Source organism: Streptomyces sp. Ru62, from assembly GCF_002920615.1.
Lineage (GTDB): Bacteria > Actinomycetota > Actinomycetes > Streptomycetales > Streptomycetaceae > Streptomyces.
This window is the reverse complement of record NZ_PQSU01000042.1, coordinates 1-57671: the sequence shown is the minus strand read 5'-3', so window position 1 is coordinate 57671 and position 57671 is coordinate 1. Positions and strand designations below refer to the sequence as shown.

Below are 57671 nucleotides of genomic sequence, written 5' to 3'. Positions count from 1 at the left end.
CCCGCCGTCGTCCCGGTCGCGGTCATCGGCTGGTTCGGGGCCGCCGGGTACACCAAGGCCCTCGGGATCGTGGCCGGCGGCGCGGGGGCCGGGGCGGCCGCCGCCGCGGCCGGTGGCTCGTCCGGTGGCGCGAGCGGCGCGGGCGGGGCCGCGGCCACCGAGGGATTCGGGGCGCCGATCAAGGCCGGCATCGCGGCCGGTGTGGTCGCGGTGGCCGCCGCCGCGGTCGCGCTGGCCCTGGTGAACGACAGCAGCCCGGCGAAGGAGGTCGCCCGGCCGGCACCGGACCCCTCCCCGCCCGTGTCCGCGCCGGTCGTGCGGCCCGGGACGCCCGCGCCCGCACCGCCCGCGCGCAAGCCCCCGCCGAAGCCCGTCGTCCTCGCTCCCGAACCGGCACCGACGCCCACCAGCGCCGACGCCCACACGCCCACCCCGACACCCCCGGTGACGCCGGCGCCCGAGCCCACTCCGACGCCGACATCCACCTCCACGCCGACACCCAGCCCCCCGCCGAAGCCGGAACCCAAGCCGACCCCGACGCCCACTCCGCCGCCGGCGCCCACCGTCTACCAGCTGAGCGAGTTGCGCTTCGACGTCGTCGGCGACGGCACCCGGCCCGAGATCGCGCTCGGCGAGAGCAGCTGGGTGTGGCAGCGGTACGGCATGTCCGTCGGCGGCGAGCGGTACGCGCGCGGGGCCACCGTCCACGGCGACTCCTCCGTCACCATCGTCCTCAACCGGCAGTGCACCGCGTACGACGCGCTGGCCGGCGTGGACGACATGACGCTCGGCCTCGGCAAGGTCTCCTTCTCCGTCTACGCCGACGGGGTCCGGCTGTGGCGGTCCGGCATGGTCAAGGGCCGCGACCCGGCCGTCCCCGTCCATGTCGACCTCACCGGGCGCACGACCGTACGGCTCGTGACGGAACCGCACAGCAACGCCTTCGACCGGGCGGCACTCGCGGACTGGGCGGAGTCCCGGTTCACCTGCCGGTAGCCGGGCCGCCCCGGAGCTGCGCGCCGGCCGCCGCCGCGGCGTCCAGTTCGCGCAGGACGTCCGCCACGCCCATGGAGGCACCCCGGGCGCACTCGGCGGCACAGCGGTCGGCCGGGAGGGCCGCGCCGGCCTCGGCGCGCACCCGGGCGGCCTCGCCGCGCTCCGGCTCGGGCCGGTCGAGTCCGTCACGCCAGTGGTCCGCGGCGGCGAACAGCCGCAGCGCGCCCGGCAGATCGCCGAGCCGGGCCAGCAGACCGGCCGCCACGTCCACCAGACCGGCCGTGATCGACTCGGCGCACTGGTGGTCCACGGCTTCCCGCAGGGCCTCCGACATGATCGGCAACCCGTGCGCGGGTCCCGACTCGCCGGCCGCGAGCAGCGCCTCGACCATCCGCTGGGCCGCCACGAACTGCGGGGGCGGGGTGCCGTCCCGGATCACCGCACGGGTCGCCTCGTACAGCTCGCGGGCGCGCGCGTGCTGGTGGTCGTGCAGGGCGATGTGGGCGCGCAGGAGCAGCACGAAGGCCCGGGACTCCGGTACCGCGTACCGGTCGGCGGCCGCTCCCGCCTCGTCCAGGGCGGCCAGCGCGGCCTCCCGGTCGCCGGAGCGGTAGGAGATCTCGGCGAGCCGGGCCATCAGGAACGGCGACTCGGCGTGGGCGCCCACCTCGTAGGCGAGTCGCAGCGCTTCCTCGTACTCGCCGCGCGCCTCGTCGTACCTGCCCCGGGTCATGGCCGCCTCGCCGGCCGCGCTGCACACCTGCGCCCGCATCCAGCGGTCGCCGACGCGCCGGCTGAGCGTCCGCAGCTCGGCCAGGTCCTCGTCGACGCCCCGCAGGTTGCCCGGGGAGTCGACGGTCACATGGGCGCGGTACATCAGGGCGACCCCGAGTTCCCACTCGCCGCCGTAGCGGCGGCAGTTGGCGACGCACTCCGTCATCTGCGGGCGGATGTCCGTGGGACCGCCCAGGTAGTAGGAGGTCAGCGGCCAGATGATGCCCGGGAGCCGGGCGGCCTGCGGTCCGCCGCGTTCGTAGGCCGCCCGCACGCGCGCGAGGTACTCCCGGGCCCGTTCGTCGGCCACGAGGTTCTCCGTGCCCGTCTCGGCGGTCAGGAACAGGTCCAGCATGCGCAGGTCCATCCGCAGCTCGCGCAGCGGATGCCCGGCCTCGCCGTCGGGGGCGGCGAGGAAGGCGCCCACCGGGTCGGCGGTCTCCGCCCGGGCCCTCACCTCGTCGGCCGGCGCGCCCGCGGGCAGGGTGTCCAGGGCGATGCCCAGGCGGAGCACCAGCCGCACCCAGGCCACCGCCTCCTGGCGGTGGTTGCGCAGCCACCAGAACCAGCCGGTGGCCAGGACGATCGCGCCCGCCTCCGCCTCGTCGCCCGCGCGGACCGCGCGGTCCAGGGCCGCGCGGATGTTGTCCAGCTCGGTCTCCAGGCGGGCTATCCAGGGCAGCTGGGCCGCCGACCGCAGCCGCGGCTCCGCCTCCTCCACCAGGGCCCGCACCCACGCGCGGTGGCGTCGCTCGGCCGCCGCGCGCAGCCCGGGGACCTCGGCGGCGCGCTCGCTGGCGTACTCGTGGATGGTCTCCAGCATGCGGTACCGCATGCCGGCGCCCGTCCCGGCACCGGTGCCGTCCGGGTCGTGCGGGGCGGCGACCACCAGGGACTTGTCGACCAGCGCGCCGATCAGGTCCGCCGCCGGGCCGGTGCACACGGCCTCGGCCGCCGCGAGGTCCCAGCCGCCGGCGAACACCGACACCTCGCACAGGACCGTCCGCTCCCGCTCGTCCAGCAGCTCCCAGGACCAGTCGACGACCGCGCGCAGGGTCTGCTGCCGGGGCAGGACCGTGCGGCTTCCGGAGGTGAGCAGGCGGAAGCGGTCGTCCAGGCGGTCGGCGATCTGGCGCGGGGTCAGCAGCCGGAGCCGGGCCGCGGCCAGCTCGATGGCCAGCGGCAGCCCGTCCAGACGGCGGCAGATCTCCGCCACGGCCTCGGTGTCGCCGAGCACCGCGTCGGCGTCGGGACGGACGGCCTTCGCGCGCTCGGCGAAGAGGCGGTGCGCCTGCTCCGGGACGAGCGGCTCGACCGGGCGCACCGACTCTCCGGGGACGCCCAGGGGTTCCCGGCTGGTCGCGAGGATCGTGAGTCCCGGGCAGTGGGTGAGGAGGGTCTCGGCGAGGGCGGCTGCCGCGCCGATGACGTGCTCGCAGTTGTCAAGGACCAGAAGGTGGCTGCGCGGTGCGCAGTACTCGATCAGCAGGGCCGTGGGGTCGGCCTGCGGGGTCGCCAGCTCGTTGGTCAGCAGCACGGTCTCGCGCAGACCGAGCGCGCTGACCACCGCGCCGGGCACCGCCTCCGGGCGGTCGAGCGGGGCGAGCTCGACCAGCCATGCCGAGGGGTGCGGTGCGGCGGCCTCCTCGGCGAGGCGGGTCTTTCCCGAGCCGCCCGGTCCGGTGAGCGTGACCAGGCGGGCCCTGTGCACATCGGAACGAATGGCCTTGAGCTCTGGTTCCCGCCCGACGAAGGAGGTCAGGCGGGGACGGAGATTTCCGGTGCGTTCGGGGGGCTGCGGGGGCGCGGGGGGTGACGAATGCGCCGGTGGCTCGGGGGTGTTCGCGGACTCGGGGGTCTGCGGGGACTTGAGGGCGTCCAGGGGCTCCTGCTTCAGCAACGACGTGTGCAGGGACTGGAGTTCCGGGCCCGGGTCGGTGCCGAGGGAGTCGGCGAGGGTGCGGCGGGCGGACTCGTAGGCGGCGAGGGCGTCGGCCGGGCGGCCCGTGTCCCGCAGGGCGCGGATGAGGAGGGCGTGCAGGGGCTCGTCGTACGGGTGGGCGGTGGTCAGCTCCCGCAGCTCCGGTACGGCCTCCCGGGCGCGGCCGAGGGCCAGGGCCGCGGCGGCGCGGGCACGGGTCGCCTCCAGGCGCAGGGCCTCGGGGCGGGCGGCGGCGGTGCGGTCGGGGAGGTCGGCGAGGGCCGGGCCGTACCAGAGGGCCAGGGCCCGGGTGAGGGTGCGGTGGGCGGTGGCCGGGTCGCCGGCGGTGAGAGCCTGGGTGCCGGTGTGGGCGAGGCGTTCGAAGACGTGCAGGTCAACGTCGTCCTCGGCCGCTTCGAGGCGGTAGCCGCCCGGGGTGGAGGCGATGGTGTGCCGGCCGAGGGCACGGCGCAGACGGCCGACGAGGGCCTGGAGGGCGGCGGGGGCGTCCTGGGGCGGGTCGTCCGCCCAGATCTCCTCGACGAGGGTGTGGGGGGCGGTGGTGCGGCCGGGACGGAGGGCCAGGGCGGCGAGGAGCGTCCGCAGGCGCCGGCCGCCGAGGGGCACGGGGGCGCCCAGGTCGTCCGCCGCTTGGGTCACGCCCAGGATTCTGTACCGCACCCGGTCATTGTGGCGGGGGGTGCGGGATGGGGGCACGGAGGTTTCGGTACCGGTGCTTCGCACAATGTCCGGCGCCGCGGCCGACTGGGGGTCGGCTCGCCCGCCGGCACTGTGCAGCCGACGGCACGGCAGCTCCCCCAGGGGCGCGGGGAACTGCGCGATCAGCCCCCGCGGACCCGGAGGCGCACGACGAGCCGAGCCACCCCACCGCTCACAGTCCCACCGCTCACACCCCCGGCGCGAGCGCGCTGCGCCTCGGCTGGATCCCCGAAGGGACCGCGCGGGAGCGGGTCGGGGTGCCCGTCCAGCAGGTGCCGCGGCGGGAGAGGAGGCGGCGGAGCCAGAGTTCGAGGGAGACGAGGTCGGCCAGGCCGTCCAGGGGGAGGGCCTCGCCCGCCGCGGCGGAGCGCAGCGCCTTGCGGACGACTCGGGCCTCCACCAGGCCCGCGTCGGCGAGCAGTGGCGTGGAGAAGAGGTCAAGGAGGGGGTCGGTGGCCGCGCGCAGCCCCGCGCGCGCGGCCGCCGCCGAGGAGGCGTGGGAGGGCGCGCCCCAGCCGGGCGGGAGGTCGGTGACGCCGGCGCCCTCCAGGACCGTGCGCAGGATGGCGGCGCGGGCGCCGGGCTGGACGCGCAGGGCCTCGGGGAGCTCGCGGCAGGCGCGCACGACCTGGTTGTCGAGGAACGGCGCGTGCAGCCGCTGGGAGCGGATCTCCGCGGCCTGCTCCAGGACACGGAGGTCGGCGGCGTGCCGGGCGAGTGCCGCACGCGCGCGGTAGTCGCCGGGGCGCTGTGCGCCGGTCGCGGAGCGGTCCGCCTCCGCCTGGAGCAGAACCGATACTTCAGCCAGCGCCTCCCCCGTCAGCCACCGGGCGGCGGGCCCGGGTCTCGCCCAGGCCAGAGCGGCGAGGGAGGCGCCGACCGCCCCCTTGGGCTCGTCGAAGCGGCGCCGCATCAGCCGCTCGGCCAGCACCTCCAGGCCCGCCCGGTAGGGGGTGCGGGCGAGGCGCCGGGCCGCGCCGTACACGCGGGCGGGGACCATCACGGAGCCGTCCGCGCGGGCGAGCGCGGCCACCGGCCGGACCAGGTGCCGCCGTTTGCGGTCCACCAGCAGGTCGGCGAGGCGGGCGGGGTGGGCGTCCAGGACCTGGCGGGCGCCGTGGCCGGTGAAGTGGTCGGCGCTGCCGGCGGCGAGCCGCGCGCGGTGCCGGGCCGCCTGGACCAGGGAGGGGCCGGGTTCGTCGGTCAGCGGGCCGTCGAGGTCGGCGTACGGCAGGGTCCCCTCGTCGCCGGTGACCACGACGTGGTGCAACCGGGGATTGGCCGCGAGGGCACCGGCGCGCTCCAGTTCGGCCTCGCGGCCGGTGACGGCCAGATCGTTGAACGTGACGGCGAGGAGCCGTTCGCCCGCGCCCGTGCCGTGGCCGAGGAGCGTGCCGGGTCTGCCGGGCAGCCCGGCGGCCAGCAGCGCGAGCGTGCCGGAGGCGGGGCCGCCGGACAGGTCGGCGCCGATGCCGGGGACCGGCATCCCGCGCGCGGCCCGCCGCTCGGCCGGTCCCATGCCGGGCACCGGCCCGGGGTCCAGGTCGGGCACGTGCCGGGGTGCCGACAGCCGGGTGCGGACGGCCTCCACGAGCGCGTCCCGGACGGCGTCCACGGCGCGGCCGGGGTCGGCCGGGGGCGCGGCCACGGCGAGGGAGGCGACCGGCTCGTACCCGGCGACCTCCCGCGCCCCGGCGCGCAGCACCAGCGCGTGCCCCGGCGGAATGCGCCGTACGCCGTCGTAGGGGGTGCTGTCGCGCAGCGCGGCCGGGACGTCCGGGGCGGCGAGCAGGGCGGCGAGGTGGGTGAAGTCGAGGTTGGCCTCGACGAGGTCGGCGAGGGGCAGCGCGGCGGTGGCGTAGGCGGTGCCGCCGGCCCAGGGGGTGTAGAACACCGGCCGGGCGCCCGCGAGATCGCCGCAGACCGTGATGCGGCGGCCGGCCTGGACGACGGCCGTGTAGCTGCCGGGCCAGGTGGTCAGATGGCGCACCGCGCCCCCGCGCGCGGTGAACAGGCCGCGCCGGAGCTCCTCGTCGGTGGCACCGCAGATGCCGAGGATGGCGATCCGGTTCTGTGCGTCGGCGTGCACCACGCGCACCTCGTCCGGGCGCCAGTCGCCGACGGCCCACAGCGGGTCCGGGTCGCCCCACAGGAGCTGGGAGCCGACCGGGTGCAGGGTCTCGCCGTCGTATCCGACGGCACCGGCGGATCCGATCCCGGCGGCGCCCGCGGCGGTGCTGCTCCAACCCACCAACCACCGCATCGACGCCTCCACAGGCTGTGGACGAACAGTGCACCGTACGAACCGGACCCCATGCTGCCATGAAGGGCGCGCGGGAGAGGGACGGCGGCACCGCCTTCGATCGAGGGAAAGTCGAAGGGAAGTCGGGGGAGACACGCAGGGCGGGCCTGGGGAGTTGGCGGACGGCAGGCGTCTGCGGGGCGGGTGCCGACCGGACGGCACCGCACGGGTCCGGCGCGAATGCGCCCCCTGTGCGCTCCCCCAAACCGCCCTTCACGCCCTCAAGTTGCATGGTCGGAGCGGCAATTGAGCGCACACAACAGGGGGCGATTTTCGGCCAATTAACTGGAGGGGCGCCGGAGATGAGCACGCTCCGTACAGGCCTGCGGAGCGCGCGGCGGTCCACACGCGCGCACGGTCCGGGAGACGGGTATCGCCTCCCGGACCGGTCCGCCACCCGCGGGGATGAAGGTGGCGGTGTCCCCCAGCCCACTGGATCCAGTACAGCGGGCCGACCCACGCAAGAGCCATGGAACCGCTCCCCGGGTGGCCGGAGAAGAGCGCACGGACGGGCGCACGGCCACACGTGCGGGGGCACGCGGCGACAGCCCGTGCACGGTGCGTACAGGGCCCCGACTTCCGTACGGACCACAATCCCGCCAACCGGAACAATGCCCCTTAACGCTTGGGATGCGGCGAACTACGCTGTGTTTACGAATGCCGCGTGGTTATGCCAGCGCGGCAGCCGTCTGTGTCGAGGGGTGGCGCATGTCCAGGGAGCAACGCGGGCCGAACGAGAAGCTCGGCGCCGTTCTCGCCCTCGCGGGAATCAGCAACGCGGGACTCGCCCGCCGCGTCAACGACCTTGGCGCACAACGCGGGTTGACGCTTCGCTACGACAAGACGTCCGTGGCGCGCTGGGTGTCGAAGGGCATGGTGCCGCAGGGTGCGGCGCCGCACCTCATCGCCGCCGCCATCGGCCAGAAGCTCGGCCGGCCGGTGCCGCTCCACGAGATCGGCCTGGCGGACGCCGATCCCGCGCCCGAAGTGGGTCTCGCCTTCCCGAGGGACGTGGGCCAGGCGGTGAGGTCCGCGACGGAGCTGTACCGCCTCGACCTCGCCGGCCGCCGCGCCGGCTCCGGCGGCATCTGGCAGTCGCTCGCCGGGTCGTTCGCAGTCAGCGCATACGCAACGCCCGCCTCACGCTGGCTGATAACCCCCGCCGACAGCTCGGTCGCGCGGGAGGCGGGCTCCGCCGAGGGGTCCGGCGCACCGATCAAAGTCGGCCACAGCGATGTGCAGAAGCTCCGCGAGGCCGCCGAGGACGCCAGACGGTGGGACTCCAAGTACGGCGGCGGGGACTGGCGTTCCTCGATGGTGCCGGAGTGCCTGCGGGTGGAGGCGGCCCCGCTGCTGCTCGGCTCCTACTCCGACGAGGTCGGCCGGGCCCTGTTCGGCGCCTCGGCGGAACTGACCCGGCTCGCCGGGTGGATGGCCTTCGACACCGGGCAGCAGGAGGCCGCGCAGCGGTACTACATCCAGGCGCTGCGGCTCGCGCGCGCGGCGGCGGACGTCCCGCTCGGGGGTTACGTCCTCGCGTCCATGTCGCTGCAGGCGACCTACCGGGGCTTCGGCGACGAGGGCGTCGATCTGGCGCAGGCCGCGCTGGAGCGGAACCGGGGGCTGGCCACCGCGCGGACGATGAGCTTCTTCCGGCTGGTCGAGGCACGGGCACACGCGCGCGCGGGAGACGCTCAGGCGGCCGGCGCGGCACTGAAGGCGGCGGAGAGCTGGCTGGAACGGTCCCGTCCTGGCGACAACGACCCGTCCTGGCTCGGTTTCTACGGATACGACCGGTTCGCCGCGGACGCCGCCGAGTGCTACCGGGACCTGAAGGCGCCGCGTCAGGTGCGGAGGTTCACCGAGCAGGCGCTGTCGAAGCCGACGGAGGAGTTCGTGCGGTCGCACGGGCTGCGCCTGGTCGTCTCCGCGGTCGCCGAGCTGGAGTCCGGCAACCTCGACGCGGCGTGCGAGCAGGGGGTGCGGGCCGTGGAGGTGGCCGGGCGGATCTCGTCGGCACGGACGACGGAGTACGTGAAGGATCTGCTGCACCGGCTGGAGCCGTACGGGGACGAACCGCGGGTGGTGGAGCTGCGGGAGCGGGCCCGGCCCCTGCTGATGGCTCCGGCGTAGGAACGGACGCCACGGGGGTGCCTGGTTCCTTTCCTCGTACGGCCGCGGGTGGTCTGTGGTTGTTCGGGCAGTTCCCCGCGCCCCTTGGGGGAACGCTGCCGCACCCCGGCGTTTGAAGCCGTTGTCAGTGGCGCAGTGCACTATCGGAGGCGGAGGTGGTGCAGGTGCGGGCCGGGGCGTACGACTGTGATGTGCTCGTCATCGGTGGGGGGATCGTCGGGCTGTCGACCGCGTATGCGATCACCCGGGCCGCGCCCGGTACGCGCGTGATCGTGCTGGAGAAGGAGCCGGGGCCGGCCCGGCACCAGACGGGGCGCAACAGCGGGGTCATCCACAGCGGGATCTACTACCGGCCGGATTCACTCAAGGCGCGGTACGCGGTGCGGGGCGCCGCCGAGATGGTGAAGTTCTGCGCCGAGTACGGCATCGCGCACGCCGTCACCGGCAAGCTGATCGTCGCCACCGAGCGGGACGAGCTGCCACGGCTGCACGCGCTGGTGCAGCGCGGCCGGGAGAACGGCATCCCGGTGCGGGAACTGGGACCGGCGCAGATCACCGAGTACGAACCCGAGGTGCGCGGCCTCGCCGCCATACACGTCGGTACGACCGGGGTGTGCGACTTCGTGGGCGTCGCGGGCGAGCTGGCGCGGGCCTCGGGGGCGGAGATCCGGTACGGCGCCCGGGTCGTCCGCGTGGACCGGCGGCCGGAGCGGGGCGTGGCCGTGCTCACCGCGACCGGGGACGTCGTCCGCGCGCGCGTGCTGGTGAACTGCGCCGGGCTGTACTGCGACGAGGTGGCGCGGCTGACCGGCGACGACCCCGAGGTGCGGATCGTGCCGTTCCGCGGGGAGTACTACGAGCTGGCGCGGCCGGAACTGGTGCGGGGGCTGGTGTATCCGGTGCCGGACCCGGCGTTCCCGTTCCTCGGGGTGCACCTGACGCGCGGGATCGACGGGGGCGTGCACATCGGGCCCAACGCGGTGCCGGCGCTCGCCCGGGAGGGGTACGACTGGGGGATCGTACGGCCCCGGGAGCTGGCCGGGACGGTCGCATGGCCGGGATCCTGGGCGATCGCCCGACGGCACTGGCGGTACGGCGCCGGTGAGCTGCGCCGTTCGGTGTCCAAGGGCGCGTTCCTGGAGGCCGTGCGAAGACTGCTGCCCGGTGTGGAGGCCGGGGATCTGGTGCGGGCCCCGGCCGGGGTGCGGGCGCAGGCGGTGCTGCGGGACGGGACGCTGGTGGACGACTTCCTGATCCGGGAGGGGGCGCGGGCGGTGCACGTGCTGAACGCGCCCTCGCCCGCGGCCACGGCGTCGCTGCCGATCGGGCGGGAGATCGGACGCCGGGCGCTGGCGATGCTCGGCTCGCTGTAGCGGCCCGTCGGCACCCGTAAAATCGGTCGTACTGTGTCTGACTCCCTGAACCCCCCCGCCCCGTCCCCGGCCCCCCACAGCCCCGGTGGCCCCGTCCGGCACACCCGGGCCAAGGGCGAGCCGCGCTTTCCCGACGGGCCCAAGGCCGATCCGGCCGGGTCGCACTTCGAGCGGCGGATCCGCAGCTTCCAGCCGCGGCGGAGCCGGGTGACGGCCGGGCAGGCCGACGCGTTGCAGCGGCTGTGGCCCAAGTGGGGGCTGGACATCGACGGGCAGCGGGTGATCGATCTCGGCGAGCTGTTCGGCAACGACCGGCCCGTGGTCCTGGAGATCGGGTTCGGGATGGGCGAGGCCACCGCGCGGATGGCCGCGGGCGACCCGGACACCAACATCCTGGCCGTCGACGTGCACACCCCCGGCCAGGGGAACCTGCTGGGTCTCGCCGACCGGAACGGTCTGTCCAACGTCCGGGTGGGCAACGGCGACGCGATCATCCTGCTCCGGGAGATGCTCGGTCCGGACTCGCTGGACGGGCTGCGCGTCTACTTCCCCGACCCCTGGCCCAAGAAGCGGCACCACAAGCGGCGGCTCATCCAGCCCGAGTTCCTGACGCTCGCCGCGTCCCGGATGAGGCCCGGTGCGCTCCTGCACTGCGCGACCGACTGGGAGCCGTACGCCGAGCAGATGCTGGACGTGCTCACCGCCCACCCCGACTTCGAGAACACCCAGGCGGACGGTGGTTTCGCGCCACGCCCGGAGTTCCGGCCACTGACCCGTTTCGAGGGGCAGGGACTGGACAAGGGACATGTGGTGAACGACCTGCTGTTCCGGCGGGTCCCGCACAGCACCGCTGAGCAGGACCGATAATCCGTTCCAGCCCCTCGTCCCGCCACCGTTAGGGTCGATGCCGTGGCCACCAGTCCTCCGTTTCCGATGTATCCCCCGAGCCCCGGCGACGGTGTGCTCCGCCACCCGCACTGGTGGCAGCGCAGGTGGGTGCGGTACGGAGCTTTGACTTCCCTGCTGGCCCTGTCCGGCCTGGTCATCCTCGCGCTCGTACGGCGGCAGACCGGTACGGAGGGCTTCCTCGTCGGTCTGGGGCTGGCCGTGCTGCCCGTGCCCTGGCTGATGGCCGCCTTCCGGTGGCTGGACCGCGTGGAGCCGGGCCCCTGGCGGAACCTGGTCTTCTCCTTCGCCTGGGGGGCCTGTGCGGCGGCGCTGATCGCCATCGTGGCCAACAGTTTCGCGACCAAGTGGATAGCCACCTCGACCGCGGATCCGGCCAGTGCCGACACGCTGGGCGCGACCGTGATAGCCCCCATCGTGGAGGAGTCCGCGAAGGCCGCGGCCGTCCTGCTGGTGTTCCTCTTCCGCCGACGTGACTTCACCGGGATCGTGGACGGGGTGGTGATCGCGGGCGTCACCGCCACCGGGTTCGCGTTCACCGAGAACATCCTCTACCTCGGTACGGCCTTCGGGACCGACCAGCTCACCGGCGACCGCGGCATCGCCTCCGTCACCGCCGCCACCTTCTTCGTGCGCATCGTGATGTCCCCGTTCGCGCACCCCCTGTTCACCGTCCTCACCGGCATCGGCTTCGGCGTCGCCGCGCTGTCCGCCGAGCGGCAGCACGCGCGGCGGGCGCTGCTGCCGTTCTGCGGGCTGCTGCTCGCGATGGGCATGCACGCCTTCTGGAACGGCTCCTCCACCTTCGGCGAGTACGGCTTCTTCGCCGTCTACGGCGCCTTCATGGTGCCCGCGTTCGCGGTGGTGACCTGGCTCGCGATCTGGACCCGGCAGCGGGAGCTGCGGACCGTGCGGGCGGAGCTGCCCACGTACGTGCTGGCCGGGTGGCTGGGGCCGGCCGAGCCGTTCGCGCTCGGGTCGATGCGGGCGCGCCGGATGGCCCGGGACTACGCCCGGCACCACCACGGGCGCCAGGCGGCGCGCGAGGTGGCCCGGTACGAGGCGTACGCGACCTCGCTGGCGTTCCTGCGGCACCGGGGCCGGAAGGGCCGGGCCGGCGCCGACTTCGTCGTCCGGGAGCGGGAGCTGCTGGACGAGCTGTGGAAGCGCAGGGAGGTCGCCCGGCCCGCGCTGGAGTACGCGAGCCGGGCGTCCGTTCCCGCGCCGGTGTACTGGGGGGCGGCGCCGTACGGGTACGCGGCGGTGCCGTATCCCGCGTACAACCCGTACCGGACGTAGTCAGGGGGCCGGCGGGGATCCTCCGGCACCGCCGGGCCGCCCTCTCGCGGGGTGGGACGGGCTAAGCGGACGCCTCCGTCAGCCGGGCCACCTCGGCGTCCGTCAGCTTCAGCTCCGCGACCCCCAGCAGCGCCGGAAGCTGTTCCACGGTCCTCGCCGAGGCGATCGGGGCCGTGACCGTGGGCTGGGCGGCGAGCCAGGCCAGGGCGACCGTGGCGTCCGGGGCCTCGTGGGCCGCGGCGATCTCGTCCAGGGCCGCGAGGACCTTCTGGCCGCGCTCGGATTCCGCGTGCTTCCGGGCTCCTTCGGCACGGGCGCTGTCGACGGTCTTGCCGGGCCGGTACTTGCCGGTGAGGAAGCCCGAGGCGAGGGAGAAGTACGGGACGGCGGACAGGCCCTCGCGGGCGACGAGCTCCTGCAGCGGGCCCTCGTAGGTGTCCCGGGACACCAGGTTGTAGTGCGGCTGGAGGGCGACGTAGCGGGCGAGGCCCTCGCGGTCGGAGAAGTCGAGGGAGGCCCGCAGCCGCTCGGGGCTGATGTTGGAGGCGGCGATGTGCCGCACCTTCCCGGCCTTCACCAGTTCGTCCAGCGCGCCGATGATCTCCTCGACCGGCACCTCCGGCTTGTCGAAGTGGGTGTAGTAGAGGTCGATGTGGTCGGTGCCCAGGCGGCGCAGGGAGGCGTCGGCGGCGGCCTTGATGTTGGCGGCGGACAGGCCCTGGTACTCCGGGTGCTGGCTGACCTTGGTGGCGATGACGACCTCGGAGCGGTTGCCGCGGGCCTTGACCCACTTGCCGATGATCGTCTCCGACTCGCCGCCCTGGTTGCCCTCGATCCAGGCGGAGTAGGAGTCGGCGGTGTCGATGAAATTGCCGCCCGCGGCGGTGTAGGCGTCGAGGACGGCGAAGGAGGTCTGTTCGTCGGCGGTCCAGCCGAAGACGTTGCCGCCGAGGGAGAGGGGGAAGACCTCAAGGTCGGAGGAACCGAGTTTACGAAGTGACGTCATACGTCGTGTCAACACCGGCGGTGGGTGATCGCATCCCACCGCCGGGGCGGAGTTCTCGCCAAGTTCCCGCAAGGATTCCCGCGCGGGGACGGGACCGTCAGGGGTTGAGGCCCTTGTCGCGCAGCCACGCCATCGGGTCGATGCCGGTGGCCTGCCCGCCGGGGTGGACCTCCATGTGGACGTGCGACCCGGTGACGTTGCCGGTGGCGCCGACGCGGCCGATGACCTCGCCGGTGGTGACCTTCTGGCCGACGGAGACGCTGATCGAGGACTGGTGGCAGAACCACAGCTCGGTGCCGTCGTCCAGGGTGAGGATCGTGCGGTAGCCGTAGGAGCCGGCCCAGCCCGCTTCGGTGATCGTGCCGCTGTGCACGGCCTTGATCAGGGTGCCGGTGGGGGCGGCGAAGTCGAGACCGGTGTGGTAGCCGGAGGACCACATCCCGCCGGCCTGGCCGAAGGTAGAGGTGATCGTGTACGAGGAGGTGGGCAGCGTGTACTGCGCGGCCAGCTTCGCCAGCCGCTCCTCCTCGGCCTTCTTCGCGGCGGCGGCCTCCGCCTTCTCCTTGGCCTCGGCGGCCTTGGCGGCGGCCTCCTTCTCGGCCTGGGCGGCGGCGTCGGCGCTCTGCTTCTCGGCGGCGGCGACCGCGGCGGCGGTGGCCTTGCTGTCGGCCTGGCCCTGCTGCTGCTCGGCCTGGGCCATGATCCGGTTGCGCAGCGCCTCGCCCGCGTCGGCGCTGTCCTCGCCGGCGGCCGTGGTCACGCCGACGGTGCTCAGCGTGGCCGTGGCGGCCTCGGCCGGCTGGGGGTCGGCGGAGTCGTCGCGGAAGAGGGAGCCGACCGAGGGCAGGTCCGGCAGGGAGATGGAGACCGGCGGCTTGCCGGTGTTGGCGCTGGCCATGCCGCCCGCGCCGACCGCGGCCATGACGCCGACGCCCAGGACGGTGGAGCTGCGCGCGAAGCCGCCGCGCTGCTTGGCGACGCGATGCCGGCCGCGCACCGGGGCGACGGACTCCTCGGTGGGGTTCCACTCCTCCCAGGGGCCCTCCTCGGCGTGGTAGGCGCCGTACCCGAAGGTCTCGGGCTCGCGCTGTGCCGGTATGAACGGGGCTTCTGGGACAGGCCGGTTGGACGCCACGCGGGCGTACTCCTTTCCTTCCTTTCGCCTACCGGGTTAGCTGACGGGTTCGGAGCAGGAAGGTCTCCTACGCGCGTATACCGGTCGTGGACTCCGTGAGTTCACGGCGGCATCCGCGTGATTCACCCCAGGGTGGTGGTTCCCCGGCTCCCTCGCGGGATTCGGCGCGTGCGCACGGAGCCGCCTCTTGTGACGGCTGTGACGACCGCGCTGCGTTATCGAACGTTAATAGACCTGCCAGTCACTTTCCAAGCCGTTCGGCTTGATCATTCACGTCTTTACCGGCGGAACTATCGGCCACTACACCATCAAAACGGGCGAGTTGACCGGGCATCGGCTCCGTTCAGCAGTCACTTTCGGTTTTGATGGTGACTCAGATGTTATGCGCACGGCGCTCGCCCGGTCACCTTCGGTGACGTTCAGGACCGTCGTACGGCGAGCAGCGCCATGTCGTCGGTCATGCCTCCCCCGGAGTGCCGGCGCACCTCCTCGGCGAGTCGGCCGACCAGCGCGGCCGGGCCGGGGAAGGTGCGCCCCGCGAGCCGCCGTTCGGGGTCGTAGAACCGGCCGTGGGCGTCCCGGGCCTCGGACAGGCCGTCGGTGTGGAAGAGCAGGGTCGCGCCGCCCGGGAAGGCGGTCTCGGTGGCCCGGTCCGGCCACAGGCCGAGATCGCCCATGCCGAGCGGCAGCGCGGGCTCGGCGGGGGCCAGGGTGCGCAGGGTGCCGTCGGCGTGCAGCAGCAGCGGCGGCGGATGACCGCGGTTGACGATCCGTACGACGCCGTCGCCGTGCGGGAGTTCGGCGAGGACCGCGGTGGTGAACCCCTCGAAGGCGTCGATCCCGTCGCGCCGGGTGCCCTCGCGGGCCAGCGCCCGCTCCAGCCGCTCGGCGACCGCCTCCAGCGTGGCCTCCTGCTCGGCGGCCTCCCGGAACGCGCCGATCACCACGGCCACCGCGGCGACCGCGCCCATGCCCTTGCCGCGCACGTCCCCGACGACCAGCCGGACGCCGTGCGGGCTGTCCTGCACCGCGTACAGGTCGCCGCCGATGAACGCGTCCTGCCGCGCGGCCTCGTAGCACGCGGCGATCTCGTAGCCGCCGATCCGCTCGTCCGGCTCCGGCAGGACGGCCCGCTGGGCGGCCTCGGCGATCTCCCGGGCGGAGGCGAGCCGCCGGTCGCCCCGGCGGACCACCCGGTTGATGGCGACGGCCAGCAGGGCGACCGTCGCGACGGTGACCACGTCGGTGAGGGTGCCCACGGCCGGGTGGGTCCCGGCGTCGGTGTGCACGGCGTAGGCGGCGGCGAGGGAGGCGAGGCCGGTCAGGACGGTGGTGCGCAGCGCCGACAAGGGTGCGGCGGCCAGCGGGGCCGCGGTGAAGAACGGGACGGCGGTGAAGTCGTCCGGGGCGAGCAGGCCGTACAGGACACCGCAGACGATGAGGAGGGCGGGCACGGCGCGGGCCAGGGCACGGGGGCTCGGACGGCGGCGGGCACGCACCGGCACCGGTTCGTCGCCGAGGCCGGGGTCGGGCACGGGGTCGCCGGGGAGCCTGCCGCCCGCCCTGGCGTACGGGCTCTCCTCCACCTTTCCAGGGCGCACCGCGTGTCTCCCGGTTGTCCGACGTACCTCCAGGTTTCCGGGCCCCGGGGCGGTCGGCGACCGGTGTGGGCCGAAAGGGGTGTGCGAGCGGTCCCGCGCATGGCGTACACTGGAGTCACAACGACGCGGGGTGGAGCAGCTCGGTAGCTCGCTGGGCTCATAACCCAGAGGTCGCAGGTTCAAATCCTGTCCCCGCTACTGAAGACTCAGGGCCCGGAATCCAGCGGATTCCGGGCCCTGAGTCGTTTCCGGCCCGCCGCCCCGCCCCGTCAGGGCGCCGGGGAACCCCGCGACCAGCCACAACGCACCGCACCCGCCACCAGGCTCCGCCGGCAGACGGGTGGGTGCTCACAGCAAGTGGGCGTTCGGCGCCTTGGCGAGCTCCTCCAGCTCAGGAAGCACGACGACCTGCGCGCCCCCGGCGACCAGAACCCCGCTTCCGTCGGCCCCCGCCACGAACGTGTCCGGCTCGCGCCACGCGGTGACCACCCTCCGCACTCCGGCCCGGAGAATCAGCTCGGCGCAGGGAGCCGGCCGGGACGCACGCCGGGCGCAGGGCTCCAGGCTGCTGTACACCGTGGCGCCGGCGACCCGCCCGTCGGCGGGATCGATCTTCGCGAGGGCCGCCTCCTCCGCGTGCACCACCGGATCGGCGCCCTCACGGGAGTAACCCCGCGCCAGCTCCGTACCGTCGGCGGCCACCACCACCGCTCCGACGCTGAACGCCGTCTCCGACGGCGGACACAGCGCCGCCAGTTCACAGGCGGTCCGCAGCCAGTGGCGGTCGGCGGCGGTGGCGACCGCCCCGGTGCCGGGCGCCGTGGGCACGTACCGCATGAGCACGACGTCCTCGATCCGGCGGGTGTCGAGCAGGCGCAGCCGTCCGGGCTGGTAGGCCCCCGGCCCGAACAGGCGGGGTGCCACCGGATCGCCGACGAAGAGCGGGGCGAGGACCAGCTGGAGTTCGTCGGCGAGGCCCTGGTGCAGGAGCTGGGTGTGGACCGTGCCGCCGCCCTCGACCATCAGACGGCCGACGCCGCGCACGTCGTGCAGGTGCTCCAGCAGGGCCCGCCAGTCCAGGTCGGGGCCGAGCGGGACGATGTCGGCGGTGCGTCCGAGGCGGCGGGCGGCCCGCTCGGCGCCCTGGTCGGTGGTGTAGACGATCTTGTCGCCGCCGGTGTGCCAGAAGTTGGCGTCGGGGTCGAGGTCGCCGGTGGCGGTGACCGTGACCTTCAGCGGGTACTCCGGCTTGCCCTGCGCCACCCGTGCCGCGCGCCGCTCGGCGGAGTTGACCAGCAGGCGGGGGTTGTCGGCGCGGATCGTGCCGGCGCCGACGAGGATCGCGTCGACCGAGGCCCGTACCGCGTCGACCCGGTCGAAGTCGGCCGGGCTGGACAGCAGCAGGCGCTCGGGGCCGGTGTCGTCCAGGTAGCCGTCGAGGGAGACGGCGGCGGACAGCAGCACGTACGGCAGGGGCATCGGCGCCCTCTCTTCCGGAGGCGGACGGGCTCGTCCGGGCGGACGGGCTTGGTTCAAGTTTTAAACAACTTACACTGGCCGCATGACGACCCGCTGGCTCACCCCCGAGGAGCAGCGCGCCTGGCGCGCCTACATGGCCGCCTCCCGGCTCCTGGAGGACGCCGTCGACCGGCAGCTCCAGCAGGAGGGCGGCATGCCGCACCTGTTCTACTCGGTGCTGGCCAACCTCTCCGAGGCCCCCGACCGGCGGCTGCGCATGACCGATCTCGCCGAGACGCTGAAGATCACCCGCAGCCGGCTCACCTACGTGGTGACCCGGCTGGAGCGGGACGGCCTGGTGCGCCGGGAGAACTGCCGCTGGGACAAGCGCAGCTCGCTGGCCGTGCTGACGGACGAGGGGATGGCCGTCCTGGAGCGTACGGCACCCGGGCATGTCGAGACGGTCCGCAGCACCCTGTTCGACCGGCTCACCCCGGAGCAGGTGGGGCAGCTGGAGGAGATCTGCACGGGGATCGCGCGCGGGCTGCAGGGTGAGGACGACCAGTCCGGTGCCGAGGACGTCCCCTGGCGGCGCCGTTCGGGCTGCTCGTCGCCCCCGGCGTCCTCCTGAGCGGGCCGGGTCGCCGGGTCAGGACAATTGCTTTAACTTTTAAGCAGGAGTAGGGTCCATGCGAACCGCTGCTTCAAATCTGAAGCAACTGTCCGGGAGGACTCGCATGCCCGACATCCCCGCCGCCATCCCGCGCGCCCGCGTCCGGGTACCGCTGCGCTTCGCCGACGGCTACAGCACCGACGCCGAACTCGTCACCTTCCACGGCCTCACCGACGGCCGGGAACACCTCGCCGTCGTCCTCGGCGAACCCGGCCCGGTCCCCCTGGTGCGCCTGCACTCGGAGTGCCTGACCGGGGACGTCTTCGGCTCGGCCCGCTGTGACTGCGGACCGCAGCTGCGCGAGGCGGTCGAGCGCATCGCCGGCCGCGGCGGTGTCCTGCTCTACCTCCGCCAGGAGGGCCGGGGCATCGGCCTCTACAACAAGCTCGACGCGTACGCCCTCCAGGACGAGGGCCTCGACACCTACGCGGCGAACGCCGCCCTCGGTCTGCCGGAGGACGCCCGCGACTACACGGCCGCCGCCCAGATGCTCGGCGCCCTCGGCATCACCGAGCTGGACCTGCTCTCCAACAACCCCGACAAGGCCGAACAGCTCCGCTCGCTGGGGATCGCGGTACGGGACCGGGTGCCGACCGGTGTCTTCACCACCGCCCACAACGTCCGCTACCTGCGCGCGAAGGTGCTCCAGACCCAGCACACCCTGCCGCTGTCCGAACTGACCGGGCTGACCGAGTTGACGGCGGGCTAGTACCCCCGTCTCCGCTACCGGCGCCCTGAGCACGACCGACGCACCCGGACAGGGAGCCGGCGGGTCCAGAACTCCACGGGGTCCCGCAGCAGCGGGCACGTCATGCAGTGGCCGCCGCCGCGACCACGGCCCAGCTCCGCGCCGACGATCGTGACGACCTCGATCCCGGCTCGGCGCAGGCGAAGATCGCGAAGACGCTGAGGAAGCCGAGGACGGTGGCCTTGCCCACGTCGGAGCGGCGCCTGGGGTGCCGCGAGTAGACGCTCGCCCCCTCGACGCCGAGGAAGACGAAGACCGTGGCCAGCATGGTGCCGCGGACCTGGCTGAAGAGGGAACCGGCATAGTCCGCGCCGTGGAAGTTGGCCGCGAAGACGCCGGGCCTGAAGTACACCAGGGCCAGGACGACGAAGAACAGGATGGGCACGAGCTTCGCCACGGTGACGATCTTGTTGATCGCGGTGGCCTCCTTCACCCCGCGCCGGATCATCCAGAAGAACGCCCACAGCCCGGCCGAGGAGAGGACGACGGCCAGGGCGGTGTTCCCCTCGCCGAGGCCGGGCCAGACCGCGCCGATCGTCGACATGATCAGCACCCAGTACGTCACGTTGCCGACGCAGGCGCTGGCCCAGTAGCCGAACGCCGAGAAGAAGCCCATGTACTCGCCGAAGCCCGCCTTGGCGTGGGCGTACACACCGGCGTCGAGGTCCGGCCGGCGCACCTCGGACGAACATCACCACTTTGCTCCGGATCGCGGATTACCTCACCTCGTATCACCATGGTTCTGGTCTGTACCAGGACTGGCCCCGTGCCCGCATCACCGTGGAGGTCGCCGTGTCGGAACCCAACGTGCCCGGTCAGGACGCCGCGTCGTCCCGCACCGCACGCCCACGCCTGAGACCGGTCGTGTACGGCGTGGGCGCGGCGCTCACCGGTGTGCTCGCCGTCGCCTCGTGCGGCAACGGCAACGGCAACGGCAACGGCAGGGCCGGCACCTCCACCCCGACCGCGCCCGCCACGTCGAACTTCTCCGGCACCGTGCCGTCCGGCATGTCGTCCTGGGCGGAGTCGCAGAAGGCACAGGCCAGCGCCTCCGCCTCCGCCGCGGCCTCGTCGGCCTCCGCCCGCGCGGACGAGTTCGAGGCATCCGTGGCCGCGGACGCCGAACGCGCCCGCGCGGAGGCCCAGAAGCAGCTCGCCAAGGTGAAGGGGCGGGGCAACGCGACGAAGGACGTCTCCATGACGGGCGTGCCGCTGTCCCAGACCCACAACGTGCGCGCTCTCCTCGTCACGATGACCAACCGCACCGACAAGCCCGCGTCGTTCGCGGTCCAGGTGAACTTCAGCGACTCGCACGGCAAGGTCGTGGAGACCGTCGTCGTGGGGTCGCAGGACGTCAAGCCGGGGCAGAAGGCGGAGCGCTACGCCATCAGTCACAAGCCCCCCGAGCCGCATCTGACCGCCGAACTGGCCAAGGCGCAGCGGTACTGACAGCGGAGGGGCCCGCGCAGGCGTACCGGCGACAGCGGCCCCCGAGAACGCGACAGCGCCCGGGCCGGCCGAAGCCGTCCCGGGCGCTGTGCCGCCGGCCGGAGGGGGTGACCCCGGGCCCGCGGGCGGTAGGCCGTGTGGGACTCGAACCCACAACCAAGGGATTAAAAGTCCCCTGCTCTGCCAATTGAGCTAACGGCCCGTGCGATGTTGCCTGTCCGAGCATAGCCGGACGAGGCCGCGTCGCCGATCGGGTATCGGGGACACGGCCACGTCGGATGACGCCGGTGTGGGGGGATGGTTACTTTTCGGCCGGGATGGGAGCCGGGGCGGGGCGGCGGTTGAGGAACCAGTGGCGGGCCGAGGCCAGCCACCAGGTCGCCGCGAAGCCGAGGACGACCAGGACGGCGACCGGGGCGTAGTTGAACGTCTTCCAGGTGACCGGGGAGACCTGCGGCAGCATGAACAGGACGGTGATCGCCAGCACCCAGGTCACCGAGATCACTCCGATGGGACGGGACCAGCGGCCCAGGTGCCAGGGACCGGGGCTGAACGCGGTGCCCTTGCGGACGCGGAGGAAGGTCGGGATGACGTACGCGATGTACAGGCCGATCACCGCGATGGACGTCACCGCCGCGTAGGCCGTCGTGTTGATCAGGTACGGCAGGCCCAGGGCAAGGGCGCCGAGCGCGGCCAGCCACACCGCCGCCACCGGGGTCCGGGTGCGCGGGCTGACCGTGTGCCAGACGTGGGAGAAGGGCAGCGCGCCGTCGCGCGAAAAGGCGTAGATCATGCGGCTGTTGGCGGTGACCGAGGCCATGCCGCAGAAGAGCTGGGCACCGATCACCACCAGCAGCAGGAGCTTGCCGGCCGTGGCGCCGAGGGCGTCCAGGAGGATCTGGGCGGGCGGCGCGCCGGTGGGGGACGTGAGGGCCCCGTCGTACGACTGGATCGCGAACGTGAAGCCCAGCAGGAGGACGAAGCCCGCGATCCACGACGTCCAGATGGAGCGGACGATGCCCTTCGGGCCCGCGGTGGCCGCGTCGTGGGTCTCCTCGGTCATGTGGGCGGAGGCGTCGTAGCCGGTGAAGGTGTACTGGGCCATCAGGAGACCCAGCAGCACCACGTACGGGGTACTGCCCCAGCCCGTCTCGTTGACGAAGTGCGTGAAGACGAAGGACGCCGACTGGTGGTGGTCCGGGACGAGCGCCAGCGCGCCGACGATCACCGCGACGCCGAGGACGTGCCACCACACGCTCACGCTGTTCAGGAACGCGACGATCCGGACGCCGAAGGTGTTCAGCAGTCCGTGCAGGAGGAGGATCGCCGCGAACAGCAGCACCGTGCGGCCGGGGGTCACCCGGAAGTCGAACTGGAGGTTCAGCCAGGCGCCGAGGAAGGAGGCCGCGCCGAAGTCGATGCCGGCGGTCACCGCCACCTGGCCCAGCACGTTGAACCAGCCCGTGAACCATGCCCAGGCCGCAGCCGAACGCGGGGGCGCCAGGCGGTGCGCCCAGAAGTACAGGCCCGCCGAGGTCGGGTAGGCCGAGCAGATCTCGGCCATCGACAGCCCCACGAACAGCGTCATCAGACCCACGGCCACCCAGCCCCAGGTGATCACCGCGGGACCGCCGGTGGTCATGCCGAAGAGGTACAGGGTCAGGCAGCCGGACAGTACCGAGATGATCGTGAAGGAGACTGCGTAGTTCGAGAACGCCGACATGCGGCGGGCGAGGACCTGGGTGTAGCCGAGCTGGGCCAGCCGTTCCTCGTCCGACAGGCCACCGGCGCTCACGTCATCTGTCATGCCCCCAGCAATTCCCTCCCTGGGAGCGTGACATGCGTCACTCGGTGACCGGAAATCGATGGCCCGGGTACGCGCGAGGGCCCGTACGAACGGTGTCGTACGGGCCCTCGCCCCGTCTCACTCGGCGTCAGTCACCGGCGTGCCGGCCGACGCGGTGTCGGCCGATGGCGTGTCAGCCGTTGCGCTTCCAGCGCGGCTTGTCCTCGCGGCGGCCGAAGGAGCCGGTGCCGCGGTGGTCGTCACGACGGCCGTAGGGGCGGTCGTGGCCCGCGGAGCGGAAGCCCGGGCGGTCGTCGCGGCGGTCACGGTTGAACGGACGGTCGCTGCCCCGGTGGCCACCGCGCTCGTCCCGGCGGAAGCCGCCCCGGTCGTCACGGCGGTCGAAGGAACGGCCACCCCGGTCACGGTCGAACGGACGGCGCTCGCCCCGGTCGTCACGACGCTCGAAGGAACGGCCACCCCGGTCGTCCCGGCGGTCGTCGCGGCGCTCGAAGCCACGGCCACCACGGTCGTCCCGGCGGTCGTCACGACGCTCGAAACCACGGTCACGGTCACGGTCGCGGTCGAAGGGACGGCGGTCGTCGCGGCGCTCGAAGCCACGGCCACCCCGGTCGTCCCGACGGTCGTCACGACGCTCGAAACCACGGTCACGGTCACGGTCACGGTCGAACGGACGGCGCTCGCCCCGGTCCTCGCGACGCTCGAAGGAACGGCCACCCCGGTCGTCCCGGCGGTCGTCACGACGCTCGAAGCCACGGTCACGGTCGAAGCCGCGCCGCTCCCGGCGCTCGTACGGCGCCGAAGCCGCCGGACGCTCCTCGCGCTCGGTCTCGCGCTCCGCGGGCTCCTCGGCCACGGCGAGCTGTTCCGCCGCCGTCGCCTGGGCCTCGGCCACCGCCGCCTCCGGGTCGTCGCCGCGCTCGCGGGCGACCCGGGCGACCAGCCGGTCGGCCTCCTCGCGCAGCTCGGTCGCGCGGCGCTGGGCGCGCTCCAGCTGCTTGGTGAGCTGGGTGACCTCGCGCTCGGCCTGCTGCGCGGCGTTGGCGGCGGACTCGGCCTGGACCTCGGTCATGGAGCGGGCGCCGGTGATCTCGGCGACCTCCGGGTCGAAGGCGGCGCCGCCCTGGATGATGTGGCGGGCCGCGTCGACGCCGGCGTCCTCCATCAGGCGGAAGATCTGGCGCCGCTGGTGCGGGAGGGAGAGCGACACGACCGTGCCGGTGCGGCCGGCACGGGCGGTACGGCCCGCGCGGTGCAGGTAGTCCTTGTGGTCGCCGGCCGGGTCCACGTTGAGGACCAGGTCGATGCCGTCGACGTGGATGCCGCGCGCGGCGACGTCGGTGGCGACCAGGACGTTGACGTAGCCGTCCTTGAAGTCGGCCAGGGTGCGGGTACGGGCTCCCTGGGTCATGCCGCCGTGCAGCGCGTCGGCCTTCACGCCGGCCTCGCGGAGCTGCTCGGCGACGCGGTCGGCGCCCAGCTGGGTGCGGACGAAGATGATCGTGCGGCCCTTGCGGGAGGCGATCGCGGCGGTGACCGGCGCCTTGTCCTTGGGCTTCACGATGAGGATGTGGTGCGACATGGTCGTCACCGCGCCCTGGGCCGCGTCCACCTCGTGCAGGACGGGCTCGTTCAGGTAGCGGTCGACGAGGGTCTTGATCTCGTTCTCCATCGTGGCGGAGAAGAGCATGCGCTGGCCGCCGGCCGGGACCTGGTCGAGCAGCTCGGTGACCTCGGGCAGGAAGCCCAGGTCGGACATCTGGTCGGCCTCGTCCAGGACGGCGATCTGCACGTCCTCCAGGGAGCAGGCGCCCCGGTTGATGATGTCGCGCAGCCGGCCCGGGGTGGCGACGAGGATGTCGACACCGCGCTCCAGGGCGTAGATCTGATTGCCCATGGAGGTGCCGCCGCAGACGACCTTCATCTTCAGGCCGAGGACGTCACCGTACGGCTGGAGGGCGTCGGCGACCTGCATGGCCAGCTCGCGGGTCGGGGTGAGGATGACCGCGCGGGGCTTGTGCTTCTGGGTACGGCCGCCGGCCAGCTGGGCCAGGGTCGGCAGACCGAAGGAGAGGGTCTTGCCGGAGCCGGTGCGGCCACGGCCGAGGATGTCCTTGCCGGCCAGGGCGTCCGGGATGGTCGCGGCCTGGATCGGGAAGGGGGTCGTCACGCCGTTCTGTGCGAGCTTGCGCACGATGCCCTCGGGGAGGCCGAGGTCGGCGAAGGTGGTCTGGGGGGTGTCAGCGGCCTCGGGGGCCTCGGTGACCTCGGTCGTCTCGTCGACGAGTGCGTTCTCGATCTCGGTGGTGTTCTCGATCTCGATCTCGTTCTCGGACACGACGATCTGGTCAGTGCTGGACACGGACATGCGAATGCGAAACCTTCCGGAGTCTCTTCGGCACGCGCCCGTCAACTCCGTGAATCGCTCACGACCGCCTCAATGCGGTCCGCCACGGCAAAGGAGAGTACGCGCCACACGGCGCGCTCTGTGGTGGCGCCGGGCAAATGGGATCAAACGATCTACCACCATACGCACCTACCACCCCCGAAGGCAAACCGAGCCGCAGAGGCGCAGCTCACACCCGATTTCCCGCCGCACCAGCCCCCGGCCACGGTGACGGAAGGCAGTGGTACCGGCCCCACCGCGCGCACGCCTCTACGCCGGCACGCCCGCCGCCGGCGCCGGCTCCCGCTGGACCAGCTGCGGGCTGGTCTCCTCATGGGCCGACGAGGACGGCTCGGCCGACGGAGGCTCGGTGACGGGCGGCGGCGGGGTGGAGGCCGGTGGCTCGGGCGGGGCGGAGGTCACGGGCGGCGTCGGCGGCGCGTCCGTCGGCTCCGGCTCACCGGGCTCGTCGGTCCTGCCCGGCTCGGCCGGTGCGTGGGAGGCGCTGCGCGCGGCGGACGGGGTGGCCGACGCCGAGCCCTTCTTCCCCCGCTTCGCCTTGCCGCCGTGTCCGTGCTTGCCGTCACCGGCGGCCCCACCGCCTTCCCCGGCGAAGCCGCCCGCGCCGGCCACCGGACCGCCGTCGGGCACCTCGCCGCCGCGCTGCCCCGCCGAGTGGGAGGGCCGGGCCCGGCCGGCGTCGTCGCCCACGCTCACGCAGCCGGCGGCGGCCGTGACGGCCAGTACCGCGGCGGCGAGACGGACGGGTACGTACAAGGGGCGCACTGCGGCCACCTCCGGGGGCAAGGAAAGAAGTCAACCTCCCCAACTCCCGCCGCCCACAAGAGGACACGCGCCCCGCCCGCATCGCCCCCCAGCGCCCACGCGGTCCCCCAGCACACAGCCCCACACCCGGCCGCACGACTCGATCCCCACCGGCACACGGGAACCCACCCACCCGCACGGTCACCGGCACCCAGCCCACGGGCCCCCGCCCGGCCCTGCCCTCATCGGCGTCCAGCACGCGCGAACCGGGCCCCCGGGCGCCCCGCGCTCAGCCGTAGCCGAGGGCGTGGAGTCGGGCGTCGTCGATCCCGAAGTGGTGGGCGATCTCGTGGACCACGGTGACCTCGGTCTCCGCGACGACGTCCTCGCGGCTGTCGCACATCCTGAGCGTGGGCCCGCGGTAGATGGTGATCCGGTCCGGCAGGACACCGGCGTACCACTCGCCCCGCTCGGTGAGCGGGGTGCCCTCGTACAGCCCTAGCAGCTCGGGGTCGTCGGCGGGCGGCTCGTCCTCCACGAACACGGCCACGTTGTCCATGAGCCGCGTCAGCTCCGGCGGAATCCGGTCGAGCGCCTCGGCGACCAGTTCCTCGAACTCCTCGCGCGTCATCTCCAGCACAGGGTCATTGTCCGGGATCACCGCCGCATATCCACCAGGGGACGTGGGCATACGGCACCAATGGCCCGCGTCCCCGTCGCAGCCCTGAGCACCATGCTGAACCGGACCCCGAACCGCCCACGCCCCACCCGCCCCCGCTCACACCCCTCCCTGGAACTCGCCGACCGCCCCAACCCCTGGCTGCGCGCCCTGGGACTCGGCACGGTCGTCCTCGTCGGGGCCTGGCTGGGCCTGCTGATCGTCGGCAACGTGCGGGCCCCGGTCGGCCCGATGGACACGACGATGGCGCTGCGCCCCTCCCTCAGCGGCGGCACGAAGATCAACGTCTCTCCGCTGGGCTCGCTCAGCCTGGACAGCCACGTGGCGCCGGTCCGCCTGGACGTGAACGTCGACCAGTTGGACCCGCTCCGCTCGCAGGCGCTGGTCGACCACCCCGAGCGGCTCTCCGGCCTCCAGGACGAGGTCACCCGGGACGTCGAGCACGGCACGCTGGACCTGGCCGTGCGCTCCTGCGTCGCCGTGGTCTCCGGGGCCACGGCCCTCGGCCTCGCCGTGTACCGCCGCCCGCGCCGGGCCGTGGCCGCCGGCGGACTGGCCCTGGCCCTGCTGGCCGCCTCGGGTGCGTCGGCGTACGCCACCTGGAACCCGAAGTCCGTCCTGGAGCCGCGGTTCTCCGGACTGCTCAGCTCGGCGCCGTCCGTGGTCGGCAACGCCCGCAGCATCGTCACGGAGTTCGACGTCTACCAGAAGGAGCTGGCACGCCTGGTGACGAACGTGACGAAGCTCTACGACGTCACCTCCACCCTCCCCGCCTACCGGCCGGACCCCTCGACCATCCGCGTCCTGCACGTGTCGGACATCCACCTCAACCCGGCGAGCTGGAAGATCATCGGCTCGCTGGTGGAGCAGTACAAGGTGGACGTGATCGTCGACTCCGGCGACACGATGGACCACGGCACGGCGGCGGAGAACGGCTTCCTGGACCCGATCCGGGACCTGGGCGCGCCGTACGTCTGGGTGCGCGGCAACCATGACTCGCGGACGACCCAGCGCTACCTGGAGCGCATGAAGAACGTGCACGTCCTGGACGACGGGCGGGCGGAGACGGTGGCGGGCCTGCGGTTCGCGGGCATGGGTGATCCGCAGTTCACCCCCGACCGCTCGACGGCTCCCGGCAGCGCCGCGTCCGAGCAGCTGGCGGGCGACCGGCTGGCCAGTGCCCTGCGCGATCAGCGGACGGCCGGCACCCCGGTGGACGTGGCGGTCGCGCACGAGCCGTCCGCCGCCCGGGAGACGGACGGCACGGTGCCGCTGGTGCTCTGCGGGCATCTGCACCACGAGGGGACGGAGCTGCTGCGGTACGGCACCCGGCTGCGCATGGAGGGCTCGACCGGCGGCAGCGGGCTGCGGGCCGTGGAGCGCAAGTACCCGGCTCCGATCGAGGCCTCGATCCTCTACTTCGATCGGGACAGCCGCAGGCTCCAGGCCTGGGACGCGATCGAGCTGGGCGGCCTGGGACTCACGACTGCCGAGGTCAGCCGTCATCTGGCGGACGAGAACCAACCCGGCGCCACCGGTACCTCGCGCTCCCCTTCACCGACCGCTCCCAGCACCTCGCCGTAAACCGTTTTGGCGATACCCCTCGCCATCCCATATGCTTCTCACGTCCCCGACGCGCTGAGAAGCGCCCAGGCGGGCCGATAGCCCTCATCGTCTAGCGGCCTAGGACGCCGCCCTTTCAAGGCGGTAGCACGGGTTCGAATCCCGTTGGGGGCACGCAATACCGTGTGCGACACTGTTGCACACACGCTTGGTCCTGTGGAGCAGTTTGGAGTGCTCGCCACCCTGTCAAGGTGGAGGCCGCGGGTTCAAATCCCGTCAGGACCGCTGGTGTTTCACGTGAAACACCGTGGCTGGGTAGCTCAGTTGGTACGAGCGTCCGCCTGAAAAGCGGAAGGTCGCCGGTTCGACCCCGGCCCCAGCCACCGCCGCCCTCACCAGGGCGTAAGCCCCTCTCTGGCGCTAGCAGAGAGGGGCTTTTGCATGGAGGATCCAGGTCGCTTGGCACCGGTCCCGGTCGGCGCTACGTTCGGCGCTGATCGCGTGTGGTGCGCAGGGGGCGGGGGAGACATGGGCCGGGACCAGGGCAGAGCCATGCAGGACACCGAGCTGGAGAAGGACCGGGCCCGGTACGGGCTGCTCGCGGTCGTCGTCAGCAACCTGGCGATCGCCGCGGTCGCCGTCTTCGGTGTGTGGCAGCTCGACGGGGACAAAGCGGTGATCGTGGGCATCCTCACCGCCGCGTTCACCGCCGTCAGCAGCACGACCACCGCCTACCTGGGCATCAAGGCCGTCTCCAACACCGCGAAGTCGCTCGCCCTCGGGGAGGGTCAGGCCCGTCGGCGCACCGAGGCCACCCCGCCGGCCCCGTCCGCCCAGCGCGCTCCCTAGGCCGCGTGGGCCGGCCGGCGCGGTCTGCCGCCCGGATGGCGGTGCCGCCAGGTCAGGAAGACCGCGCAGGAGACGAGCGCCCAGCCCGCCAGCACCAGGAACGGGAACACGTGCTGGTTGCCACGGAAGTACACCGCCGTGTGCTGGGCGTTCACCGAGGCACCGGGCGGCAGCCAACGGCCGATCGTCCCCAGCACGGACGGCAGCAGGGGCCAGGAGACGGCACCGCCGGACGACGGGTTGCCCAGCAGCACCATCAGCCCCCACGTCGGCAGCATGGCCCAGCGTCCGACCAGGGTGTTGAACATCGTGAACACCATGCCCGAGGTGAACATGGTGAAGGCGAGGATCGCCCAGGACTCCACGAACGGCAGCCGGAGCGCCCCCAGCAGCCAGTCCACCACCGCTGCGATCGAGAATCCGCCGAGCAGGGCGTAGGCGACGGTGAAGGAGATGCGTTCCAGCGGGTTCAACTCCGACGCGTGCACGCTGAGCTGGATGGCCCCGACGAAGCCGATGATCACGGCGGCCAGGGAGATGTAGAAGATGGCCAGTCCTCTCGGGTCGCCCTTCTGCAACGGCTTCAGGTCGTGAAGCACCACGGTGATGCCGGTGGCCTTGCCGACCTTCAGCGCCGCCTCGCCCAGCACCTGCGCCACTGTCGCCCCGGACGCCCCCGACACGTCGAGGGAGATCGTCCGGCCACCGGCGGGCGCGTCGACCACCGCGAAGACCTTCTGCTGGTCCACCGCCCGTACCGCGTCCTCCCGGTTGTCGTACGCCCGCAGCTTCATGGAGGCGCCGAGCGCCTTCTCCATGCCGACGACGAACCGCCGGGCCGCGGGCTGGTCGTAGGCGCCGGTCACCGCCGTGGGGATGCTGTGCGGGGTCGGGTTCGCCATGGCGTACGTGTAGGACCCGGCGAAGAAGCCGGCCGCGACGGCGATGATCAACAGGAGGACGGTGGCGGGGAGGAAGGGGGATGCCTTGAACGCCGCCCAGCGCTCCGCGGGGGTCGGGGGGCGGCCGTGGTCTCCATGAGGGGAATCAGGCATATCGACCACGCTAGGTCATGCCGTGACATCGCGCCCCGGTCAAATCGTTCGCTTGTTTTTCGCCCCAGGTGAGATCCTGGATCCCGTATGTCTACGCATCCCGCCCCCGCCCTCGGCACCCTCGCACCCCGTCTGACCGAGCTGTCGCTGCGCGACGCGCACCGGCTCGGGCGGCGGCTGGAGGGCGCACGCAAGATCCGTAAGCCGGAGGCCCGCGCCACCGTCCTCGCCGAGATCGACGGCGAGATCGGCAAGGCCGAGGCCCGGATGGCCGAGCGGCGCTCGCGCGTGCCGGCCGTCACCTACCCCGAACAGCTGCCGGTCAGCCAGAAGAAGGACGAGATCGCGGCCGCCATCCGCGATCACCAGGTCGTCATCGTGGCCGGTGAGACCGGTTCCGGGAAGACCACCCAGATCCCGAAGATCTGTCTGGAGCTGGGCCGGGGCGTGCGCGGCATGATCGGGCACACCCAGCCCCGCAGGATCGCCGCCCGGACCGTCGCCGAGCGGGTCGCGGAGGAGCTGAGGACGCCCCTCGGCGAGTCCGTCGGCTGGAAGGTGCGGTTCACCGACCAGGTGAACCCGGACGCCACCTTCATCAAGCTGATGACGGACGGCATCCTGCTCGCCGAGATCCAGACCGACCGCGAGCTGCGCGCCTACGACACGATCATCATCGACGAGGCCCACGAGCGGTCGCTCAACATCGACTTCCTGCTGGGCTACCTCGCCCAGCTGCTGCCGAAGCGGCCCGACCTGAAGGTCGTCATCACCTCGGCGACCATCGACCCGGAGCGCTTCTCCCGGCACTTCGGCGACGCCCCCATCATCGAGGTCAGCGGGCGGACGTACCCCGTGGAGGTGCGCTACCGGCCGCTCCTCGAAGAGGAGTCGGACGACGCCGACCGGGACCAGATCACCGCCATCTGCGACGCCGTGGAGGAACTCCAGGCCGAGGGCCCGGGCGACATCCTCGTCTTCCTCTCCGGCGAACGGGAGATCCGCGACACCGCGGACGCGCTGGAGAAGAAGAAGTACCGCTTCACCGAGGTGCTCCCCCTCTACGCCCGGCTCTCGCACGCCGAGCAGCACCGGGTCTTCCAGCCGCACACCGGGCGCAGGATCGTTCTGGCGACCAACGTCGCCGAGACCTCCCTGACCGTGCCGGGCATCAAGTACGTCATCGACCCCGGCTTCGCCCGGATCAGCCGCTACAGCCACCGCACCAAGGTCCAGCGGCTGCCCATCGAGCCGATCAGCCAGGCCAGCGCCAACCAGCGCAAGGGCCGCTGCGGCCGTACGTCCGACGGCATCTGCATCCGCCTGTACTCCGAGGACGACTTCGTCGCCCGCCCGGAGTTCACGGACGCCGAGATCCTGCGGACGAACCTGGCCTCCGTCATCCTCCAGATGACCGCGGCCGGTCTCGGCGACATCGAGAAGTTCCCCTTCATCGACCCGCCGGACCACCGCAACATTCGCGACGGCGTGCAGCTCCTCCAGGAGCTGGGCGCGCTGGACCCGGCGCAGAAGGACCCCCGCAAGCGGCTCACGGACACCGGTCGCAAGCTGGCCCAGCTACCCGTCGACCCCCGTCTGGCCCGGATGGTCCTGGAGGCCGACAAGAACGGCTGCGTCCGTGAGGTCATGGTCATCGCCGCCGCGCTGTCCATCCAGGACCCGCGCGAGCGCCCGGCCGAGAAGCAGACCCAGGCCGACCAGCAGCACGCCCGCTTCAAGGACGAGACCAGCGACTTCCTCGCCTATCTGAACCTGTGGCGGTACGTCCGCGAGCAGCAGCGTGAGCGCGGCTCGTCGTCCTTCCGCCGGATGTGCAAGCAGGAGTACCTGAACTTCCTGCGCATTCGCGAATGGCAGGACATCTACACCCAGCTGCGCACGGTCGCCAAGCAGATGGGCATCCACCTCAACGAGGACGACGCCCCGGCCGACCGCGTCCATGTCTCCCTCCTCGCCGGCCTCCTCTCCCACATCGGGATGAAGGACGTGAAGGACGGCAACAAGAACGAGTACCTGGGCGCCCGCAACGCCAAGTTCGCGATCTTCCCGGGCTCCGCGCTGTTCCGGAAGCAGCCGAAGTTCGTGATGTCGGCCGAGCTGGTCGAGACGAGCCGGCTCTGGGCGCGGGTCAACGCCAAGATCGAGCCGGAGTGGGTCGAGCCGCTGGCCGGGCACCTGCTCAAGCGGACGTACAGCGAACCGCACTGGGAGAAGGACCAGGCGGCCGTGATGGCGTACGAGAAGGTCACGCTGTACGGCGTCCCGATCGTCGCCCAGCGGAAGGTGAACTACGGCCGGATCGACCCGGAGGTCTCCCGCGAGCTGTTCATCCGCAACGCGCTCGTGGAGGGCGACTGGCGCACCCACCACAAGTTCTTCGCCGACAACCGCAAGCTGCTCAGCGAGGTCGAGGAGCTGGAGCACCGCGCCCGGCGCCGGGACATCGTGGTCGACGACGACACGCTCTTCGACTTCTACGACCAGCGGGTGCCCGAACACGTCGTCTCCGGCGCCCACTTCGACTCCTGGTGGAAGCGGAAGCGGCACGAGCAGCCGGACTTCCTCGACTTCGAGCGGGAGATGCTCATCCGGGAGTCGGCGGAGGCGGTCACCAAGGCCGACTATCCCGACACCTGGCGGCAGGGGCAGCTCAAGTTCCGGGTGACGTACCAGTTCGAGCCGGGCGCGGACGCCGACGGTGTGACGGTCCACATCCCGCTCCAGGTCCTCAACCAGGTCACGGACGAGGGCTTCGACTGGCAGATCCCGGGCCTGCGCGAGGAGGTGGTGACGGAGCTGATCCGCTCCCTGCCGAAGCCGGTCCGCCGCAACTACGTACCGGCGCCGAACTACGCCAAGGCGTTCCTGGAGAAGGCGGTGCCCCTCCAGGAGCCGCTGACCGTCACGATGGCGCGCGAGCTGAAGCGGATGGTCGGCGTTCCGTTCGAGGCGGACGACTTCGACTGGGCCAAGGTCCCCGACCACCTCAAGATCACCTTCCGGATCGTCGACGAGCGGCGCCGGAAGCTGGCCGAGGACAAGGACCTTCAGGCGTTGAAGCTCCGGCTGAAGCCGAAGGCGCGCAAGGCCCTGTCGCAGGCCGCGGCGGCGACCGCGTCCCGCGAGGGCGGGGAGTCCCTGGAGCGCAAGGGCCTGACGGACTGGACGATCGGCACCCTCACCCGCGTCTTCGAGACACGCCGGGCCGGCCAGCCGGTCAAGGCGTACCCGGCGCTGGTGGACGACGGCGACACGGTCTCCGTCCGCCTCTTCGACACGGAAGAGGAGCAGGCGGAGGCCATGTGGAAGGGCACCCGCCGCCTCATCCTGCGCAACATCCCGGTGAATCCCGCGAAGTTCGCGTCCGAGAAGCTGACGAACGCCCAGAAGCTCGCCCTGTCGGCCAATCCGCACGGCTCGATCCAGGCCCTGTTCGACGACTGCGCGATGGCCGCGGCGGACAAGCTGATCGGGGACTTCGGCGGGCCGGCGTGGGACGAGGAGTCGTACCGGAAGCTGTACGACAAGGTGCGCGCGGAGATCGTGGACACCACGGTCCGTGCGGTCGCCCAGGTGCAGCAGGTCCTCGCCGCCTGGCAGGCCTGTGAGCGCCGCCTGAAGGCCGTCGGCAGCCCCGCGCTGCTCGCGAACCTGACGGACGTCCGCAAGCAGCTGGACGCCCTCGTGAAGCCCGGTTTCGTCACCTGGGCGGGCATACGGCGCCTGCCGGACCTGATGCGCTACCTGGTGGCCGCGGACCGGCGCCTGCAGCAGATGCCGACGAACGTCCAGCGGGACACGACCCGTATGGAGAAGGTCCACGAGATGCAGGACGAGTACGCCTGGCTCCTGGAGCAGCTCCCCAAGGGCCGCCCGGTGCCGTCCGCCGTCCTGGACATCCGCTGGATGCTGGAGGAGCTGCGGGTCAGCTACTTCGCCCACGCGCTCGGCACCGCGTACCCCGTCTCCGACAAGCGGATCATCAAGGCGATCGACGCGGCCGTACCGTAACCGCTCCCGCACGGAGGGTGAGTTCGACCAGGACCCTCACCCTCCTGTACAGTCTCTTCTCGCAGCGCAACGTAAGAAAAAGCGCCGCGAAACAAGGTCCTGTGGAGCAGTTTGGAGTGCTCGCCACCCTGTCAAGGTGGAGGCCGCGGGTTCAAATCCCGTCAGGACCGCACAGAGCTAGAGGCCCGCATCCCACAAGGGACAGCGGGCCTCAGTCGTACCCCCTCCGGCCGGACCACCACAGAGGCCGCGCCCGCGGCGGAGCCGCAATCCAACACAGCAAATCCCGTCAGGACCGCACAGACATCGAGGCCCGCATCCCACAAGGGACAGCGGGCCTCTGGCATGTCTCCGATCCGGGGAGATCAGCCCGTCCGGCGTTTGAGGACGAAGCCCGGCAGGGCCGATGAGGGGCCAGGGGCGCGGCCCCCAGGGGCACCCCCGGCACCGGCACCCGGCACCCAACCCGCCGATCCGGGGAGATCAGCCCGTCCGGCGTTTGAGGACGAAGCCCGGCAGGGCCGATGGGGGGCCGGGGGTGCGGCCCCCAGGGGCGGCACCGGCACCCGGCACCCAACCCGGCGGAGCCCCCGTCGTCTTGACGGCGTCACATTCCCTCGGTACTCAGGGAGCAGGGCTCGTTCCCTCTGTGCGGCCCCCGGAGGTGGCGTATGGCGGCGTCGGTCAGGCACGAGACGCGGGCGCTTCTGAGGGCGCATCTGTCGGCCGCCTCCTCCTACCGGCACCTCACCCGCCACTGTCCCATCTGCCACCACCTGCTGCGGCTGGCGATGGACGCCGCCCCGCAGGCCCAGGAGGCCGAGCAGGAGACCCCCGAGGACGGCGAGGCCACTCGTCGCGCCTGACCTCCGCCGGCCCCAACCTCCGTACGGGCGTGGGAGTCTGAGGCACCGCAGCCCACCCGGAGGCTCCTCTAACCCACAGGAGCCGCAGGCAACAAGCATCCGGGCGTGTGACGGGAGTCACCGCATGAGTTTTTGAAACGGCGGTACTTACCCCCTTCATACAACGGGTCAATTTAATATGTGCAATTGCACCACCCGCAGGGGCCGCCCACAGCCGTTCCCACACCCCTCCCCAGACTCCGACAAGGACGCTCACAAGCGCCGCGCGACACCCCCGACCTGCGCACAAAAAGATCGCGCTGGACCCGGCGGAGTCCAGCGCGATCGACGACGCACCCTGTGTCGCTTGCCTACAACGTTCTCTTCGGCCTGGGCGAGGGGCCTGTTGGGGCAGGTCCCGCGTCGCTTGGAGCTAGGGTTTCGAGCGCCTCGGCCAGTTGGGGGAACCGACCGTCTTGCCCGGTTATTGAGTTGTTCAGGCCTCGCTGCGCTGCTGCGGGATGCCCGCGAGCAGGGCGCGGACCTCGGCCTCGCGGTAGCGGCGGTGCCCGCCGAGCGTACGGATGGACGTGAGCTTGCCGGCCTTCGCCCACCGCGTGACCGTCTTGGGGTCGACACGGAACATGGTGGCGACCTCAGCCGGGGTCAGCAGCGGCTCGGCATCAGGGGTGCGAGCGGTCATGAGCGGCCTCCTCGGGAGAACCGAACCTTCTCGGTTCTTTCCTCTAAATTCTGCACCTTGACCCGCGTTGCCCGAAATGGCGGACGCGAGTCGAGTCGGTTATAGGACGAACGGCTTGTCCTCGGCACTACAACTACACCATCTGTCCAGCCGCGTCGGCCAAACCGATGGAATTGCCCTCCCAGGTGTTCATCAGCGACGGAAGCCGATGGACCATGCCATAGCGGACAGTCACGCCACTGTGACGATCAGTCACAGTGGCGTGCAGGAGTCACCAGACCCCCCAAAGCGTGCAATGCTGAGAATCCGCCCATCATGGAGCATAGTTGGACGGATGGAGCCCTCCCCGGACTCCTTGTCCTATTTTGGCACGAGGGGTGCCAAGAGGCGCAAGAGCCGGGTAAGTGCCGTCCATCACCCTTGAGACATACGTCCGGATCGGGGCCAACGCCCCGTCAGGTAGTCCAGCGAGTAGAACGTACGTCCTGTGTCACCGATTTGACCGTGACGCACATCACTCAGTTCGCGGAGCGCCGGTCCCGTACCGCCCGCCACCGCTCCACCAGCCGCCCGTACGCCTCCCCGGCGGCCGCCCCGTCGCCCCGGCGCAGCGCCTCGATCCCGGCCGCCACGTCCGCCGCCGAGTGGTCGCCCTCCAGCTCGCCGGCCGGCAGCACATGCACCAGGCCGCCGTAGTCCAGCTCCACCAGCGAGCGCGGGTGGAACTCCTCCAGCCAGCGGCCGACGTCCACGAGACCGTCGATCAGCGGGCCCTCCTCGACGGTGTCCTTCAGCGTCCGCAGCGCCCTCGCCACCCGGCGCCGGGCCTGCACCATCGGCGTGCGGTAGCGCAGCACCGGGGGCACGTCCGCGGTCCCCTTGTCGTACCGCCGCTCCTCGTCCGAGACCAGCACGAACCAGTTCAGCGGCACCTGCCAGGTCGCCGTGCGGATCCACGGGCGGGCGTCGGGGTTGCGGGCGAGCCAGCGCTCGTAGTCCTGGGCGGCCTGCCGGCGCACCACCGGCGGCAGCACCGCGTCCAGCACCGGCGGCGGCAGCTCCTCGGGCAGCTCCTCCAGGGCCTGCCAGCCGCGCAGCCGGGTCCGCCAGGGGCACACGCACACCACCCCGTCGACCTCCAGCACGAAGGCGTCGCCGCTCTCGTGCACCGGCACCGCGATCGGCGGGATGGGCAGCAGGTCGGCCAGGGAGCGACGCAGCTCGTCCTGGTACGAGGGGCGGTCGGGGCGGCGGGCGTAGCGCGCCCAGTGACCGCGCTCCGGCTCCGGGAAGGCGCCCAGCGGCTCGTACACGCGCAGGTACGCGGCATAGGGGACGACCACGGAGGACACCTTCGGCACGCCTGCTCCCTCCCCATCGGACCCGGCTCGAAACCACTGCAAATCGTGCCACGCTCATACGTGCACAGCGGGCTCCGGAGAGTGATCCTGAACACTGCGCGGATGGTGCGGGAACCGAGGCTCTACGCTCATGCCACGGTTCCCCGCCACCCGTACGGGGACCGAACCCCACTCGCCGCTAGTACACAGGAGTCACCACAGTGACCGACGTAACCGGCGCGCCTGCTGATGTCCTGCACGCCCTGTTCCACTCGGACCAGGGCGGCCATGAGCAGGTCGTGCTCTGCCAGGACCGCGCCAGCGGTCTCAAGGCCGTGATCGCCATCCACTCCACCGCCCTGGGCCCCGCCCTCGGCGGCACGCGCTTCTACCCGTACGCGACCGAGGCGGAGGCCGTCGCCGACGCCCTCAACCTCGCGCGCGGCATGTCGTACAAGAACGCCATGGCCGGGCTGGACCACGGCGGCGGCAAGGCCGTGATCATCGGCGACCCGGAGCGTGACAAGACCGAGGAGCTGCTCCTCGCCTACGGCCGCATGGTCGCCTCCCTCGGCGGCCGCTACGTCACCGCGTGCGACGTCGGCACGTACGTCGCCGACATGGACGTGGTGGCCCGCGAGTGCCGCTGGACCACCGGCCGCTCCCCCGAGAACGGCGGCGCCGGCGACTCCTCCGTGCTCACCGCCTTCGGCGTCTACCAGGGCATGCGCGCCTCCGCCCAGCACCTGTGGGGCGACCCCTCGCTGCGCGGCCGCAAGGTCGGCATCGCCGGTGTCGGCAAGGTCGGCCGCCACCTGGTGAAGCACCTGCGGGACGAGGGCGCGGAGGTCGTGATCACGGACGTGCGCGTGGACGCCGTCCAGCGGATCCTGGAGCAGTACCCCGTGGGGGTGACGGCCGTCGCCACCACCGAGGAGCTGATCCGGGTCGACGGACTCGACATCTACGCCCCCTGCGCCCTCGGCGGCGCCCTGAACGACGACAGCGTCCCGGTGCTCACCGCCAGGGTGGTCTGCGGTGCGGCCAACAACCAGCTGGCCCACCCGGGTGTGGAGAAGGACCTCGCCGACCGCGGGATCCTCTACGCGCCGGACTACGTGGTGAACGCCGGCGGGGTGATCCAGGTGGCCGACGAGCTGCACGGGTTCGACTTCGACCGGTGCAAGGCCAAGGCGGCGAAGATCTTCGACACCACGCTGGCCATATTCGCACGTGCGAAGGACGACGGGATTCCGCCGGCCGCGGCGGCCGACCGGATCGCCGAGCAGCGGATGGCCGACGCGCGCGCGACCCGCGCCGCGCACTGAGCCGATCGCACACATGAGCGGTACCCGTCGGCGGGAACTTAGAGAGAACTCTCACTTCCACCGGCGGGTCGTTCCCCGATAAGTGGTTAAAATCGCCACTGACCAGCGAGGACAGGGCGCCTCGAAGGTCCTGGGCACACGCGCGTGCTGCGGGCGACGTACCGTATGGGCGCGGGCTCAGGTACCGTGGAAGCCCTACGGACCGGCCTCTCCATGGAGAGTCCGTTCCAGATCATGAACGCGTGTCAGACTCTGGGGCCGTCGAGCCCCGTCGTTGAGGGGGTCGAGCCATGGGGCGCGGCCGGGCCAAGGCCAAGCAGACGAAGGTCGCCCGCCAGCTGAAGTACAACAGCGGCGGGACGGACCTGTCACGCCTGGCCGAGGAGCTGGGCGCATCGACGTCGAACCAGTCGCCGAACGGCGACCGCTTCACGGACGATGAGCATGACGACGACGACCTGTACTCCCGCTACGCCGACCTCTATGAGGACGACGACGAGGACGAGGACGAAGGTCCCACACAGCACCGTCGAGGCGCTTGACCTTGCACTGAGCACCAGTCCGGTCGGTGGCACAGCCACCGACCGGCTTCTGTGCTGTCCGCGAGGTCAGACCGCGTAGTCACCCACCAGCTCCGCGCCGGTGGTCCTGTCGCCCCGCTCGGTGATCTCACCGGCGACCCAGGCGTCGACACCCCGGTCGGCCAGCGTGGCGAGGGCGACCTCCGCGGACTCCTGGGGGACGATCGCGATCATGCCGACGCCCATGTTCAGGGTCTTCTCCAGCTCCAGGCGCTCCACGTTCCCGGTCTTCCCGACCAGGTCGAAGATCGCTCCCGGGGTCCAGGTGGAGCGGTCGACCACGGCGTGCAGCCCGTCCGGGATCACCCGGGCCAGGTTGGCGGCGAGCCCGCCACCGGTGATGTGACTGAACGCGTGCACCTGGGCCGTGCGGGTCAGGGCCAGGCAGTCCAGCGAGTAGATCTTCGTGGGCTCCAGCAGCTCCTCGCCGAGGGTGCGGCCCAGCTCGGCCACCTCCGACTCCAGAGCCAGGCCCGCCGTGTTCAGCAGGACGTGGCGGACCAGGGAGTACCCGTTCGAGTGAAGCCCGGAGGACGCCATGGCGATCACGGTGTCCCCCGTGCGGATGCGATCCGCGCCGAGCAGCCGGTCGGCCTCCACAACGCCCGTACCGGCGCCCGCGACGTCGAAGTCGTCCTCGCCCAGCAGGCCGGGGTGTTCGGCCGTCTCACCGCCCACCAGGGCGCATCCGGCCAGCACACAGCCCTCCGCGATGCCCTTGACGATGGCCGCGACACGCTCGGGGTGCACCTTGCCGACGCAGATGTAGTCGGTCATGAACAGCGGCTCGGCGCCGCACACCACGATGTCGTCCATGACCATGGCGACCAGGTCGTGGCCGATGGTGTCGTAGACGCCCATCCGGCGCGCGATGTCGACCTTCGTGCCGACGCCGTCCGTGGCGGAGGCGAGCAGCGGGCGCTCGTAGCGCTTGAGGGCGGAGGCGTCGAAGAGCCCGGCGAAGCCGCCGAGGCCGCCCAGGACCTCGGGGCGCTGGGTCTTCTTCACCCACTCCTTCATGAGCTCCACGGCGCGGTCTCCCGCTTCGATGTCGACGCCCGCGGCTGCGTAGCTGGCACCAGTCGTCTCAGACATGGGGTGAGAACTTTCGTGTCGTACGGCAGAACTTACGGGCGGCGGATCGCGTCGGTCGCCGCGGTCGCGGCCGGACCGGCCGCCAGCTCGGTCTCCAGCAGCTGCTTGCCGAGCAGCTCCGGGTCCGGCAGCTCCATCGGGTACTCGCCGTCGAAGCAGGCGCGGCACAGGTTGGGCTTGGCGATCGTGGTCGCCTCGATCATGCCGTCGATGGAGATGTAGGCGAGCGAGTCGGCGCCGAGGCTGGTGCCGATCTCCTCGATGGTCATGCCGTTGGCGATCAGCTCCGCGCGGGTGGCGAAGTCGATGCCGAAGAAGCAGGGCCACTTCACGGGCGGCGAGGAGATCCGGATGTGGACCTCGGCGGCGCCGGCCTCGCGGAGCATGCGGACCAGGGCCCGCTGGGTGTTGCCGCGCACGATCGAGTCGTCGACGACGACCAGGCGCTTGCCCTTGATGACTTCCTTCAGCGGGTTCAGCTTCAGCCGGATGCCCAGCTGGCGGATGGTCTGCGAGGGCTGGATGAACGTACGGCCGACGTAGGCGTTCTTCACGAGACCCGCGCCGAAGGGGATGCCGGAGGCCTCCGCGTAGCCGATGGCGGCCGGGGTGCCGGACTCCGGGGTCGCTATGACCAGATCGGCCTCTACGGGGGCTTCCTTGGCCAGCCGGCGGCCCATCTCCACGCGGGAGAGGTAGACGTTCCGGCCGGCGATGTCGGTGTCCGGGCGGGCCAGGTACACGTACTCGAAGACACAGCCCTTGGGCTTCGCTTCCGCGAATCGGGAGCTGCGCAGGCCGTTCTCGTCGATGGCGACGAACTCGCCCGGCTCGATCTCGCGGACGAAGCTCGCGCCGGTGATGTCCAGCGCGGCGGTCTCGGAGGCGACCACCCAGCCGCGCTCCAGCCGGCCCAGGACCAGCGGGCGGATGCCCTGCGGGTCACGGGCGGCGTAGAGGGTGTGCTCGTCCATGAAGACGAGGGAGAAGGCGCCCTTGACCTTCGGGAGCACCGCGTGCGCGGCCTCCTCGATGGTCAGCGGCTTGCCGTTCTCGTCGACCTGGGCGGCCAGCAGGGCCGTCAGCAGGTCGGTGTCGTTGGTGGCCGCGACCCGGGTGGAGCGGCTGTTGTTGTCGTTGGGCAGGTCGGCGACCATCTCGGCGAGCTGCGCCGTGTTGACCAGGTTGCCGTTGTGGCCGAGCGCGATCGAACCGTGCGCGGTGGCGCGGAACGTCGGCTGGGCGTTCTCCCACACGGAGGCACCGGTGGTCGAGTAGCGGGCGTGTCCGACCGCGATGTGACCCTGGAGCGAACCGAGCGAGGTCTCGTCGAAGACCTGGGAGACCAGGCCCATGTCCTTGAAGACGAGGATCTGGGAGCCGTTGCTGACCGCGATTCCCGCGGATTCCTGACCCCGGTGCTGGAGGGCGTAGAGCCCGAAGTACGTGAGCTTTGCGACCTCTTCACCCGGAGCCCAGACGCCGAAGACGCCGCAAGCGTCCTGGGGGCCCTTCTCGCCGGGAAGCAGATCGTGATTGAGTCGACCGTCACCACGTGGCACGCAACCGAGTGTAGGCGAGGTCGACCACTGGTCCGAATTGGGGATACGCGCCCGTAACGGGCCGGGCGGTCTGGATCACCTTGGGGGATTCCGCGTTTTCGCTGGTCAGACCGGTGCTTCACCGCCTGCTGGGGGCTCCGGACGGGCCGTACGAGCCGTTCACGGGCGTCTTCGCCGTATTCGTGAGTGAGGTGTCGCACATCATCCGGGGGTGCTCCGGCTGAGGTGGACGCGGTCGCCGTCGCCGTCGGTGAGCGTCGCCTTGCCCGCGTCGGCCCTGGCGGTGAGCGTGCCGGTGGTGAGGATGCGCGCGAGGGCGCGCTCGAAGTCCATGCGCTCCTCGCCGCAGGCCATCCTGGTCGTGCGCAGGTCACCGATGGTGATGCGGTCCTCGCGCACGGTGGCGCGGGCGCTGAACTGGTTGCAGCCCAGGTTGCCGCCCGCCTTGCCGTCCTCGTCGATGCGGAGGCGGGCGGTGGCGGGCGCGTGCCGGGTGGTGGCGCCGACGGTGATGCCGTCGACCCGCCAGTCGATCCCGGTCACCGGCTGCTGGACGCTCACCGCTCCACTGTCCGCCTTCTCGCCGCCACAGGCCACCGTGAACGGGAGAAGCACGGCGGCCACTGCCAGGGTCACGCGTTGCTTGTACCGGTTCATGGTGATTCGACGTACGCGGGCGCGCGCGGGTTCCGGCTACGACATGACCGGCAACAGCCCCCCGAGGTCCGCCCGCTCCCCGCTCGCGCTGACCTTGGCGGCGGCCAGCGCGTCCGCCCAGGCCGTACGGCCGGTGGCGAGCCGGATCCAGGTCAGCGGGTCGGTCTCCACGACGTTGGGCGGGGTGCCCCGGGTGTGCCGGGGGCCCTCTACGCACTGCACGACCGCGTACGGCGGCACCCGCACCTCGGTGGAGCCGCCGGGCGCCTTCACGGCGAGGGCGTCGGCGAGCAGCCGGGTGGTGGCGGCCAGGGCCTGCCGGTCGTACGGCACCTCCAGGCCGGGGACGGCGGCGTTCAGGTCGTCGGTGTGGACGACGAGTTCGAGGGCGCGGGTGACGAGGTAGTCGTCCAGCGGCAGGGCTCCCGCGCTGGTGTCCAGCAGCCGGCCGCCGGGGTGCTCGTCCAGCAGGGCGCGCAGGCTCTCGTCGATGTCGGCGAGGTAGGCGCCGAGGTCCGGGTGGGCGGCGGTGAGGCCCCGGGTGAACTCGGCGATGGCGCCGGCGCGTGACCCGGTGGAGAACGGCCACTCGGCCACGGTGACCGTCTGCCGGGGCGGGGCGGGCCGCTCCAGGGCCCGGTGGACGGCGGTGAGCGCCATGCCGATGTGTGCGATCAGGTCCCGCACGCTCCAGGCGCCGAGCCGGGTGGGGAGTTCCAGCTGCTCGGGGCCGAGGGTGCGGACGGCGTCCCGCACGTTCGTGAACTGGGCGAGGACCGCCTCACGGGTCTTGGCGGGGTCGTACGTCCTGGTGCGCTTCTTGGCCGTGGGCATGGCGGTCACCCTATTCGGTGACCCTGTTCAAGGGGACGGCATTCAAGGTCGCAGCTTCACCGCGAGCGAGTAGAGCCGGGTGATCTGGTCGTCGCTGTCGTTGTCGTCGGAGACCAGGTACAGCGGGTGCCAGCCTTTGTAGCGGCCGGATGTCCAGGGGGCGCCCAGGGCCATGCCCTCGACGTTGTCGAGGAGCGGGTAGTGGGCGGACGAGGCCGGGACGGCGACCTGGCCGCGGCCGCCCACGGGGCAGGTGGCCAGGTCGACGACCAGTCGGTCGGCGGCGAAGATCTTCGGCGGCTGATGCCACAGGGAGGTCAGTTCGGTGACGTTCTGGGCGTGGGCGAGGGAGAGCTGGACGATCCGTATCGCCGAGCCCAGTCCGGCGGTGTACTGGCGTTCCAGTGCGAGAAGGTTGCCGTTGTCGTCGATGGCGTTCAGCTCGGACAGGTACATGCCGTCATCGGCCATGAACGCGTACTGCCCGTCCGGGGTGTAGGCGCCGCCGGCCCTTCCGGTGTAGCGCTGGATGCGGATGATGCCCCGGCCGCGCTGGTCGCCGTCCTTCGCCAGGGGTGCCTCCCAGCCGGCGTAGAGGTGGCGGCCGTCCGGGGAGACGGCCAGTGACTCGATGCTGCGGCCGGTCTGCGCGGAGCCCTGGGGCCAGAAGCGCAGCTCCTTCGGAATGGGTAAGTCCTTGCCGACCTGCCGGCCGGTGGCGATGTCGAAGCGGCGGATGGCCGGGCCGGTCTCGGAGGCGATCAGCATGGTCCTGCCGCCCTTCTCGATGACCATGCCCTCGCCGTCGTACCAGTCGCCGTCGATCGGGAACTTCGTGCCGTCGGCGCGGCGGAGCGGCACCGACTTGTCGGGGACGGGGTCCAGCTTCGAGGGCGATCCGAGGGCGAGCGGCCAGACCCGGCCGGGGGAGTTGTCGGCGAGGGCCAGTGCCCTGACGTCCTCGCCCTGTGAGACCAGGGCCAGGGCGGACAGGCCCGTTATCTTCTCGTAGTAGACGTTCTCCTTGTTCAGGGCGTCGGAGTGGTCGAGGAGCACCGCGCGGGGGGCCGCCGGGCCGGACGGCGAGGGGACCGCGCAGGGACCGGCGGCGGGGGCCGGGTGGATGTCGTGCCACCAGTCGACGAGGGGCGGGACGCCCAGGCCGAGGGCGAGGCCCAGGACGCCCGCCGTCAGCGACAGGACCGGGGTGCGGACGCGCTGCCAGCGGGTGGGCGGGGGCTGCCGGACAGGCCGGGGCCAGCGGGACCGTACGGCGGCGTTGCGGACGAAGCCGAGGGCGCCGACGCCGTTGCTGTCCTGGTCCTGTGGTTCCTGTGGCACCTCGGGCTTGAGGGTGAGGATGCGCTTCTTGACCTCCACGAAGAGGTCGTGCAGGCCCAGCATCTCCGGGCCGTCCGGAAGCCCCTCCCGCATGACGTCGACCAGGGCGCCGGTGAACAGGGTGCAGCGCTTGGGATCGGGAGCGTGCGAGGGCCGGTCGCGCGGCCCGGACGTCATGACGTAGGAGCCCTCGACGTCCTTCAGCGTCGACACGGCCATCTCGACGACGTGCCGGTGGCCGTCCGTCATCTCGGTCAGCACCTGACCGCTGTAGCAGCAGTCCAGGATCAGCACCCGGCGCAGTGCGGAGCCGGTGTCGCGGATGGCGCGGCGGACGTCGCCGGACCGGACACAGGTGTCCGGCTGGTCCTCGACCGAGTCGGGCAGGGTGAGCAGCAGTTGTTGCTGTTCGTGGCGGTCCTTCAGGCCGTGACCGGCGTAGTAGACGATCAGGGTGTCCTCGGCGAGCGCGGCGGCCTCCCGGATCGGGCGGACCAGCTCGGCCGGTGAGGTCGGGTTGGAAACCGTACGGATCCGCCGGCCGTCGTCGGGGATGCCCCAGATGTCCGGGTCCGTGAGCACGGCCTGAAGTTCCGTGAGGTTGAGCCTGACGCTGCGCAGCGGGTCCAGGTGCGCGTAGTCGTCCACGCCGATCAGGACACAGGCGGAGCGCTCCGGGTCGATCCGGCCGAAACTCTCGACCGTCCCGGGGTCCTTGGCGTCGGTCACCGCGGCTCCCCGTCCGCGTCGTCGCCGTCCTGCCCGAAGCCGCGCAGCAGCTCGGCCACCTGGTCGGGGTCGGCTCCGGTGATGTCGATGGTCACACGGGCCCGTGGCCGGAAACTCTGCCGCCAGGCCAGGTAGGACAGTTGGAGCTGCCCCAGGCCGCTGACGGCGGACAGCACCGCGAGGACCAGGTCGACACCCGGGCCCATCCGCCCGGTGCCCGAGCCGGCTTCGGCGACCCGGGTCACCCGGACCTGGCCGCGCAGGGCGCGGTCGGCAGCCAGCCAGTCGTACAGGGACAGCAGTTCTTCCTCGCGTGCGGCTCCGGCCGCCTCGAACCTGATCTCCATCCGGCCGCTCCCCCGGGCTCACTCACGGATGTCGCCGACTGCCCAACCACCCCACGGGCACAGGTGAGTTGGCAATTCCCTCCTTCCCCCGGCCGCACGGTGTCACGCCTGCGGCCGAAGAGGCTTCCCGAACCTTCACCGCGCGCCCGCGGGGCCCCTCCGGGTCAGGGCCGATCATCGTGATCCAGGACGTGCCGGCCGCCGCCTCCTCGGATGCGGTGTCCGACTCGAACCCGAAAGGCTCCGCTGAGGAATCGTCCCCGCGCCGGCGTGTCGAGGCGGCATGCCCCGGCGGTCGATCGGGGGCCGGTCTGATCCGCTGGTCCTCAGGGCGACCCGCCACCACAGGGAAGCCCCCGCCCGGACCCTGGGTCCGGGCGGGGGCTCCGGCGTGACGTACGCGCCGTGGTCCCTGTGTGCGCTACGCCAGCAGCGCCGGGATCGTGCCCTCGTGGGCCTCGCGCAGCTCGGCGAGGGGGAGGGTGAACTCGCCCTGCACCTCCACCGCGTCGCCGTCGACGACACCGATACGGGTGGCCGGCAGGCCGCGCGCACCGCACATGTCGTTGAAGCGGACCTCCTCCGAGCGCGGCACGGCGACGATCGCTCGGCCGGCCGACTCGGAGAACAGGAAGGTGAAGGCGTCCAGGCCGTCGGGTACGACCAGACGCGCACCCTTGCCGCCGAGCAGCGCGGACTCGACCACGGCCTGGACCAGACCGCCGTCGGACAGGTCGTGCGCGGAGTCGATCATGCCGTCGCGGGAGGCGGAGATCAGGATCTCGGCCAGCAGGCGCTCGCGCTCCAGGTCCACCTGCGGGGGCAGACCGCCCAGGTGGTCGTGGATCACCTGGGACCAGGCCGAGCCGCCGAACTCCTCCCGGGTGTCGCCGAGGAGGTAGATCAGCTGGCCCTCCTCCTGGAAGGCGACCGGGGTGCGGCGGGCGACGTCGTCGATCACGCCGAGCACGGCCACCACCGGGGTCGGGTGGATGGCGGCCTCGCCGGTCTGGTTGTAGAGCGAGACGTTGCCGCCGGTCACCGGGGTGCCGAGCTGCTGACAGCCGTCGGCCAGACCGCGCACGGCCTCCGCGAACTGCCACATGACCGCCGGGTCCTCGGGCGAGCCGAAGTTCAGGCAGTCCGAGACCGCGAGCGGCTTGGCACCGGTGGTGGCCACGTTGCGGTAGGCCTCCGCCAGCGCCAGCTGGGCGCCCGTGTACGGGTCGAGCTTGGTGTAGCGGCCGTTGCCGTCCGTCGCGATCGCGACACCGAGGCCGGTCTCCTCGTCCACGCGGATCATGCCGGAGTCCTCCGGCTGGGCGAGGACGGTGTTGCCCTGCACGAAGTGGTCGTACTGGGAGGTGATCCACTTCTTGGAAGCCTGGTTCGGCGAACCGACCAGCTTCAGGACCTGGGCCTTCAGCTCCTCGCCCGTCTCGGGGCGGGGCAGCTTGTTCGCGTCGTCGGCCTGGAGGGCGTCCTGCCACTCGGGGCGCGCGTAGGGGCGCTCGTAGACCGGGCCCTCGTGCGCGACCGTGCGCGGGTCGACGTCGACGATCTTCTCGCCGTGCCAGAAGATCTCCAGCCGGTTGCCGTCGGTGACCTCACCGATGACGGTGGCGATGACGTCCCACTTCTCGCAGATCTCCAGGAAGCGGTCGACCTTGTCCGGCTCCACGACGGCGCACATGCGCTCCTGCGACTCGCTCATGAGGATCTCCTCGGGCGAGAGCGTGGAGTCGCGCAGCGGGACGTCGTCGAGGGTGACGCGCATCCCGCCGGAGCCGTTGGAGGCCAGCTCGGACGTGGCGCAGGACAGACCGGCCGCGCCGAGGTCCTGGATGCCGACGACCAGCTTCTCCCGGAACGCCTCCAGGGTGCACTCGATGAGCAGCTTCTCCTGGAAGGGGTCGCCGACCTGCACGGCGGGCCGCTTCGAGGGCTTGGCGTCGTCGAAGGTCTCGGAGGCCAGGATGGAGGCGCCGCCGATGCCGTCGCCGCCGGTCCGGGCGCCGTAGAGGATGACCTTGTTGCCCGAGCCGGAGGCCTTCGCGAGGTGGATGTCCTCGTGCCGCATCACACCGATGGCACCTGCGTTGACCAGCGGGTTGCCCTGGTAGCAGGCGTCGAAGACGACCTCGCCGCCGATGTTGGGCAGGCCCAGGCAGTTGCCGTAGCCGCCGATGCCCGCGACCACGCCGGGCAGGACGCGCTTGGTGTCGGGGTGGTCGGCGGCGCCGAAGCGGAGCGGGTCCACGACCGCGACCGGGCGGGCGCCCATCGCGATGATGTCGCGGACGATGCCGCCGACACCCGTGGCCGCGCCCTGGTAGGGCTCGACGTACGACGGGTGGTTGTGCGACTCGACCTTGAAGGTGACGGCGTAGCCCTGGCCGACGTCCACCACACCGGCGTTCTCGCCGATGCCGACGAGCAGCGCGTCGCTCTGCGGCGCCTTCTCGCCGAACTGGCGCAGGTGGACCTTGGAGGACTTGTACGAGCAGTGCTCGGACCACATGACCGAGTACATGGCGAGCTCGGCGCCGGTGGGGCGGCGGCCGAGGATCTCCACCACCCGCTCGTACTCGTCCTTCTTCAGACCGAGTTCGGCCCAGGGCAGCTCGACGTCGGGGGTCGCGGCCGCGTGCTCGACCGTGTCCAGAGGCGTCCGGCTCATGCGTTGACCAGCTTCTTGAGGATCGAGGTGAAGAACGGGAGCCCGTCGGTACGGCCGGTACCGATCAGCGGCTCGACGGCGTGCTCGGGGTGCGGCATGAGGCCGACGACGTTCCCGGCCTCGTTGGTGATGCCGGCGATGTCCCGCAGCGAGCCGTTCGGGTTGAAGTCCAGGTAACGGAAGGCGACGCGGCCCTCCGCCTCCAGCTTGTCGAGCGTGTACTCGTCGGCGACGTACCGGCCGTCCATGTTCTTCAGCGGGATGTGGATCTCCTGGCCGGCGCGGTAGTCGGCGGTCCAGGAGGTCTCCGCGTTCTCCACCCGCAGCTTCTGGTCGCGGCAGATGAAGTGGAGGTGGTCGTTGCCGAGCATCGCGCCCGGGAGCAGGTGGGCCTCGGTGAGGATCTGGAAGCCGTTGCAGATTCCGAGGACCGGCAGTCCGGCCTTCGCCTGCTCGACGAGCGGCTCCATCACCGGCGAGAAGCGGGCGATGGCGCCGGCCCGCAGGTAGTCACCGTAGGAGAAACCGCCGCACAGGACGACGGCGTCGACCTGCTTGAGGTCCTTGTCCTTGTGCCAGAGGGCGACCGGTTCCGCCCCGGCGATACGGATCGCGCGCTGGGTGTCCCGGTCGTCCAGGCTCCCCGGGAAAGTGACGACGCCAATACGAGCGGTCACTTGGCCGCCTCCGCGACTTCATCGACCCGGACCGTGAAGTCCTCGATCACGGTGTTGGCGAGGAAGGATTCCGCAAGATCGCGGATGCGGGCGAGCGCGGCCTCGTCGACCGGCCCGTCAACTTCCAGTTCGAAACGCTTTCCCTGACGTACGTCCGAGATCCCTTCGAAACCCAGGCGCGGCAGCGCACGCTGGACCGCCTGGCCCTGGGGGTCGAGGATCTCCGGCTTGAGCATGACGTCGACTACGACGCGTGCCACTGGCACTCCCGGTGTGTGGTGCTGAGCAGGTTCCTTCAGACTACCCGCACAAAATTTCTACGCGAGTAGAGTTGGAGGAAAGTACGTGAGCCGCATCACGATCGGGTGTCGAAGCCGCACGCCCGTGAAAAGTTCTGGGAAAGTTCCACAGTCCGTCCGCCACACCTATTGCGCCCGGACACGCGGACGGATTTAGTCGGGCTTCACTTTGCATTGCCGGGCACTGTACAAATGAATTGGCAATAGCCGATACTCGGCACGTCGTCGGCGTTGAGCTGTAACGACGTGCTGCACGGAGGGACCGATATTCGTGGCGCAAAAGGTCGTGGTCACTCTCTTTGACGACATCGACGGCTCGGAAGCGGCGGAGACGATCGCCTTCGGACTCGACGGCAAGTCGTACGAGATCGACCTGAACGAAAGCAATGCCGAGAAACTGCGCAAGGCGCTCGCGCCCTACGTCGAGGCCGGCCGCAAGCGGTCGCGGTCCGGCAAGGCGTACAAGCAGACGGAGGTCGCGCCCGACCCGGCGGCCGTCCGCGCCTGGGCCCAGGCCAACAAGATGGACGTCCCCGCCCGGGGACGCATCCCCAAGAAGGTCTACGAGGCGTTCAGCGCCGCGCAGTGAGCCCGCGAAGGGGCGAGTCCCCAGGGTCCGTCAGAGGGCCCTGGGGACCGTGCACTTGGGGCATACGGGGCCTCGGGGGAACCCGACTTGCGCTACCCCCCTGCTGATCAGCTAATGTCTGGGACACGCCGAGGGGCGAGGCCGACAGGCCGGATCCCGAGGACCGTGCGGGTGTAGTTCAGTAGTAGAACATCCCCCTTCCAGGGGGAAGGCGCAGTGTGCGATTCCTGTCACCCGCTCTGCACCGCCGACACGACCACGCTTGTGGATCAGGTAGGCTGGTGTTCGCACCGATCGGTGGGAGCCGATCGGGAGCAGTGCGGACGTAGCTCAGTTGGTAGAGCGCAACCTTGCCAAGGTTGAGGTCGCGAGTTCGAGCCTCGTCGTCCGCTCGGGAATGAGACCCCGGTCCCCTGGACCGGGGTCTTTTCGTCGTCCGGCCGGATCCCCCTGACATTTGTCATGCCGAGCCGTGACACCGCGCACTGCCGGCCGGGGCACCCCCGCCGGGACGCTGGTGTCATGGACATCGACGGGCACGAGCACGTGATCGAGGTCACCGACCTCAGGCGTGTCTACGGGGGCGGGTTCGAGGCCGTACGCGGAATCACCTTCTCCGTCGCACGCGGGGAGATCTTCGCCCTGCTGGGCACCAATGGCGCCGGAAAGACCTCCACGGTCGAACTGCTGGAAGGACTCGCCTCACCGGCCGGCGGCCGGGTCCGGGTGCTCGGTCACGACCCCCACCGCGAGCGGGCCGCCGTGCGGCCCCGCACCGGCGTCATGCTCCAGGAGGGTGGCTTCCCGGCCGAGTTGACCGCCGCGGAGACCGCCCGGATGTGGGCGGGCTGCACGACCGGCGCCCGGCCGGAAGCGGAGGTGCTGGAGCTGGTCGGACTCGCGGGCAAGCGGGGCGTACGGGTCAAGCAGCTGTCCGGCGGCGAACGGCGGCGCCTCGACCTGGCGCTGGCCCTGCTCGGCGATCCCGAGGTGCTGTTCCTCGACGAGCCGACGACCGGGCTCGACGCCGAGGGCCGCCGGGACACCTGGGCCCTGGTGCGCCGGCTGCGGGACGCCGGCACCACCGTGCTGCTCACCACGCACTACCTGGAGGAGGCCGAGGGCCTCGCCGACCGGCTCGCCATCCTGCACGAGGGCCGCATCGCCGCCTCCGGCACCCCGGCCGAGGTCACCGCCGGCCGCCCATCCCGGATGTCCTTCCAACTGCCCGACGGCTACTTCCTCGGCGACCTGCCGCCCCTGGCCGACCTCGGCGTCTGCGGGCACGAGAGCGACGGCCGGATCGTCCGGCTGCGCACCCGCGAACTCCAGCGGACCGCCACCGCCGTCCTCGTCTGGGCCGAGCGAGCCGGTGTCGAACTGCGCGGCCTCGACGTGCGCTCGGCCTCGCTGGAAGAGGCGTTCCTCGGGATCGCCCGGGAAGAGGAGGCCGCGGCATGAGCACCCTCGCTCCGCGCGCCCTCACGCCCTCCGTACGGCGGCTGCGGGCGCTGGCACGGGCCGAGCTGACCCTCCTCGGCCGCAACCGCGGGGTCGTCTTCACCGCGCTCGTGGTGCCGCTCGCACTGCCGTTCAGCGTGCGCCCGGCCCTCGACCAGCTGGACCTCCAGCAGCACGGCATCAGCATCGGCGCGGCCATGCTCACGGCCGCGATCGGCTTCTCCCTCCTGTTCGCCGTCTACACCTCGCTCGTCAACGCCTACGTCGCCCGCCGCGAGGAACTGGTCCTCAAACGACTGCGCACCGGCGAACTCACCGGCCCCGAGATCCTCACCGGCACCGCCCTGCCCGCCCTGGGCCTCGGCCTCGCACAGGCGCTGCTGCTGTGCGCCGGATGCGCGGTCCTGCTGGACGCCGGGGCGCCCAGGGCGCCGTACCTGACCCTGCTGGGACTGGCGGCCGGACTGGTGCTGAGCGCGGCGCTCGCCGCCCTCACCGCGTCCTTCACCCGGAGCGTGGAGAGCGGCCAGGTCACCGCGCTGCCGCTGGTGTTCGTGTCGATGATCGGCTCCGGGATCATGTTCCCCACCGAGGTCATGCCGGAGAGGCTCGCCTCCGTCTGCGAGCTGCTCCCGCTGTCCCCCGCGATCCGGCTCGTCCGGGCGGGCTGGACCGGTGGGGCGAGCGCGTACGAGGTGCTCGGCGCGCTCGCGACCGCGCTGGCCTGGACCGTGCCGGCGGTGTTTGCTGTAGGGCGGTGGTTCCGGTGGGAGCCCAGGCGCTGAGGAACGGGGGGCGCTCGTGGTGGGGCGGATACGGCGGTGGCAGCAGCGGCACTGGCGGGAACGCAGCAAGGCGGAACGGGTCGAGCTGTACACGGTCGTCACCTGGTACGTCACGACCTGGTTCTTCTCGCTCGGCTGGCTGTTGCTGCCCCTGGTGGGCGGGCTCCGCCACCGGCCCGTGGCGGTCGTCCTGGGCGCCCTGCTCGCGCTCGTGGCGGCCTTGCAGTGCGTGGCCTCCAACCGGCTCACCCGGCCCGCGCTCGACCACTACCTGGGGCGCGCCCGGCTGCCGGCCGACGCCCACCGCGCCCCGGCCGTCCTGCTGGCCCTGGCCCTGGCCCTGACCGTGTCCCTCTCGGCGCTGGACGCGGCCGACCCGATGACGGTCCGGCTGGCGCTCGGCGCCTCCCTGCTGCCGTTCGGGCTCCTGTACGGACTCACGGTCCCGGTACGGGTGTTCCTGCGCCGGTCCGCGGTGCTCGCGGCCGTGCTGACGGGTGGCGTGTGGCTCGCCGACCACGACACCGTGGGCCTGCTCGCGACCTTCCTGATGGTGGCCTTCCAGACGGTGTTCTCGCTGCTCGCCTGCCGCTGCGGCGCCTGGACCCTGGCCGTGCTGTGGGAGGCGGAGCGGGCCCGGGAGGCGGAGGCCCGGCTCGCCGTCGCGGAGGAACGGCTGCGCTTCGGACGGGACCTGCACGACGTGCTGGGGCGGAACCTGTCCGTGATCTCCCTCAAGAGCGAGCTGGCCGTGCAACTGGCCCGACGGGGACGGCCGGAGGCCGTGGAGCAGATGATCGAGGTGCAGCGCATCGCGCAGGAGTCCCAGCGGGAGGTGCGGGCCGTCGTACGCGGCTACCGCGAGGCCGACCTCGGCGTCGAACTCGCCGGTGCCCAGGGTGTGCTGACGGCGGCCGGGATCGACTGCGAGGTCCGGGCGGACACCGGCGGACTGCCCGCCGAGGTGCAGTCCGCGCTCGGTTGGGTGGTGCGCGAGGCCACCACCAACGTGCTGCGGCACGGGGACGCGGGCCGGTGTGCCGTGGGGCTGTCGGTGCGCGAGGGACTGGCGGTGCTGACGGTGGAGAACGACGGGGCCGTGGCCGCGAACGGTGGCGGCGGGTCGGGGCTGGCCGGGCTGCGGGAGCGGCTGGCCGCCGTGGGCGGGACGTTGGAGGCCGGATTCGCCGGCGCCGAACGGGACCGGTTCCGGCTGGTGGCGGAAGTCCCGCTGAGCGCGGCGGAATCCGTGACCGATGTGAGAGGAGTCAACCCATGAGCGCACCGGTACGGCTGTTGCTCGCCGACGACGAGCACCTGATCCGGGGTGCGCTGGCCGCCCTGCTGTCCCTGGAGGACGACCTGCTGGTCGTCGCGGAGGCGGCGAGCGGGCCCGAGGCACTGGCGATGGCCCGGGCGCACCGGCCCGACGTGGCCGTCCTGGACCTCCAGATGCCGGGCGCCGACGGTGTGAAGGTCGCCACATCCCTGCGCGCCGAACTGCCCGGTTGCCAGGTGCTGATCGTCACCGGGCACGGACGGCCCGGGCATCTGAAACGGGCGCTCGCGGCCGGTGTGCGCGGGTTCGTCCCGAAGACCGTCAGCGCCCAGCGGCTCGCCGAGGTCATCCGCACCGTGCATGCCGGAAACCGCTACGTGGACCCCGAGTTGGCCGCCGACGCGATCTCCGCCGGGGACTCCCCGCTGACCGCGCGGGAGGCCGAGGTGCTGGAGCTGGCCGCCGACGGAGCGCCGGTCACGGAGATCGCCGAGCGGGCCGCACTGTCACCGGGGACGGTGCGGAACTACCTCTCCTCGGCGGTCACCAAGCTCGGTGCCGAGAACCGTCATGCGGCAGTACGTCTCGCGCGCGAGCGAGGTTGGGTATAGTTGCTCTCGCGCCACGGCGCAGCGCGGACGTAGCTCAGTTGGTAGAGCGCAACCTTGCCAAGGTTGAGGTCGCGAGTTCGAGCCTCGTCGTCCGCTCGGGAATGAGACCCCGGTCCACTGGACCGGGGTCTTCTTCATGCCCTAGGACCAGCGGGTGCCCGTCAGCCGCTCGTACGCCTCCACGTACTTCTGCCGGGTCGCCGCGACGACCTCCTCCGGGAGCGCCGGCGGGGGCTGCTCGCTCCTGCGGTCCCAGCCGGACGCCGGCGAGGTCAGCCAGTCCCGCACGAACTGCTTGTCGTACGACGGCTGGGCGCGGCCCGGCTGCCACTCGTCGGCCGGCCAGAAGCGGGAGGAGTCCGGGGTGAGGACCTCGTCGGCGAGGACGAGCGTGTCGCCGTCGAAGCCGAACTCGAACTTGGTGTCGGCCAGGATGATCCCCCGGTCCCGGGCGATGTCCCGGGCGCGCGAGTACACCGCGAGCGTGGCCTGGCGCAGCTGGGCGGCGGTCTCGGCGCCGACCTGACGGGCCACCTCCTCGTAGGAGACGTTCTCGTCGTGCTCGCCGACCTCGGCCTTGGTGGCCGGGGTGAAGATCGGGGCGGGGAGCTCGGAGCCGTCGACGAGGCCCTCGGGGAGGGCGAGGCCGCAGACCGTACGGGACTCCTGGTACTCGGCGAGGCCGGAGCCGGTGAGGTAACCACGGGCCACGCACTCCACCGGGACCATCTTCAGGGACTTGCAGACCAGCGTGCGGCCCGCCCAGTCGGCCGGGGCGCCCTCGGGCAGCTCGGTGCTGACGACGTGGTTCTTCGCGAGGTCGCGGAGCTGGTCGAACCACCACAGGGAGAGCTGGGTGAGGACGCGGCCCTTGTCGGGGATCTCCGTGGGCAGCACCCAGTCGTAGGCGGAGATGCGGTCGCTGGCGACCATCACGAGGTCGCCCGCCTCGTTCTGGTACAGCTCACGCACCTTTCCGGTGTGCAGGTGCACCAGGCCCGGAACCTCGATCGGCTCGGGCTTTTCTACGAATCCGGACACGGTTCCTCCCCGTGGTTCTGTCCAATGCCTCGATTCTCCCGTATGGGGGTGATAGGGCGCGCCCGGGGGTTGGGTCGACACCTGCGGCCGGCGCCGGGTGCGGGTCGCGTGGTGTCAGTCGCGTTTGCAGATGCGGTCCAGCAGGTTCGCCGTGGCGCGCTGGACACGGGCGTCCACGTGGCCCGGGCGGTCCAGGGCCGGGGACCAGGCGAAGGTGCCGGAGGCGAACACCCAGGCGCCGGAGGGGGCGCGGTAGAGCGACGTCTCCTGGTGGCGCAGGACGCCGTCGTTGTCGGTGTAGGGGGAGTGGGCGAGCAGGATGCGCTCGTCGTGCTCGGGCAGTGGGGTGCGCGGGAAGTAACGGTCCGCCTCACCGGCGACCAGGCCCGCGATCTCGTCGCCCTCATGGGCGCCGGTCGACTCCCACAGCCAGTGGCCGGCGTTGCGGACGATCAGCGGGTGCGGCTCGGGCACCCGGCCCGCGTACTGGATGCCGACCAGCTGCTGCTCGGGCCGGTCGATCTCGCGCCACAGCACCGGCCGTCCGGGGCCTTTGCGTTTGCGGCAGGTCAGCAGCCGGTCCGGGACGCCGGACGGGGACGGGCCCAGTTCCACCTGCCAGTACATGGTGTTGGCGGAGAGGAAGACCAGCGAGGTGCCACGGTCGCGGGCGTCCTCGACGGCCCGGCGCATCGGCACCGACCAGTACTCGTCGTGGCCCGGGAAGACCAGGCCCCGGTAGCGGGTGGGGTCGATCCGGCCGGCGTGCAGGTCACGGGCCTCGGCGTAGGCGAGGTCGTAGCCGTAGCGCTCGGCCCAGCGGATGAAGTCGTAGGCGTGGCCGACGTGCAGGGGCAGGCCGGCGCCGGCGTACGGCCGGTCGAAGGAGACGGTGGTCGCGGCGTCGGCCTCCCCCAGCAGCCGGCCCTTCTCGTCCCAGGCGTGATAGAGGCTGGCGCCGGTGCGGCCGTCCTCCGGGTAGAGGTTGTACGCCTGCCAGGTGATGTCCGGCAGCAGCAGCAGGAGGTCGGCGGGGTGGTCGTCGCGGACCGTGAACGGCACGTGGGAGCGGTAGCCGTCGGCGGTGGTCAGGACGGCCACATAGGCGCCGATGCTCCAGTACGAGGGCACCTGGAGGCGCCAGGAGAGCCACCAGTGGTGGCAGGAGACCGTGCGGTCGGCGGTCAGTGGCGCGGGCTGGACGATGCCGGACAGGCGGGGGCTGGTGGTGATCTTGGACGCGCCGTCGCCGCCGTAGTGGCCGATGCGGTAGATGTCCACGCTGAACTGCTGCGGCGGGTCGACCGTGATGTGGAAGTCGATCGCCTCGCCGGGCGCGACCGCGCCGGTGGAGGTGAAGCCCTTGATCTGGCGGTGCACGTCGTCGGCCGAGCGGGGGCCGGGCCCGGACGCGCGGGGCGCCGGGACGCGTGCGCGGTCGCCGCCGGTTAGCTGCTGCGGGCTGGGGTCGACGTACCACGGCACGACGTGGCCGGTGTCGTCGAAATACGTCTCACTGCCGCGCAGCCAGGGCACCGGGCCCTGTCCGAAGGGGTCCGTGACGGCGTGCGCGAGTGCTCCGGACTCCCAGCGGCGGATGTGGTCCGAGGCCATGGTCGCTCCCCTCCCTCAGGCCCCCGTGCCTGTCTCGGTGGTGCTCGCTGTTCCCGCTGTGCTCGGTGTGCTCGACCGTACTGTCGTATGTCGCGTGCCTTTGCCAAAGGCGTGGTCGGTCCCAGCACATCACATAACGCACGGGGACGGTCACTAGTCGTTGCGAATTGACCTGAACTGGAAGTCGCTTTTCCGGTACGGGTGCGCCTCGGACGGGCAGGTTCACGGTCCGGTCAGACGAGGCGTACGGGCTTCTCGGGGCGTATGCCGGACGCGGCCAGCCAGTCGCGCAGCGGGCCCGGGTCTCCCTCCTCGATGAGGGTGAGGACCTTGGGAGCCAGGTCGGCGGCCCGCTCACCGCCGAGCAGCAGGGAGGGGCCGTCCAGCCAGTCCAGGGCGGGGACGGCGCCGGCGGTGTCCACGGCCGCGCAGCACACCATCGCGGTGACGTGGTCGGCGAGCAGCTCGCGGGCGGTGCGCTGGGGTTGCAGCGGGAAGGGGGGCAGCCCGCAGGCGAACTCGTCCCACGGGCCACTCTCGGGACTCCGCCGTCCCGCTGCGCCTCCGTCCGCCCCCGCGGCCTCCTCCCGGGCGAGCTCGGCACTCAGCCCGGCGGCGAGAGCCGCACTGCGCTCGGTGGTGGGGTCCTCCTCGCCGAAGGGGAGCTGGGGCCCAAGCTCCTGGGCGGCGAGGGCGCTGTCAGCGGCGGGGACGCCGGTGGGGGGGTCGGCGAGGGGTGGTCCATTGGTGCTGTCGGTGCGATCGGTGCCATTGGTGCGATCGGTGCTGTCGGCGCAATCGATGCTTTTGGTGCCATCGATGCAGTCGGTGCGCTCGGTGCCGTTGACGTCCTCGGCCCGGAAGTCGGAGGGACCGGTGACCGAGGCGCCTGCGATCTCCGCAGCGGTGCCACCGGCTTCGATGTCGGAAGGCCCTGGGCCCGTGGTGCCTGTCGCGCCGGGAGCGGGGCCGTCTGCTGCGGAGGCAGAAGGGCCGGGGGCCGGGGCGTCGGTCGTATCCGGGGCGGTGTCGTCGGTTCCGGAAGCGACAGTTCCGACGGCACCGGCGCCCATCGCACCTGCGTCGGCGCCCATCGCGCCCGCACCGGCGTCGGCGGCCATCGCCCCCCAGGCCCCGCCCTCGGCGGCAGCCGTGAGGTGGTCCAGGACTCGGGCCAGGGTGGGGCCGCCGGGGTCGGGGGCTCGGGGGTCCAGGGAGGGGCGGACGCCGAGGATGTCCAGGACGCGGTGCAGGCGGGCCGCGTCGGCGCGCCAGGTGCGGTCCACGACCTCCTCCGGATACGCCTGCCAGTCCACCGGCGCCCAGTCGGGGCCCGGCTCCGCGGGACCGCCGTGGAAGAGCCGGGCGGCGAGCAGGGAGGCGGCCTCGTCGACCGCGCCGGGCTCCTCCAGGAGATCGCACGCGGGCCGCTCGCCGAGCCGGGAGGCGAAGCCCTCGGCGAGCCGGTCCCGGCGGGAGAGCTCGGTGAGCGCCGCCACCACCCCCGCGTCGAGCCGGGACGGCCACCGCCCCATGCGCCAGGCGGGCAGCGCCACTCTCGTCAGCAGCCGGTCCCAGCCGGCGTACGCGAGACCGACCTGCTCCTGCGCGACGATCCGCAGGCCGTAGTCCACCGCCTGGGC

The 57671-nt window shown here is 72.0% G+C and carries 43 protein-coding genes, 9 tRNA genes, 3 pseudogenes and 1 riboswitch (1 of these 56 running past the window's edge); of the genes and pseudogenes, 27 read left to right on the top strand and 28 right to left on the bottom strand.

Annotated features, from left to right (window positions below):
• Positions 1-996, top strand: partial view of a sigma-70 family RNA polymerase sigma factor gene (locus C3492_RS38455; RefSeq protein WP_103817245.1) — the 3' portion only. 948 nt of this gene lie to the left of the window's left edge; the window shows 996 of its 1944 coding nt (coding positions 949-1944); its start codon lies off the left edge, out of view; its stop codon occupies positions 994-996.
• Here the strand turns inward: C3492_RS38455 and C3492_RS38450 are convergent.
• Positions 983-4351, bottom strand: a complete 3369-nt coding sequence (locus C3492_RS38450) for a BTAD domain-containing putative transcriptional regulator (protein ID WP_103817256.1) — start codon at positions 4349-4351, stop codon at positions 983-985. The two genes, C3492_RS38455 and C3492_RS38450, sit on opposite strands and share 14 nt — an antisense overlap.
• A gap of 247 nt (positions 4352-4598) precedes the next feature.
• The gene (locus C3492_RS38445; protein WP_103817244.1) at positions 4599-6674 is read right to left on the bottom strand and encodes an asparagine synthase-related protein; all 2076 of its coding nucleotides are present in this window, start codon (positions 6672-6674) and stop codon (positions 4599-4601) included.
• Between the two features lie 747 nt (positions 6675-7421).
• On the opposite strand from C3492_RS38445, the gene C3492_RS38440 reads away from it, so the two are divergent.
• The 4 genes from C3492_RS38440 to C3492_RS38425 all read left to right on the top strand — a co-directional run bounded on the left by C3492_RS38440 (position 7422) and on the right by C3492_RS38425 (position 12424).
• Positions 7422-8846, top strand: a complete 1425-nt coding sequence (locus tag C3492_RS38440) for an MFS transporter (protein WP_103817243.1) — start codon at positions 7422-7424, stop codon at positions 8844-8846.
• Between the two features lie 155 nt (positions 8847-9001).
• Entirely contained in the window at positions 9002-10219 is a 1218-nt protein-coding gene (gene lhgO / locus C3492_RS38435; protein WP_103817242.1) for an L-2-hydroxyglutarate oxidase, read from the top strand.
• 33 nt (positions 10220-10252) lie between these two features.
• Positions 10253-11086, top strand: coding sequence for a tRNA (guanosine(46)-N7)-methyltransferase TrmB (gene trmB / locus C3492_RS38430; protein ID WP_103817241.1), 834 nt, complete (start codon positions 10253-10255; stop codon positions 11084-11086).
• Between the two features lie 42 nt (positions 11087-11128).
• Positions 11129-12424, top strand: coding sequence for a PrsW family intramembrane metalloprotease (locus C3492_RS38425; protein WP_181140762.1), 1296 nt, complete (start codon positions 11129-11131; stop codon positions 12422-12424).
• 61 nt (positions 12425-12485) lie between these two features.
• Here C3492_RS38425 and C3492_RS38420 read toward each other — a convergent pair whose 3' ends face one another.
• The 3 genes from C3492_RS38420 to C3492_RS38410 all read right to left on the bottom strand — a co-directional run bounded on the left by C3492_RS38420 (position 12486) and on the right by C3492_RS38410 (position 16166).
• Positions 12486-13430: an aldo/keto reductase gene (locus tag C3492_RS38420; RefSeq protein WP_103817240.1), complete on the bottom strand. Its 945-nt coding sequence runs from the start codon at positions 13428-13430 to the stop codon at positions 12486-12488.
• A gap of 97 nt (positions 13431-13527) precedes the next feature.
• A complete protein-coding gene (locus C3492_RS38415) occupies positions 13528-14565 on the bottom strand; it encodes a M23 family metallopeptidase (RefSeq protein WP_103817239.1) in 1038 nt (345 codons plus the stop codon).
• An 11-nt stretch (positions 14566-14576) separates the two neighbouring features.
• Positions 14577-14742: riboswitch (cyclic di-AMP (ydaO/yuaA leader) on the bottom strand.
• A 242-nt stretch (positions 14743-14984) separates the two neighbouring features.
• On the bottom strand, positions 14985-16166 hold the full coding sequence (locus C3492_RS38410; RefSeq protein ID WP_103817238.1) for a PP2C family protein-serine/threonine phosphatase: 1182 nt from the start codon (positions 16164-16166) through the stop codon (positions 14985-14987).
• Between the two features lie 124 nt (positions 16167-16290).
• Here C3492_RS38410 and C3492_RS38405 point away from each other — a divergent pair.
• Positions 16291-16364 (top strand) — tRNA-Met (locus C3492_RS38405).
• 150 nt (positions 16365-16514) lie between these two features.
• Here C3492_RS38405 and C3492_RS38400 read toward each other — a convergent pair.
• Complete coding sequence (locus C3492_RS38400) at positions 16515-17645, bottom strand: dihydrofolate reductase family protein (RefSeq protein ID WP_103817237.1); 1131 nt, start codon at positions 17643-17645, stop codon at positions 16515-16517.
• Positions 17646-17727: 82 nt separating this feature from the next.
• Here C3492_RS38400 and C3492_RS38395 point away from each other — a divergent pair, with 82 nt between their 5' ends.
• The gene (locus C3492_RS38395; protein WP_103817236.1) at positions 17728-18255 is read left to right on the top strand and encodes a MarR family winged helix-turn-helix transcriptional regulator; all 528 of its coding nucleotides are present in this window, start codon (positions 17728-17730) and stop codon (positions 18253-18255) included.
• Between the two features lie 106 nt (positions 18256-18361).
• Positions 18362-19006 carry a GTP cyclohydrolase II gene (gene ribA / locus C3492_RS38390; RefSeq protein WP_103817235.1) on the top strand — a complete coding sequence of 215 codons (645 nt, stop codon included), beginning with the start codon at positions 18362-18364 and terminating at the stop codon, positions 19004-19006.
• A 14-nt stretch (positions 19007-19020) separates the two neighbouring features.
• Here the strand turns inward: ribA and C3492_RS44035 are convergent.
• Both C3492_RS44035 and C3492_RS38385 read right to left on the bottom strand, forming a co-directional pair.
• A pseudogene (locus C3492_RS44035) lies at positions 19021-19185 on the bottom strand (arginine deiminase family protein); the annotation flags it as partial.
• Positions 19185-19724, bottom strand: a pseudogene (locus C3492_RS38385) (amino acid permease); the annotation flags it as partial. The pseudogenes C3492_RS44035 and C3492_RS38385, both read right to left, overlap by 1 nt.
• A gap of 113 nt (positions 19725-19837) precedes the next feature.
• On the opposite strand from C3492_RS38385, the gene C3492_RS38380 reads away from it, so the two are divergent.
• The gene (locus tag C3492_RS38380; RefSeq protein WP_103817254.1) at positions 19838-20494 is read left to right on the top strand and encodes an FxLYD domain-containing protein; all 657 of its coding nucleotides are present in this window, start codon (positions 19838-19840) and stop codon (positions 20492-20494) included.
• Between the two features lie 129 nt (positions 20495-20623).
• On the opposite strand, the gene C3492_RS38375 is transcribed toward C3492_RS38380, so the two are convergent.
• From C3492_RS38375 to C3492_RS38355, 5 genes are all read right to left on the bottom strand, one after another.
• Positions 20624-20696: transfer RNA gene (locus C3492_RS38375), tRNA-Lys, on the bottom strand.
• Between the two features lie 99 nt (positions 20697-20795).
• Entirely contained in the window at positions 20796-22301 is a 1506-nt protein-coding gene (locus C3492_RS38370) for an amino acid permease (protein ID WP_103817234.1), read from the bottom strand.
• A 172-nt stretch (positions 22302-22473) separates the two neighbouring features.
• On the bottom strand, positions 22474-24669 hold the full coding sequence (locus C3492_RS38365) for a DEAD/DEAH box helicase (RefSeq protein WP_103817233.1): 2196 nt from the start codon (positions 24667-24669) through the stop codon (positions 22474-22476).
• Positions 24670-24957: 288 nt separating this feature from the next.
• On the bottom strand, positions 24958-25473 hold the full coding sequence (locus tag C3492_RS38360) for a hypothetical protein (protein WP_103817232.1): 516 nt from the start codon (positions 25471-25473) through the stop codon (positions 24958-24960).
• A 268-nt stretch (positions 25474-25741) separates the two neighbouring features.
• On the bottom strand, positions 25742-26092 hold the full coding sequence (locus C3492_RS38355) for a metallopeptidase family protein (protein WP_030657012.1): 351 nt from the start codon (positions 26090-26092) through the stop codon (positions 25742-25744).
• 60 nt (positions 26093-26152) lie between these two features.
• Here C3492_RS38355 and C3492_RS38350 point away from each other — a divergent pair, with 60 nt between their 5' ends.
• The 5 genes from C3492_RS38350 (at position 26153) to C3492_RS38330 (ending at position 28543) form a co-directional block, all read left to right on the top strand.
• Complete coding sequence (locus C3492_RS38350) at positions 26153-27715, top strand: metallophosphoesterase (protein WP_181140761.1); 1563 nt, start codon at positions 26153-26155, stop codon at positions 27713-27715.
• Between the two features lie 80 nt (positions 27716-27795).
• Positions 27796-27868 (top strand) — tRNA-Glu (locus C3492_RS38345).
• Positions 27869-27904: 36 nt separating this feature from the next.
• A tRNA-Asp gene (locus C3492_RS38340) sits at positions 27905-27979 on the top strand.
• 24 nt (positions 27980-28003) lie between these two features.
• Positions 28004-28077: transfer RNA gene (locus tag C3492_RS38335), tRNA-Phe, on the top strand.
• Positions 28078-28246: 169 nt separating this feature from the next.
• Entirely contained in the window at positions 28247-28543 is a 297-nt protein-coding gene (locus C3492_RS38330) for a hypothetical protein (protein WP_103817252.1), read from the top strand.
• Here C3492_RS38330 and C3492_RS38325 read toward each other — a convergent pair.
• Positions 28540-29598, bottom strand: coding sequence for a hypothetical protein (locus tag C3492_RS38325; RefSeq protein ID WP_103817231.1), 1059 nt, complete (start codon positions 29596-29598; stop codon positions 28540-28542). The two genes, C3492_RS38330 and C3492_RS38325, sit on opposite strands and share 4 nt — an antisense overlap.
• A gap of 87 nt (positions 29599-29685) precedes the next feature.
• Between C3492_RS38325 and hrpA the strand changes: the two genes are divergently transcribed.
• From hrpA to C3492_RS38310, 3 genes are all read left to right on the top strand, one after another.
• Positions 29686-33630 (top strand): ATP-dependent RNA helicase HrpA, encoded by a 3945-nt coding sequence (hrpA, locus tag C3492_RS38320; protein ID WP_103817230.1) that lies wholly within the window; start codon positions 29686-29688, stop codon positions 33628-33630.
• Positions 33631-33725: 95 nt separating this feature from the next.
• Positions 33726-33800 (top strand) — tRNA-Asp (locus C3492_RS38315).
• A gap of 501 nt (positions 33801-34301) precedes the next feature.
• The gene (locus C3492_RS38310; RefSeq protein ID WP_103817229.1) at positions 34302-34496 is read left to right on the top strand and encodes a DUF6274 family protein; all 195 of its coding nucleotides are present in this window, start codon (positions 34302-34304) and stop codon (positions 34494-34496) included.
• 475 nt (positions 34497-34971) lie between these two features.
• Here C3492_RS38310 and bldC read toward each other — a convergent pair whose 3' ends face one another.
• Together bldC and C3492_RS38300 are read right to left on the bottom strand one after the other, a co-directional pair.
• On the bottom strand, positions 34972-35178 hold the full coding sequence (gene bldC, locus C3492_RS38305) for a developmental transcriptional regulator BldC (RefSeq protein ID WP_003949541.1): 207 nt from the start codon (positions 35176-35178) through the stop codon (positions 34972-34974).
• Between the two features lie 518 nt (positions 35179-35696).
• Positions 35697-36539: a hypothetical protein gene (locus C3492_RS38300; RefSeq protein ID WP_103817228.1), complete on the bottom strand. Its 843-nt coding sequence runs from the start codon at positions 36537-36539 to the stop codon at positions 35697-35699.
• 200 nt (positions 36540-36739) lie between these two features.
• Between C3492_RS38300 and C3492_RS38295 the strand changes: the two genes are divergently transcribed.
• Both C3492_RS38295 and C3492_RS38290 read left to right on the top strand, forming a co-directional pair.
• Positions 36740-37846: a Glu/Leu/Phe/Val dehydrogenase dimerization domain-containing protein gene (locus C3492_RS38295; protein ID WP_103817227.1), complete on the top strand. Its 1107-nt coding sequence runs from the start codon at positions 36740-36742 to the stop codon at positions 37844-37846.
• Positions 37847-38136: 290 nt separating this feature from the next.
• Entirely contained in the window at positions 38137-38388 is a 252-nt protein-coding gene (locus C3492_RS38290; RefSeq protein ID WP_103817226.1) for a DUF3073 domain-containing protein, read from the top strand.
• 66 nt (positions 38389-38454) lie between these two features.
• On the opposite strand, the gene purM is transcribed toward C3492_RS38290, so the two are convergent.
• The 9 genes from purM to purS all read right to left on the bottom strand — a co-directional run bounded on the left by purM (position 38455) and on the right by purS (position 48609).
• Positions 38455-39522, bottom strand: coding sequence for a phosphoribosylformylglycinamidine cyclo-ligase (gene purM, locus C3492_RS38285; RefSeq protein ID WP_103817225.1), 1068 nt, complete (start codon positions 39520-39522; stop codon positions 38455-38457).
• Between the two features lie 32 nt (positions 39523-39554).
• Positions 39555-41084, bottom strand: a complete 1530-nt coding sequence (gene purF, locus C3492_RS38280; RefSeq protein WP_103817224.1) for an amidophosphoribosyltransferase — start codon at positions 41082-41084, stop codon at positions 39555-39557.
• 201 nt (positions 41085-41285) lie between these two features.
• Entirely contained in the window at positions 41286-41720 is a 435-nt protein-coding gene (locus C3492_RS38275) for an META domain-containing protein (RefSeq protein ID WP_258056162.1), read from the bottom strand.
• A gap of 57 nt (positions 41721-41777) precedes the next feature.
• Entirely contained in the window at positions 41778-42575 is a 798-nt protein-coding gene (locus C3492_RS38270; protein WP_103817222.1) for a maleylpyruvate isomerase family mycothiol-dependent enzyme, read from the bottom strand.
• A 42-nt stretch (positions 42576-42617) separates the two neighbouring features.
• On the bottom strand, positions 42618-44645 hold the full coding sequence (locus tag C3492_RS38265) for an esterase-like activity of phytase family protein (RefSeq protein WP_103817221.1): 2028 nt from the start codon (positions 44643-44645) through the stop codon (positions 42618-42620).
• Positions 44642-44992, bottom strand: a complete 351-nt coding sequence (locus tag C3492_RS38260; protein ID WP_103817220.1) for a hypothetical protein — start codon at positions 44990-44992, stop codon at positions 44642-44644. Before C3492_RS38260 ends, C3492_RS38265 begins: the two co-directional genes overlap by 4 nt.
• Positions 44993-45413: 421 nt before the next feature.
• On the bottom strand, positions 45414-47672 hold the full coding sequence (purL, locus tag C3492_RS38255; protein ID WP_103817219.1) for a phosphoribosylformylglycinamidine synthase subunit PurL: 2259 nt from the start codon (positions 47670-47672) through the stop codon (positions 45414-45416).
• Entirely contained in the window at positions 47669-48349 is a 681-nt protein-coding gene (purQ, locus tag C3492_RS38250; RefSeq protein WP_014673608.1) for a phosphoribosylformylglycinamidine synthase subunit PurQ, read from the bottom strand. Before purQ ends, purL begins: the two co-directional genes overlap by 4 nt.
• Positions 48346-48609: a phosphoribosylformylglycinamidine synthase subunit PurS gene (gene purS, locus C3492_RS38245; protein WP_014673609.1), complete on the bottom strand. Its 264-nt coding sequence runs from the start codon at positions 48607-48609 to the stop codon at positions 48346-48348. Before purS ends, purQ begins: the two co-directional genes overlap by 4 nt.
• Positions 48610-48919: 310 nt before the next feature.
• Here purS and C3492_RS38240 point away from each other — a divergent pair, with 310 nt between their 5' ends.
• The 8 genes from C3492_RS38240 (at position 48920) to C3492_RS38205 (ending at position 53469) form a co-directional block, all read left to right on the top strand.
• The gene (locus C3492_RS38240; RefSeq protein ID WP_014673610.1) at positions 48920-49237 is read left to right on the top strand and encodes an Lsr2 family protein; all 318 of its coding nucleotides are present in this window, start codon (positions 48920-48922) and stop codon (positions 49235-49237) included.
• 167 nt (positions 49238-49404) lie between these two features.
• Positions 49405-49476, top strand: a tRNA-Gly gene (locus C3492_RS38235).
• An 80-nt stretch (positions 49477-49556) separates the two neighbouring features.
• Positions 49557-49629 (top strand) — tRNA-Gly (locus C3492_RS38230).
• Between the two features lie 130 nt (positions 49630-49759).
• Positions 49760-50698: an ABC transporter ATP-binding protein gene (locus C3492_RS38225; RefSeq protein WP_103817218.1), complete on the top strand. Its 939-nt coding sequence runs from the start codon at positions 49760-49762 to the stop codon at positions 50696-50698.
• The gene (locus C3492_RS38220) at positions 50695-51483 is read left to right on the top strand and encodes an ABC transporter permease (RefSeq protein ID WP_103817217.1); all 789 of its coding nucleotides are present in this window, start codon (positions 50695-50697) and stop codon (positions 51481-51483) included. Before C3492_RS38225 ends, C3492_RS38220 begins: the two co-directional genes overlap by 4 nt.
• A gap of 16 nt (positions 51484-51499) precedes the next feature.
• The gene (locus C3492_RS38215) at positions 51500-52762 is read left to right on the top strand and encodes a sensor histidine kinase (protein WP_103817216.1); all 1263 of its coding nucleotides are present in this window, start codon (positions 51500-51502) and stop codon (positions 52760-52762) included.
• Positions 52759-53373 carry a response regulator transcription factor gene (locus C3492_RS38210; RefSeq protein WP_103817215.1) on the top strand — a complete coding sequence of 205 codons (615 nt, stop codon included), beginning with the start codon at positions 52759-52761 and terminating at the stop codon, positions 53371-53373. Before C3492_RS38215 ends, C3492_RS38210 begins: the two co-directional genes overlap by 4 nt.
• Positions 53374-53396: 23 nt before the next feature.
• Positions 53397-53469: transfer RNA gene (locus C3492_RS38205), tRNA-Gly, on the top strand.
• 45 nt (positions 53470-53514) lie between these two features.
• On the opposite strand, the gene C3492_RS38200 is transcribed toward C3492_RS38205, so the two are convergent.
• The 3 genes and pseudogenes from C3492_RS38200 to C3492_RS38185 form a co-directional block, all read right to left on the bottom strand.
• The gene (locus C3492_RS38200; protein ID WP_103817214.1) at positions 53515-54414 is read right to left on the bottom strand and encodes a phosphoribosylaminoimidazolesuccinocarboxamide synthase; all 900 of its coding nucleotides are present in this window, start codon (positions 54412-54414) and stop codon (positions 53515-53517) included.
• A gap of 114 nt (positions 54415-54528) precedes the next feature.
• Positions 54529-56028, bottom strand: a complete 1500-nt coding sequence (locus tag C3492_RS38195; RefSeq protein ID WP_103817213.1) for a N,N-dimethylformamidase beta subunit family domain-containing protein — start codon at positions 56026-56028, stop codon at positions 54529-54531.
• Between the two features lie 233 nt (positions 56029-56261).
• Positions 56262-57671 (bottom strand): annotated as a pseudogene (locus C3492_RS38185) (hypothetical protein); the annotation flags it as partial.

Bases quoted from the DNA above. Each gene is read 5' to 3' on its own strand.
- C3492_RS38400 (WP_103817237.1), bottom strand. From the start codon at position 17,645: ATGCCCCTGCCGTACGTGCTGCTGTCCGCCGCCGTCTCCCTCGACGGC.
- C3492_RS38420 (WP_103817240.1), bottom strand. From the start codon at position 13,430: ATGACGTCACTTCGTAAACTCGGTTCCTCCGACCTTGAGGTCTTCCCC.
- C3492_RS38290 (WP_103817226.1), top strand. From the start codon at position 38,137: ATGGGGCGCGGCCGGGCCAAGGCCAAGCAGACGAAGGTCGCCCGCCAG.
- C3492_RS38260 (WP_103817220.1), bottom strand. From the start codon at position 44,992: ATGGAGATCAGGTTCGAGGCGGCCGGAGCCGCACGCGAGGAAGAACTG.
- hrpA (WP_103817230.1), top strand. From the start codon at position 29,686: ATGTCTACGCATCCCGCCCCCGCCCTCGGCACCCTCGCACCCCGTCTG.
- C3492_RS38330 (WP_103817252.1), top strand. From the start codon at position 28,247: ATGCAGGACACCGAGCTGGAGAAGGACCGGGCCCGGTACGGGCTGCTC.
- C3492_RS38210 (WP_103817215.1), top strand. From the start codon at position 52,759: ATGAGCGCACCGGTACGGCTGTTGCTCGCCGACGACGAGCACCTGATC.
- bldC (WP_003949541.1), bottom strand. From the start codon at position 35,178: ATGACCGCTCGCACCCCTGATGCCGAGCCGCTGCTGACCCCGGCTGAG.
- C3492_RS38395 (WP_103817236.1), top strand. From the start codon at position 17,728: ATGACGACCCGCTGGCTCACCCCCGAGGAGCAGCGCGCCTGGCGCGCC.
- C3492_RS38370 (WP_103817234.1), bottom strand. From the start codon at position 22,301: ATGACAGATGACGTGAGCGCCGGTGGCCTGTCGGACGAGGAACGGCTG.
- C3492_RS38325 (WP_103817231.1), bottom strand. From the start codon at position 29,598: ATGCCTGATTCCCCTCATGGAGACCACGGCCGCCCCCCGACCCCCGCG.
- C3492_RS38195 (WP_103817213.1), bottom strand. From the start codon at position 56,028: ATGGCCTCGGACCACATCCGCCGCTGGGAGTCCGGAGCACTCGCGCAC.
- ribA (WP_103817235.1), top strand. From the start codon at position 18,362: ATGCCCGACATCCCCGCCGCCATCCCGCGCGCCCGCGTCCGGGTACCG.
- purM (WP_103817225.1), bottom strand. From the start codon at position 39,522: ATGTCTGAGACGACTGGTGCCAGCTACGCAGCCGCGGGCGTCGACATC.
- C3492_RS38445 (WP_103817244.1), bottom strand. From the start codon at position 6,674: ATGCGGTGGTTGGTGGGTTGGAGCAGCACCGCCGCGGGCGCCGCCGGG.
- C3492_RS38365 (WP_103817233.1), bottom strand. From the start codon at position 24,669: ATGTCCGTGTCCAGCACTGACCAGATCGTCGTGTCCGAGAACGAGATC.
- C3492_RS38225 (WP_103817218.1), top strand. From the start codon at position 49,760: ATGGACATCGACGGGCACGAGCACGTGATCGAGGTCACCGACCTCAGG.
- C3492_RS38310 (WP_103817229.1), top strand. From the start codon at position 34,302: ATGGCGGCGTCGGTCAGGCACGAGACGCGGGCGCTTCTGAGGGCGCAT.
- C3492_RS38220 (WP_103817217.1), top strand. From the start codon at position 50,695: ATGAGCACCCTCGCTCCGCGCGCCCTCACGCCCTCCGTACGGCGGCTG.
- C3492_RS38270 (WP_103817222.1), bottom strand. From the start codon at position 42,575: ATGCCCACGGCCAAGAAGCGCACCAGGACGTACGACCCCGCCAAGACC.
- purL (WP_103817219.1), bottom strand. From the start codon at position 47,672: ATGAGCCGGACGCCTCTGGACACGGTCGAGCACGCGGCCGCGACCCCC.
- C3492_RS38350 (WP_181140761.1), top strand. From the start codon at position 26,153: ATGGCCCGCGTCCCCGTCGCAGCCCTGAGCACCATGCTGAACCGGACC.
- C3492_RS38440 (WP_103817243.1), top strand. From the start codon at position 7,422: ATGTCCAGGGAGCAACGCGGGCCGAACGAGAAGCTCGGCGCCGTTCTC.